This window comes from Pseudooceanicola pacificus, from assembly GCF_009789075.1.
Lineage (GTDB): Bacteria > Pseudomonadota > Alphaproteobacteria > Rhodobacterales > Rhodobacteraceae > Pseudooceanicola > Pseudooceanicola pacificus.
This window is the reverse complement of record NZ_WNXQ01000003.1, coordinates 447,585-502,750: the sequence shown is the minus strand read 5'-3', so window position 1 is coordinate 502,750 and position 55,166 is coordinate 447,585. Positions and strand designations below refer to the sequence as shown.

General features: G+C 64.1%; 55 protein-coding genes, 3 tRNA genes and 1 pseudogene (2 of these 59 cut by a window edge). 26 read left to right on the top strand and 33 right to left on the bottom strand.

What is annotated here, in order from left to right:
• Nucleotides 1-439, top strand: partial view of a glycosyltransferase family 2 protein gene (locus GLS40_RS08130; protein ID WP_160382234.1) — the 3' end only. Its footprint begins 464 nt before the window's first position; only the last 439 of its 903 coding nucleotides appear in the window; its start codon lies beyond the left edge, outside the window; its stop codon occupies nt 437-439.
• Here the strand turns inward: GLS40_RS08130 and GLS40_RS08125 are convergent.
• Nucleotides 396-1,538, bottom strand: a complete 1,143-nt coding sequence (locus GLS40_RS08125; protein ID WP_160382233.1) for a PA0069 family radical SAM protein — start codon at nt 1,536-1,538, stop codon at nt 396-398. The genes GLS40_RS08130 and GLS40_RS08125 overlap by 44 nt on opposite strands.
• A 210-nt stretch (nt 1,539-1,748) precedes the next feature.
• Here GLS40_RS08125 and GLS40_RS08120 point away from each other — a divergent pair, with 210 nt between their 5' ends.
• The 3 genes from GLS40_RS08120 (at nt 1,749) to GLS40_RS08110 (ending at nt 3,697) form a co-directional block, all read left to right on the top strand.
• Nucleotides 1,749-2,453 carry a corrinoid protein gene (locus GLS40_RS08120; RefSeq protein ID WP_160382232.1) on the top strand — a complete coding sequence of 235 codons (705 nt, stop codon included), beginning with the start codon at nt 1,749-1,751 and terminating at the stop codon, nt 2,451-2,453.
• Nucleotides 2,454-2,525: 72 nt separating this feature from the next.
• Nucleotides 2,526-3,185: a DUF1638 domain-containing protein gene (locus GLS40_RS08115; protein WP_160382231.1), complete on the top strand. Its 660-nt coding sequence runs from the start codon at nt 2,526-2,528 to the stop codon at nt 3,183-3,185.
• On the top strand, nt 3,182-3,697 hold the full coding sequence (locus GLS40_RS08110; protein ID WP_328598885.1) for a hypothetical protein: 516 nt from the start codon (nt 3,182-3,184) through the stop codon (nt 3,695-3,697). Before GLS40_RS08115 ends, GLS40_RS08110 begins: the two co-directional genes overlap by 4 nt.
• A gap of 162 nt (nt 3,698-3,859) precedes the next feature.
• Here the strand turns inward: GLS40_RS08110 and GLS40_RS08105 are convergent, their stop codons facing one another.
• Nucleotides 3,860-4,267, bottom strand: a complete 408-nt coding sequence (locus GLS40_RS08105) for a SufE family protein (protein WP_160382230.1) — start codon at nt 4,265-4,267, stop codon at nt 3,860-3,862.
• Between the two features lie 101 nt (nt 4,268-4,368).
• Between GLS40_RS08105 and GLS40_RS08100 the strand changes: the two genes are divergently transcribed.
• Nucleotides 4,369-4,902 carry a hypothetical protein gene (locus GLS40_RS08100; RefSeq protein ID WP_235905813.1) on the top strand — a complete coding sequence of 178 codons (534 nt, stop codon included), beginning with the start codon at nt 4,369-4,371 and terminating at the stop codon, nt 4,900-4,902.
• Nucleotides 4,903-5,034: 132 nt separating this feature from the next.
• Here GLS40_RS08100 and rnd read toward each other — a convergent pair whose 3' ends face one another.
• The 4 genes from rnd to GLS40_RS08080 all read right to left on the bottom strand — a co-directional run bounded on the left by rnd (nt 5,035) and on the right by GLS40_RS08080 (nt 8,863).
• Nucleotides 5,035-6,192, bottom strand: a complete 1,158-nt coding sequence (rnd, locus tag GLS40_RS08095) for a ribonuclease D (RefSeq protein WP_160382229.1) — start codon at nt 6,190-6,192, stop codon at nt 5,035-5,037.
• Between the two features lie 93 nt (nt 6,193-6,285).
• Entirely contained in the window at nt 6,286-6,879 is a 594-nt protein-coding gene (gene purN, locus GLS40_RS08090; protein WP_160382228.1) for a phosphoribosylglycinamide formyltransferase, read from the bottom strand.
• Nucleotides 6,876-7,934 (bottom strand): phosphoribosylformylglycinamidine cyclo-ligase, encoded by a 1,059-nt coding sequence (gene purM / locus GLS40_RS08085; protein WP_160382227.1) that lies wholly within the window; start codon nt 7,932-7,934, stop codon nt 6,876-6,878. Before purM ends, purN begins: the two co-directional genes overlap by 4 nt.
• A gap of 80 nt (nt 7,935-8,014) precedes the next feature.
• On the bottom strand, nt 8,015-8,863 hold the full coding sequence (locus GLS40_RS08080) for an MBL fold metallo-hydrolase (protein WP_160382226.1): 849 nt from the start codon (nt 8,861-8,863) through the stop codon (nt 8,015-8,017).
• Between the two features lie 132 nt (nt 8,864-8,995).
• Between GLS40_RS08080 and GLS40_RS08075 the strand changes: the two genes are divergently transcribed.
• Nucleotides 8,996-9,071 (top strand) — tRNA-Ile (locus tag GLS40_RS08075).
• A 70-nt stretch (nt 9,072-9,141) separates the two neighbouring features.
• On the opposite strand, the gene GLS40_RS08070 is transcribed toward GLS40_RS08075, so the two are convergent.
• Nucleotides 9,142-10,437: an ATP-binding protein gene (locus GLS40_RS08070; protein ID WP_160382225.1), complete on the bottom strand. Its 1,296-nt coding sequence runs from the start codon at nt 10,435-10,437 to the stop codon at nt 9,142-9,144.
• Between the two features lie 41 nt (nt 10,438-10,478).
• Between GLS40_RS08070 and GLS40_RS08065 the strand changes: the two genes are divergently transcribed.
• On the top strand, nt 10,479-11,393 hold the full coding sequence (locus GLS40_RS08065) for an MBL fold metallo-hydrolase (protein WP_160382224.1): 915 nt from the start codon (nt 10,479-10,481) through the stop codon (nt 11,391-11,393).
• A gap of 78 nt (nt 11,394-11,471) precedes the next feature.
• A tRNA-Asn gene (locus GLS40_RS08060) sits at nt 11,472-11,546 on the top strand.
• Between the two features lie 589 nt (nt 11,547-12,135).
• Here the strand turns inward: GLS40_RS08060 and GLS40_RS08055 are convergent.
• The 11 genes from GLS40_RS08055 to GLS40_RS08005 form a co-directional block, all read right to left on the bottom strand.
• The gene (locus GLS40_RS08055) at nt 12,136-13,641 is read right to left on the bottom strand and encodes an AlbA family DNA-binding domain-containing protein (protein ID WP_160382223.1); all 1,506 of its coding nucleotides are present in this window, start codon (nt 13,639-13,641) and stop codon (nt 12,136-12,138) included.
• Between the two features lie 22 nt (nt 13,642-13,663).
• Nucleotides 13,664-15,055, bottom strand: a complete 1,392-nt coding sequence (locus GLS40_RS08050) for a Shedu immune nuclease family protein (protein ID WP_160382222.1) — start codon at nt 15,053-15,055, stop codon at nt 13,664-13,666.
• A complete protein-coding gene (locus GLS40_RS08045; protein WP_160382221.1) occupies nt 15,052-16,506 on the bottom strand; it encodes a restriction endonuclease subunit S in 1,455 nt (484 codons plus the stop codon). The genes GLS40_RS08050 and GLS40_RS08045 overlap by 4 nt, the downstream gene beginning before the upstream one ends.
• A complete protein-coding gene (locus tag GLS40_RS08040) occupies nt 16,503-18,005 on the bottom strand; it encodes an HsdM family class I SAM-dependent methyltransferase (RefSeq protein ID WP_160382220.1) in 1,503 nt (500 codons plus the stop codon). Before GLS40_RS08040 ends, GLS40_RS08045 begins: the two co-directional genes overlap by 4 nt.
• Nucleotides 18,002-21,355, bottom strand: coding sequence for a type I restriction-modification system endonuclease (hsdR, locus tag GLS40_RS08035; RefSeq protein WP_160382219.1), 3,354 nt, complete (start codon nt 21,353-21,355; stop codon nt 18,002-18,004). The genes GLS40_RS08040 and hsdR overlap by 4 nt, the downstream gene beginning before the upstream one ends.
• Nucleotides 21,356-21,401: 46 nt before the next feature.
• Nucleotides 21,402-22,427 (bottom strand): site-specific integrase, encoded by a 1,026-nt coding sequence (locus tag GLS40_RS08030; protein WP_160382218.1) that lies wholly within the window; start codon nt 22,425-22,427, stop codon nt 21,402-21,404.
• Nucleotides 22,420-23,517: a hypothetical protein gene (locus GLS40_RS08025; protein ID WP_160382217.1), complete on the bottom strand. Its 1,098-nt coding sequence runs from the start codon at nt 23,515-23,517 to the stop codon at nt 22,420-22,422. Before GLS40_RS08025 ends, GLS40_RS08030 begins: the two co-directional genes overlap by 8 nt.
• Nucleotides 23,518-23,845: 328 nt before the next feature.
• A complete protein-coding gene (locus GLS40_RS08020) occupies nt 23,846-24,547 on the bottom strand; it encodes a hypothetical protein (protein WP_202075991.1) in 702 nt (233 codons plus the stop codon).
• A gap of 54 nt (nt 24,548-24,601) precedes the next feature.
• On the bottom strand, nt 24,602-25,498 hold the full coding sequence (locus GLS40_RS08015; protein ID WP_160382216.1) for a hypothetical protein: 897 nt from the start codon (nt 25,496-25,498) through the stop codon (nt 24,602-24,604).
• A 56-nt stretch (nt 25,499-25,554) separates the two neighbouring features.
• Nucleotides 25,555-25,782: a helix-turn-helix transcriptional regulator gene (locus tag GLS40_RS08010; RefSeq protein ID WP_160382215.1), complete on the bottom strand. Its 228-nt coding sequence runs from the start codon at nt 25,780-25,782 to the stop codon at nt 25,555-25,557.
• A 153-nt stretch (nt 25,783-25,935) separates the two neighbouring features.
• Nucleotides 25,936-27,132 carry a tyrosine-type recombinase/integrase gene (locus tag GLS40_RS08005; RefSeq protein WP_160382214.1) on the bottom strand — a complete coding sequence of 399 codons (1,197 nt, stop codon included), beginning with the start codon at nt 27,130-27,132 and terminating at the stop codon, nt 25,936-25,938.
• A 1,060-nt stretch (nt 27,133-28,192) separates the two neighbouring features.
• On the opposite strand from GLS40_RS08005, the gene sigJ reads away from it, so the two are divergent.
• The 3 genes from sigJ (at nt 28,193) to GLS40_RS07990 (ending at nt 31,124) form a co-directional block, all read left to right on the top strand.
• The gene (sigJ, locus tag GLS40_RS08000; RefSeq protein ID WP_160382213.1) at nt 28,193-29,080 is read left to right on the top strand and encodes an RNA polymerase sigma factor SigJ; all 888 of its coding nucleotides are present in this window, start codon (nt 28,193-28,195) and stop codon (nt 29,078-29,080) included.
• A gap of 67 nt (nt 29,081-29,147) precedes the next feature.
• A complete protein-coding gene (locus GLS40_RS07995) occupies nt 29,148-30,599 on the top strand; it encodes an MFS transporter (protein WP_202075990.1) in 1,452 nt (483 codons plus the stop codon).
• Between the two features lie 30 nt (nt 30,600-30,629).
• Nucleotides 30,630-31,124 carry a DUF2165 family protein gene (locus GLS40_RS07990; RefSeq protein WP_160382212.1) on the top strand — a complete coding sequence of 165 codons (495 nt, stop codon included), beginning with the start codon at nt 30,630-30,632 and terminating at the stop codon, nt 31,122-31,124.
• A 149-nt stretch (nt 31,125-31,273) separates the two neighbouring features.
• Here the strand turns inward: GLS40_RS07990 and GLS40_RS07985 are convergent, their stop codons facing one another.
• The 7 genes from GLS40_RS07985 to GLS40_RS07955 are packed head-to-tail and all read right to left on the bottom strand — an operon-like array spanning nt 31,274 to nt 39,263.
• Nucleotides 31,274-32,557: a TRAP transporter large permease gene (locus tag GLS40_RS07985; protein WP_160382211.1), complete on the bottom strand. Its 1,284-nt coding sequence runs from the start codon at nt 32,555-32,557 to the stop codon at nt 31,274-31,276.
• The gene (locus GLS40_RS07980) at nt 32,558-33,160 is read right to left on the bottom strand and encodes a TRAP transporter small permease (protein WP_160382210.1); all 603 of its coding nucleotides are present in this window, start codon (nt 33,158-33,160) and stop codon (nt 32,558-32,560) included.
• 54 nt (nt 33,161-33,214) lie between these two features.
• Complete coding sequence (locus GLS40_RS07975; RefSeq protein ID WP_160382209.1) at nt 33,215-34,258, bottom strand: TRAP transporter substrate-binding protein; 1,044 nt, start codon at nt 34,256-34,258, stop codon at nt 33,215-33,217.
• Between the two features lie 19 nt (nt 34,259-34,277).
• The gene (gene tcuA / locus GLS40_RS07970; protein ID WP_160382208.1) at nt 34,278-35,732 is read right to left on the bottom strand and encodes an FAD-dependent tricarballylate dehydrogenase TcuA; all 1,455 of its coding nucleotides are present in this window, start codon (nt 35,730-35,732) and stop codon (nt 34,278-34,280) included.
• Nucleotides 35,732-36,946, bottom strand: coding sequence for a CaiB/BaiF CoA transferase family protein (locus GLS40_RS07965; protein ID WP_160382207.1), 1,215 nt, complete (start codon nt 36,944-36,946; stop codon nt 35,732-35,734). Before GLS40_RS07965 ends, tcuA begins: the two co-directional genes overlap by 1 nt.
• Before the next feature lie 3 nt (nt 36,947-36,949).
• Nucleotides 36,950-38,428, bottom strand: a complete 1,479-nt coding sequence (locus tag GLS40_RS07960; protein WP_160382206.1) for an aldehyde dehydrogenase — start codon at nt 38,426-38,428, stop codon at nt 36,950-36,952.
• Between the two features lie 10 nt (nt 38,429-38,438).
• On the bottom strand, nt 38,439-39,263 hold the full coding sequence (locus GLS40_RS07955; protein WP_160382205.1) for a citryl-CoA lyase: 825 nt from the start codon (nt 39,261-39,263) through the stop codon (nt 38,439-38,441).
• A 156-nt stretch (nt 39,264-39,419) separates the two neighbouring features.
• Between GLS40_RS07955 and GLS40_RS18210 the strand changes: the two genes are divergently transcribed.
• Together GLS40_RS18210 and GLS40_RS07945 are read left to right on the top strand one after the other, a co-directional pair.
• Nucleotides 39,420-40,094, top strand: a complete 675-nt coding sequence (locus GLS40_RS18210; protein ID WP_160382204.1) for an IclR family transcriptional regulator — start codon at nt 39,420-39,422, stop codon at nt 40,092-40,094.
• 13 nt (nt 40,095-40,107) lie between these two features.
• Nucleotides 40,108-40,428 carry a YciI family protein gene (locus GLS40_RS07945; RefSeq protein ID WP_160382203.1) on the top strand — a complete coding sequence of 107 codons (321 nt, stop codon included), beginning with the start codon at nt 40,108-40,110 and terminating at the stop codon, nt 40,426-40,428.
• Nucleotides 40,429-40,484: 56 nt separating this feature from the next.
• Here GLS40_RS07945 and GLS40_RS07940 read toward each other — a convergent pair whose 3' ends face one another.
• The gene (locus GLS40_RS07940; protein ID WP_160382202.1) at nt 40,485-41,432 is read right to left on the bottom strand and encodes an AraC family transcriptional regulator; all 948 of its coding nucleotides are present in this window, start codon (nt 41,430-41,432) and stop codon (nt 40,485-40,487) included.
• Nucleotides 41,433-41,542: 110 nt separating this feature from the next.
• On the opposite strand from GLS40_RS07940, the gene GLS40_RS07935 reads away from it, so the two are divergent.
• From GLS40_RS07935 to GLS40_RS07925, 3 genes and pseudogenes are all read left to right on the top strand, one after another.
• Complete coding sequence (locus GLS40_RS07935) at nt 41,543-42,562, top strand: zinc-dependent alcohol dehydrogenase family protein (protein WP_160382201.1); 1,020 nt, start codon at nt 41,543-41,545, stop codon at nt 42,560-42,562.
• Nucleotides 42,563-43,225: 663 nt separating this feature from the next.
• Nucleotides 43,226-43,414, top strand: a complete 189-nt coding sequence (locus GLS40_RS07930) for a helix-turn-helix domain-containing protein (protein ID WP_160382200.1) — start codon at nt 43,226-43,228, stop codon at nt 43,412-43,414.
• A gap of 125 nt (nt 43,415-43,539) precedes the next feature.
• Nucleotides 43,540-43,662, top strand: a pseudogene (locus GLS40_RS07925) (type II toxin-antitoxin system HicB family antitoxin); the annotation flags it as partial.
• Nucleotides 43,663-43,705: 43 nt separating this feature from the next.
• Here GLS40_RS07925 and GLS40_RS07920 read toward each other — a convergent pair.
• Nucleotides 43,706-43,885 carry a hypothetical protein gene (locus GLS40_RS07920; RefSeq protein WP_160382198.1) on the bottom strand — a complete coding sequence of 60 codons (180 nt, stop codon included), beginning with the start codon at nt 43,883-43,885 and terminating at the stop codon, nt 43,706-43,708.
• A 19-nt stretch (nt 43,886-43,904) separates the two neighbouring features.
• On the opposite strand from GLS40_RS07920, the gene GLS40_RS07915 reads away from it, so the two are divergent.
• The 4 genes from GLS40_RS07915 (at nt 43,905) to GLS40_RS07900 (ending at nt 45,867) form a co-directional block, all read left to right on the top strand.
• Nucleotides 43,905-44,171, top strand: a complete 267-nt coding sequence (locus tag GLS40_RS07915; RefSeq protein ID WP_202075988.1) for a type II toxin-antitoxin system HicA family toxin — start codon at nt 43,905-43,907, stop codon at nt 44,169-44,171.
• 29 nt (nt 44,172-44,200) lie between these two features.
• Nucleotides 44,201-44,611, top strand: a complete 411-nt coding sequence (locus GLS40_RS07910) for a type II toxin-antitoxin system HicB family antitoxin (protein ID WP_160382196.1) — start codon at nt 44,201-44,203, stop codon at nt 44,609-44,611.
• A gap of 95 nt (nt 44,612-44,706) precedes the next feature.
• Nucleotides 44,707-45,456: a hypothetical protein gene (locus tag GLS40_RS07905; RefSeq protein WP_160382195.1), complete on the top strand. Its 750-nt coding sequence runs from the start codon at nt 44,707-44,709 to the stop codon at nt 45,454-45,456.
• 243 nt (nt 45,457-45,699) lie between these two features.
• Nucleotides 45,700-45,867 (top strand): hypothetical protein, encoded by a 168-nt coding sequence (locus tag GLS40_RS07900; protein ID WP_160382194.1) that lies wholly within the window; start codon nt 45,700-45,702, stop codon nt 45,865-45,867.
• Here GLS40_RS07900 and GLS40_RS07895 read toward each other — a convergent pair.
• The 3 genes from GLS40_RS07895 to GLS40_RS07885 all read right to left on the bottom strand — a co-directional run bounded on the left by GLS40_RS07895 (nt 45,854) and on the right by GLS40_RS07885 (nt 48,388).
• Nucleotides 45,854-46,300 carry a glycoside hydrolase family protein gene (locus tag GLS40_RS07895; protein WP_160382193.1) on the bottom strand — a complete coding sequence of 149 codons (447 nt, stop codon included), beginning with the start codon at nt 46,298-46,300 and terminating at the stop codon, nt 45,854-45,856. The two genes, GLS40_RS07900 and GLS40_RS07895, sit on opposite strands and share 14 nt — an antisense overlap.
• Before the next feature lie 305 nt (nt 46,301-46,605).
• Nucleotides 46,606-46,681: transfer RNA gene (locus GLS40_RS07890), tRNA-Thr, on the bottom strand.
• A gap of 45 nt (nt 46,682-46,726) precedes the next feature.
• The gene (locus GLS40_RS07885) at nt 46,727-48,388 is read right to left on the bottom strand and encodes an ABC transporter permease (protein ID WP_160382192.1); all 1,662 of its coding nucleotides are present in this window, start codon (nt 48,386-48,388) and stop codon (nt 46,727-46,729) included.
• Nucleotides 48,389-48,475: 87 nt separating this feature from the next.
• Between GLS40_RS07885 and GLS40_RS07880 the strand changes: the two genes are divergently transcribed.
• Nucleotides 48,476-49,351, top strand: a complete 876-nt coding sequence (locus GLS40_RS07880) for a hypothetical protein (protein ID WP_160382191.1) — start codon at nt 48,476-48,478, stop codon at nt 49,349-49,351.
• Nucleotides 49,352-49,689: 338 nt separating this feature from the next.
• Here GLS40_RS07880 and GLS40_RS07875 read toward each other — a convergent pair whose 3' ends face one another.
• The gene (locus GLS40_RS07875) at nt 49,690-49,962 is read right to left on the bottom strand and encodes a DUF2312 domain-containing protein (protein WP_160382190.1); all 273 of its coding nucleotides are present in this window, start codon (nt 49,960-49,962) and stop codon (nt 49,690-49,692) included.
• 142 nt (nt 49,963-50,104) lie between these two features.
• Between GLS40_RS07875 and GLS40_RS07870 the strand changes: the two genes are divergently transcribed.
• Nucleotides 50,105-50,320: a hypothetical protein gene (locus GLS40_RS07870; protein ID WP_160382189.1), complete on the top strand. Its 216-nt coding sequence runs from the start codon at nt 50,105-50,107 to the stop codon at nt 50,318-50,320.
• Nucleotides 50,321-50,365: 45 nt separating this feature from the next.
• On the opposite strand, the gene GLS40_RS07865 is transcribed toward GLS40_RS07870, so the two are convergent.
• Complete coding sequence (locus tag GLS40_RS07865; protein ID WP_160382188.1) at nt 50,366-52,390, bottom strand: enoyl-CoA hydratase-related protein; 2,025 nt, start codon at nt 52,388-52,390, stop codon at nt 50,366-50,368.
• 172 nt (nt 52,391-52,562) lie between these two features.
• Nucleotides 52,563-52,778 carry a hypothetical protein gene (locus tag GLS40_RS07860; RefSeq protein WP_160382187.1) on the bottom strand — a complete coding sequence of 72 codons (216 nt, stop codon included), beginning with the start codon at nt 52,776-52,778 and terminating at the stop codon, nt 52,563-52,565.
• 323 nt (nt 52,779-53,101) lie between these two features.
• Between GLS40_RS07860 and GLS40_RS07855 the strand changes: the two genes are divergently transcribed.
• The 4 genes in view from GLS40_RS07855 to GLS40_RS07840 are tightly spaced (at most 22 nt apart) and all read left to right on the top strand, a layout consistent with a single transcriptional unit that may run on beyond the window.
• A complete protein-coding gene (locus GLS40_RS07855; protein ID WP_160382186.1) occupies nt 53,102-53,965 on the top strand; it encodes an MBL fold metallo-hydrolase in 864 nt (287 codons plus the stop codon).
• Nucleotides 53,966-53,987: 22 nt separating this feature from the next.
• Nucleotides 53,988-54,413 (top strand): YeeE/YedE family protein, encoded by a 426-nt coding sequence (locus GLS40_RS07850; RefSeq protein ID WP_160382185.1) that lies wholly within the window; start codon nt 53,988-53,990, stop codon nt 54,411-54,413.
• Nucleotides 54,413-54,844: a DUF6691 family protein gene (locus tag GLS40_RS07845; protein ID WP_160382184.1), complete on the top strand. Its 432-nt coding sequence runs from the start codon at nt 54,413-54,415 to the stop codon at nt 54,842-54,844. Before GLS40_RS07850 ends, GLS40_RS07845 begins: the two co-directional genes overlap by 1 nt.
• Before the next feature lie 10 nt (nt 54,845-54,854).
• Nucleotides 54,855-55,166: the 5' portion of a TIGR01244 family sulfur transferase gene (locus tag GLS40_RS07840; RefSeq protein WP_160382183.1), read on the top strand. Its footprint extends 114 nt past the window's final position; the window shows 312 of its 426 coding nt (coding positions 1-312); the start codon lies at nt 54,855-54,857; its stop codon lies beyond the right edge, outside the window.

The window sequence follows — 55,166 nt, the reverse complement described above, 5'->3', positions numbered from 1 at the left end:
CTTTGGCAGCTCCGGCCTGAGGGGGCATCCAGACAGCATCCGCCGGTCGCTGACCCTGCGCCGGCCGGGTCTGGGCCCGCATGACAGCACCAAGTGGATCCTGCGCACCAGCAGCCTGCACCGCACCTCGCAGATCGGCATCCACAAGGTGCGCGGCATCAACTCGCGCCGCACGGTGTCGGACAACGAACGCCTGCGCATCAATCACTACATAATCCAGAGCGAGGACTACTTTCGCCGGGTCAAGATGACCCGGGGCAGCGCCGCCCTCGCCTCGCGCGATTCCCTGCGCGACATGGAATATTTCCGCGGCATCGACGTGCTGTGCACCGAGGAAGACCGCCTGCTGGCCGACATGCTGGCCCGGCAGGACCCGATCCGCCTGTCCGACAGGCTCAGAGATCGAGCGCCATCTGACCACCCGGTGCCGGCGGTCTGAACAGGTCGCAGCGCAGCTTCGGCTGCGGCCGGTCCAACCCCAGACGTTTCGCGGCGACTTCGAACCGGCGCCCGATGATGCGGGCATAGGGCCCTTCCCCCCGCATCCGGTGCCCCCAACGCGCATCGTACTCCTGCCCGCCATGCATCTCGCGGACCCGGGCCATGATCCGGGCGGCGCGGTCGGGCACGTGCTCTGCCAGCCAGTCGCGAAACAGGGGCGAGACCTCCAGCGGCAGGCGCAGCATGATCCAGCTCGCCGCCCCGGCCCCGGCCCCGGCCGCCGCCTCCAGCATCGCCTCCAGCTCATGATCCGTCAGCGCCGGGATCAGCGGAGACGTCATGACCCTGACCGGCACCCCCGCATCGGCCAGCGCCCGGATCACCTGCAGCCGTTTGGCCGGCGCGGGGGCGCGCGGCTCCATCTTGCGCGACAGGGCCGGGTCCAGCGTGGTCAGCGAGATGCCAACCCGCACCAGCCCCTGCGCCGCCATGTCCGACAGGATATCCAGGTCGCGCAGCACCAGCGTGCCCTTGGTCACGATGGCCACCGGGTGGCGCGCCTCGCGCAGCACCTCCAGGCAAGCCCGGGTCACGCCCCAGGTCTTTTCCACAGGCTGGTAGGGGTCGGTATTGGTGCCGATGGCGATCGGCGCCACGGTATAGGATTTCGCCCGCAGCTCGCGCCCCAGCACCTCGGGCGCCTCGGGACGGGCGACCAGCTTGGTTTCGAAATCCAGCCCGGCAGAGAGGCCCAGCCAGGCATGGGTTGGCCGGGCAAAGCAGTAGATGCAGCCGTGTTCGCAGCCGCGATAGGGGTTGATCGACCGGTCGAAGGGCAGATCGGGCGAGCGGTTGTAGGTGATGAACTTGCGCGGCACCTCGGCGCTGACCTCGGTGCGCAGCACGGGCAGGTCCTCCTCGATCTCCCAGCCGTCGGCTTCGCGCACCCGCTCGGTCCGCTCGAACCGGCCGGCGCGGTTGCTGGCGGCCGCGCGGCCCCGGCGCTGGTCGCGCGCGACCGCGAAATCCGACAGCCCGCCGGCCTCGCCGGGGGGCGGGGAAACTGGCGTGTCGAAAGGCGGAATCCGGTGCGGCATGGGCAAGATTTGGAACAAATAAAGAACAAATGCAATAAGCCTCACAATCTGCATGAGGATTTTGGGGCACCCTTCGCGCAAGAAACCGGCTATAGGTCGGAAGACACGCGCCCGATGTCGCAATTTGCCGAGTCCCGACTCGGCAAAAGCCTGAAGGGTGGAAGAAGATCGACCGGACACAACGCTCCGTCAGCCAAGGAAACGCGCCCCATGTCGGAAGAAGACGACGACATCATCCTCTCGGAACTCGATGACGACGAACTCGTCCAGCAGATGTTCGATGACCTTTACGACGGTCTCAAGGAAGAGATCGAAGAAGGCGTCAACATCCTGCTGGAACGCGGATGGTCGCCCTACGACATCCTGACCAAGGCGCTTGTCGGCGGCATGACCATCGTCGGCAACGACTTCCGCGACGGCATCCTCTTCGTCCCCGAGGTGCTGCTGGCCGCCAATGCGATGAAGGGCGGCATGGCCATCCTGAAACCGCTGCTGGTGGAAACCGGCGCCCCCCGCGTGGGCCGCATGGTGATCGGCACGGTCAAGGGCGACATCCACGACATCGGCAAGAACCTCGTCGCGATGATGATGGAAGGCGCCGGGTTCGAGGTCACCGACCTGGGCATCAACAACTCGGTCGAGAAATACGTCGAGGCGCTGAAAACCGAACAGCCCGACATCCTGGGCATGTCCGCCCTGCTGACCACCACCATGCCCTACATGAAGGTGGTGATCGACACGATGAAGGAAATGGGCATCCGCGACGATTACATCGTGCTGGTCGGCGGCGCCCCCCTGAACGAGGAATTCGGCAAGGCCATCGGCGCCGACGCCTATTGCCGCGACGCCGCCGTGGCGGTCGAGACGGCCAAGAAGTTCGTCGCGCGCAAGCACAACCAGGGCGTCACCGGCTGATGCCCCGGCACGGGCGGGCCATCGGTCCCGCCCGGCCTTGACCCGGCGCCCGCGCCTTGCCATCTGCCTGACATGACCGCGCCCGCACAGATCCCCGCCCTGCCCGACGACGGCACCCTGACAGAGGCCGGCCTGCCCGCCTCCGGCACCGGCCGGCTGCTGCTGCTGGCCTGCGGGGCGCTCGCGCGCGAGATCCTCGACCTGATCCGCCTGAACGGCTGGAGCCATGTCGACCTGCACTGCCTGCCCGCCAAGCTGCACAACCGCCCCGACCGTATCGCCGACGCGGTGGAACGCGCGGTGACCGAGCGGCGCGCCGGCTATGACGAGGTCTTCGTGGTCTATGCCGATTGCGGCACCGGCGGCATCCTGCAGGCCACCTGCGAACGGCTGGGCGTCGCCATGATGCAGGGCCCGCATTGCTACAGCTTCTTCGAGGGCAATGCCGTCTTCGCCGGGCGCGACGAGATCACCGCCTTCTACCTGACCGATTTCCTGACCCGCCAGTTCGATGCCTGCGTCTGGCGCCCGCTCGGCCTCGACCGGCACCCGGAACTGCGCGACATGTATTTCGGCCATTACGACCGGCTGGTCTACCAGGCCCAGACCGACGACCCGCTCCTGACTGCCCGCGCCGAGGAGGCCGCCGCCCGCCTCGGGCTCGCCTTCGAACGCCGGTTCACCGGCTATGGCGACCTTGCCCGCGAGCTGGAGGCGCGCGCCGCCCCGTGATCGAACCCGACCTGCAAGCCGACTGCGCCAGCTGCGCCGCCCTGTGCTGCGTGGCCTTCTACTTCGACAAGGGCGACGAGTTCGCCATCGACAAGCCCGCCGCCACGCCCTGCCCCAAGCTCGACCGTCACAGCTGCACGATCCATGACCGGCTGGAGGACGAGGGCTTTGCCGGCTGCCGCCGCTACGACTGCCACGGCGCGGGCCAGCGCGTGGTTCAGGATCTCTTCGGCGGCCGCAGCTGGCAGGACGACCCGAAGCTGATGCGCCCGATGATCGACGCCTTCGCCGCGATGCGCGCCCTGCACGACCGCCGCGTCCTGCTCGCCGCCGCCGCCCGCCTGCCGCTTTCCCCCGGGGACGAGGCGCAGCGCGCCCGCCTGGCTCACGACCTCTCCCCCCGGGGCTTCGACACCGAAGGCCTCGCCGCCTTCCCCGCATCGCCGCAGGCCGCCGCCATCGACGCCTTCATCGCCGGCCTGCGCCGCTACATCCCCGCCCCCGGTCACTGATCGCGCAGACCGCCACGGCCCGCACCGGGCGCGCCCCGCCTGCTTCCTCTGGCCGGAAATATCCTCGGGGGGTGAATTGCGCCGCAGGCGCAAGAGGGGGGCAGACAGCCCCCCTTCCCCGGCCGTGGCGCCCCGCGCCCGGCCAGCCCCGTCACAGGGCGATCACGCCGCCGCCGCCACGCCGCGCACCCGTTCGATCATCGCCCGCAGCCCGTTGGAGCGCTGCGCCGAAAGATGCTCCTGCAGCCCCAGCCGGGCCAGCTCTGCGCCCGCATCGACACGGGCGACCTCGCCCACCGGCAGGCCGTTGTAGAGCGCGCGCAGCACCGCGATCAGCCCGCGCACGATCATCGCATCGCTGTCCCCGTCGAAACGGAACCGTCCGCCCTCGATCACCGGATGCAGCCAGACCTGGCTGGCGCAGCCGTCGACCTTGGTCGCGGGCACCTTCAGCGCATCGTCCAGCGGGTCCATGCCCCTGCCCAGTTCGATCACGTGGCGATAGCGGTCTTCCCAGTCCTCCAGGAACTCGAAATCCGCCACGATGTCCTCGAATGCGTCCTGTGCCATGCCGGGCCCTCCTGTACCGGACTTCACCTAGGCAAGGCGGGGCCAAAGGTCCAGCCCCGCCCGCTTGCACCTTTTCAAGTCAGGGCCGATGCGATAACCGGATGGGACAACAGACCGAAGGCCAGACCATGCGCAAGACCCTCGCCCTGACGCTGATCGCGACCCTCGTGGTGGGGGGCTGCGGAACGCGGCTGAACCCGTTCAACTGGTTCGGCCGGGCGCAATCCGCGCCGGTGACCGCCAGCGGCGAAACCAACCCGCTGATCCCGGAACGGGCGGGCCAGTCGATGATGCGCCGCAACGCGCCCTATACCGGCCAGCCCGTCGACACGATCACCGGCCTGACGATCGAGCGGCTGCCCGGCGGCGCCATCATCCGGGTCGAGGGCGTCTCGGCCATTCAGGGCGCCTACAAGGTGCGCCTGATCCCCGATGTCGAGGCAAGCGGCAAGGATGTGGTCACCGATGGCGTGCTGTCCTACACGCTGATGGCCCAGCTGCCCGAACGCGCCGCGGTCGGCACCGAGGCCTCGCGCCGGATCACCGCCGCCCGGTTCGTGAACGATCAGACGCTGGCACAGGTCCGCACGGTCCGCGTCTCGGGCGCCCGCAACAGCATGACCACCCGGCGCTGAGCCGCACCTTGCCCGCCGGACTGCGCAGTCCGGTCTGAACCGGTCCGCAAAACGGTCCGGCTGCACTGGTCCGGCTGTACTGGCCCGACAGAACCGGCCCGGCTGAACCGGCCCGGCAGCGGGCCGCAGGTATCAGAGTTCGATGACCTCGACCTGGGCGCCCCTGGCGGCCAGGCCGATCTTGCCCTCGCAGAGCCTGAGCGCATCGCGCCCGAAGACGTCCAGCCGCCAGCCCGACAGGGCCGGCAGGTCGCGCATGCCCGCCGCGATCGCGTCGAGATCAGAGGTCGGGGCGATCAGGCGCGAGGCCACGCCCGCCGCCTCGCTCTTGGCCTTGAGCAGCACGCGCAGCAGATCGGCCAGGGCCGGGTTCACCTGCATCTTCTCGCGGCTGGTGTCGACCTTGGGCAGATCTTCGGTGGGGCACTCCACGCCGGTCTTCACCGCCGACAGGATCCCCTCGGCGATGTCGCCCTTGCGCGCCTCGCGCAGCAGCAGGCGCGAGCGGCCCAGATCGTTCATCGACTGCGGCTTGGTCGAGGCAAGCTCGACCAGCGCGTCGTCCTTGAACACCCGGCTGCGCGGCACGTTGCGCTCTTGCGCATAGGCCTCGCGGAACCGGGCCAGTTCGCGCAGCACCGCAAGGAAGCGGCCCGACGAGGTGCGCGTGCGCACCCGTTGCCAGGCATCCTCGGGGCGCACGATATAGGTTTCGGGATTGGTGAGGATGCGCATCTCCTCAGCCACCCATTTCTCGCGGTCCGCCTTCTTCAGCTCGCGCGAGAGATATTCGTAGATCACCCGCAGATGGGTCACATCGGCGATGGCATAGGTCTTTTGCGCATCGGTCAGCGGGCGGCGCGACCAGTCGGTGAAGCGCGAGGATTTGTCGAGCTGGTGGCGCGCGATCTTCTTGACCAGCGTCTCGTATCCCACCTGCTCGCCAAAGCCGCAGACCATCGCGGCAACCTGGGTGTCGAACAGCGGTTCGGGGATCAGCCCGGCATCGACCTGAAAGATTTCCAGATCCTGGCGCGCCGCGTGAAAGACCTTGACCACCGAGGTGTCGCGAAACAGCGTGTAGAGCGGTTCCAGCGATATGCCTTCGGCCAGCGGATCGACCAGCACGGCAGAGCTGTCGTCATCCCCCGGCATCGCCAGCTGCACAAGGCAGAGCTGCGAGTAATAGGTCCGTTCCCTCAGGAATTCGGTATCCACCGTGACATAATCGAATTCGGCGGCCTTGGAACAGAACTCGGCCAGGGCTTCGGTGGTGGTTATGGTCTGCATGCGCGCCGTTTTTCGGATCATTTATTGGGACACGGGGTGGACGGGGGTATAGTTCAATCCCCGCAGAATGCAAAGCTGCCCTAGGGGAAGTTTTTAGGGCAGATGCAGTGGCGCGCGATTTCCGCGCGCAAAACGCTCCAGCACCGCCGGATAAAGTTCGTGTTCGCGCGCCAGCACACGCGCGGCGAGCACGTCGGGCGTGTCGCCCGCCAGCACGGGCACGCGGGCCTGTCCCAGGATCGGGCCCTCGTCCAGCTCCGGGGTGACCTCGTGCACGGTGCAGCCTGCCTCGGTCTCGCCGGCTTCGATGGCGCGGGCATGGGTGTGCAGGCCGCGGTACTTGGGCAGCAGCGAGGGGTGGATGTTCAGCATGCGCCCCTGCCAGCGCGAGACGAAGCCCGCCGTCAGCACCCGCATGAACCCGGCCAGGCAGACGATGTCCGGCGCGGCCTCGGCCAGCGGCCCGTTCAGCGCCTCTTCGAAGGCCGGGCGGTCGCCGCGAAAGGGCTTGTGATCCACCGCCGCCACCGGCACGCCCAGGGCGCGGGCCCGGTCCAGCCCGCCCGCGGCGGGGTCGTTCGACATCACCAGCACCGGGCGGGCGGGATGATCGCCGGTCATGCTCTCGACCAGCTTGACCATGTTCGACCCGCCGCCGGACAGCAGGATCGCGACCCGCAGGCTCATGCCGGGGTGCCGGTGTAGCGCACGCCCGATCCGGCGGTCACATGGCCCAGGCGATAGACCGTCTCGCCCCCGGCCTGCAGCACCTCGGCCAGCGCATCGGCGCGGGCCGGGTCGACCACGGCGACCATGCCGATGCCGCAGTTGAAGGTCTTGAGGAAATCCGACAGGTCGGTTCCCCCGGTGCGCTGCATCCAGCGGAAGACCGGGGGCAGCGACCAGGCGCCCAGGTCGATCTCGGCGCCAAAGCCCTCGATCACGCGGGGCAGGTTCTCGGTCAGCCCGCCGCCGGTGATATGGGCCAGCGCATGCACGCCCCCCGCCCGCACCGCCGCCAGGGCCGAGGTGACGTAAAGCCGGGTGGGCGTCAGCAGCGCCTCGCCCAGCGTGCCCTCGCCCCAGGGGCAGGCCGCGTCCCAGCCCAGGCCCGAGACCTCGACCAGCCGGCGGACCAGCGAATAGCCGTTGGAATGCACCCCGTCGCTGGCCAGGCCCAGAAGCACGTCGCCCTCGGCCACACCGGCGGGCAATTCGCTGCCGCGCTCCATCGCGCCGACGGCAAAGCCCGCCAGGTCGAAATCGCCCGCCGGATACATGCCCGGCATCTCGGCCGTCTCGCCGCCGATCAGGGCGCAGCCGGACCGCGCGCAGCCCTCGGCGATGCCTTCGATCACCCGCGCCGCGCTGTCGACCGACAGCTTGCCGGTGGCGAAATAGTCGAGAAAGAACAGCGGCTCGGCCCCCTGGCACACCAGGTCGTTCACGCACATGGCGACAAGGTCGATGCCCACGCCGTCCACCAGCCCGGTGTCGATGGCGATGCGCAGCTTGGTGCCCACCCCATCGGTGGCCGCGACCAGCACCGGGTCGCTGTAGCCTGCCGCCTTCAGGTCGAAGAGCGCGCCAAACCCGCCCAGGCCCGACATGGTGCCGGGGCGCGCGGTGCGTTTCGCCGCCGGCTTGATCCGGTCGACAAGCGCATTGCCCGCGTCGATATCGACGCCCGCATCCGCATAGGTGATCCCGTTCTTGCCGCTGGTGCCGTCTGTCCCGCTCATCGCCCGCCTCCGGTGGTATCGCGCCTCCGATAGTGCAGGACGCGTCCGGAGTCCACGCCCTGCCCGGGCCCGCGCGCCGATCAGCCCTCGTGCACCAGCCTGTAGCCCCGGGTCATGCGCTCCACCCGGGCAAAACCCGGAAACCGGACATGAGGCCCGGTGATCATCAGCCGGTCGCTCGCGGCCCGGTCGAACAGCGCCTTGCGGGTCTCGCGCGCCTGGTCCTGGTCGATGTCGAACAGCACGCTCCAGTCCGGTTCGGCCAGCTGGAAGGTCTCGGAATGGATGATGTCACCCCAGATCAGCAGCTGCTCGCCTCCGTCCTCGATCAGGATGCCGCTGTGACCCGGCGTGTGGCCCGGCAGCGGGATCATGGTGACGCCCGGCGCCAGAGGCGTCTCGCCCTGCGCGTCGCGGCGGCGCTCTGCATAGGGCGCCAGAATCCGGCGCGAGACGTCGATGCTGCCGCGCGCGCGGGTGTTGGCGCGGGCATAGACCTCGTCGGAATGGAAATGCGCCCAGTCCCCGGCGCCCGAGACCAGTTCCGCATTGGGGAACCGCGCGGCCCCGTCCGGCCCCGTCAGCTGCCCGACATGGTCGATATGCAGATGGGTCATCGCCAGCGTGTCGACCTCAGCCGCCGCGATCCCTGCGCCCGCGAGGGCCTCGCCGAAATGGCCGGTGGACCCGGAATAGCCGTCCGGGGCACCGGCGTCGACCAGCAGCACCCGCCCGCCGGTGCGGATGGCAAAGGCATTGACCGGCACCGTGACCGAGGTTCCGTCATACTCGTCCCCCGCCTGTTTCGCGGCCGCCACGGCGCGGTCCATGTCATGCAGGGGAAAGAGCCCGTTTGGCGCCGTCATGGCCCCGTCCCGCAGGGCGATGACCTCGATCCCGCCGACCGAGCGTGTGCTGCTGTGTGTCATGACGTGTCCTCCGCTTGAGCGCCTGCGCGGGTGCGCCGTCGCCGTCTCGGCGGCCACAGAACCAGCCCGCGGCCCGGCTGGCAAGCCTCGCGACTTGACCGGCCCGCGGGGCTTGCCTAATCAGGACGCGGCGGGCCTGTAGCTCAACGGTTAGAGCAGAGCGCTCATAACGCTTTGGTTGCGGGTTCAAATCCTGCCGGGCCTACCACTCCCCTGCCCCGTCGGATCGCAGCACCCGTCGCCCAAAGACCGCAGATATGTGCCGTGGCGGCCCGGCCTCAGCTGCCGATCACCAGGTCGGCCTGCAAGCCGCCCAGGGCCTCGCTGCGGCCCAAGCGCAGCACGCCGCCATGCGCGCGGGCGATATCCGCCGCGATCGACAGGCCCAGCCCCACGCCGGTGCCACGGTTCTGGTTGCGCGCGGGTTCCAGCCGGGTAAAGGGGCGCAGAGCCTCGTCGATCCGGTCCTGGGGGATGCCGGGGCCGTCGTCCTCGACCCGGATGCGCAGGCTCTTGCCGGTCAGCAGCACCGACACCTCGGCCCGCGTCCCGTAGCGCCCCGCATTGGCGATCAGGTTGCCAAGCGCCCGCCGGATCGCCACCGGCCGCATCCTGACCTTGCCAGCGCCGAGCATCGGCCCCAGCGTGACATTGGTCCCGCCGCGCACGGCGTCTGCGACCACGGCGCGCACCAGTTCGATGACATTGACCGACTCGACCTCGTCTTCGGCCGCGCCACGGGCAAAGGCCAGGAACTCGTCCAGCATCCGCTGCATGTCGTCGACATCGTGCTCCATCGCGCGGGCCTCGTCATCGTCCAGCATCGACAGGCCCAGCTTCAGCCGGGTCAGCGGGGTGCGCAGGTCGTGACTGACACCCGAGAGCATTAGGGTCCGCTGCTCGATATGCCGTTCGATCCGGTTGCGCATGTCGACAAAGGCATGCCCCGCCGCGCGCACCTCGTTCGCGCCGCCCGGCCAGTAGGATTCGACCCTGCCCCGGCCAAAAGCCTCGGCCGCCGCCGCCAGCCGGGTGATCGGCCGCAGCTGGTTGCGCAGGTAGATATAGGCGATGGCGGTCATCAGGATGCCGAAGAAGACCATGTTCACCAGCAGCTGATGCGGGTTGGACGCCGAAACCCGCCGCCGGTCGAAGGTGATCCTGAGCGGCCCGATGGCGCTGTCCGAGAAAATCTGCACCACGCTGTCGTCCGGCAGCAGCACCGCCCGGGTCTCGGGCCTCAGCTGAAAGATCGTGCGGATCACCACAGCGCCCGACAGGTCGAACCAGCGGCGTTCGTTTTCCGCCGGCACCTCGGCCTCGGTCACCGACTCGACCGCGATGTTCAGCGGCATCGCCAGCGGGCCCAGGGGCGCGCGCCCCGCCGAATCCAGCAGCAGCGCGATCTCGCGGCTGACATTGCGGGTCATCTGCACTGTCACGCCCTCGAAATGGCGCTGGATGAAGACGATCGAGACCACCAGCTGCAGTGTCACCACCGGCAGCACGAGGATCAGCAGCGCCCGGCCATAGAGCGAGCGCGGAACATATCGTTTGAGCCATCCGAACGTCATGGGCTAAGCCTATGGCGCAGCACGGGAGGAAGGAAGACACGATGCAGGCGCCCGACGATTTCAATCCGCCCGTGGGCCGGGCCGAGCAGGTCGCCCCCGGTGTCCGCCGCATCCTCTGCGGCAATCCGTCCGCCTTCACCTACCGGGGCACGAACACCTATCTCGTCGGTTCGGGAGACCTGGCGGTGATCGACCCCGGCCCCGACGACGCCGCGCATCTCGCTGCCATCCTCTCGGCCCCCCGCGCCGGCGAACGCATCACCCAGATCCTCGTCACCCATGCGCATCGCGACCATTCCCCCCTTGCCCGGGCCCTGTCGCGTGAGACGGGCGCCCCGGTCCTGGCCTATGGCGGCGCGCTGGCCGGGCAGTCCGAGGTGATGCGGCGCCTGGCGCAATCGGGCGAGATCGGCGGCGGCGAAGGCGCGGATTCGGACTTCGTTCCCGATGTGAGCCTGCCCGACGGCGCGACCGTATCCGGCGAGGGCTGGCACATGACCGCGATCTGGACGCCGGGACATTTCGGCAACCACATGGTGTTCGACCTGCGCGGCACGGTGTTCTGCGGCGACCTGGTGATGGGCTGGGCGACCTCCATCGTCTCGCCGCCCGACGGAGACCTGACGGATTTCATGGCCTCCTGCGAGCGCCTGCGCGCCCGGGCGCCCCGCCGCCTGCTGCCCGGCCACGGCGCCCCGATCGAGCAGCCGGGCGAGCGCATCGACTGGCTGCTGGCCCATCGCCGCACCCGCGAGGCCGCCATCCTCGAGGCCCTCGCCGCCGGCCCCGCCGCTTCTGCCGACCTGGCCGCGCGCATCTACACCGACATCCCCGCCGCCATGCTGCCCGCCGCCACCCGCAACGTGTTGGCGCATCTGATTGATCTGATGGGGAAAAACCGCGTCGCCCCCGAAGGAGACCTGACCGCGGCAACGGTTTTCCGCAGGCTGTCCTGACACGAGCGGAAAATCACGAATTGATGTCGGTTTGGCCCTTGCCGGGGCAGAATCCTGTTGCTATACGGCCCCCGGTGTTCCGGCGTAGCTCAGCGGTAGAGCAGTTGACTGTTAATCAATTGGTCGTAGGTTCGATCCCTACCGCCGGAGCCAAAAATCCCTAAGATTAGCAATGCGTTGCTTGCCAAACCGCAAGGTTGGCTCTTGGGAGATTTTGGCACTAATAGGCAAATAGTAGGCAACACTCCCCTGTTCTCTGGAACCCACGCCTGTGCGGCAGTGCAGGCGATGGCTTGCGGGTCGGTCGGTTCACCCTGAAATCCCCGAGTTCTTCAACAGGTCCTCAAGGCGAAACGCCTCGGCAGTTCGCTGTCGCCTGTGAGGAGCATTTGAGATTGGGGCATCCAAGCCTTCAAGAGACGCATCAAGACGCCCAAGGAGAGGCTTGAGTAGTCCCTTTGGGGAGATAGGGCGCTGCATCAATGACCCAGCTTAGCGGCCCTTCCCGAGGGCCTACGATGCCGCTGCCACCCGCCGTCACCCGTACCACGCCGACAGCCATCCCGCGCCCCATGAAAACCGGCAAAAAACCCTACTAAATTTCGGCATGTAGGCACCTCCGTTGCCGGGCCGAAACAAGCCAATCCCAGAATTTATGGATTGTTCGGACAGAAGGTAGGCCTCCTTGACGGCACGAGCCGGTTTCAGGGCAGTCCCATGACGTCGTCGAAGATACTTTTCGTCAACCTGATTGCATCGCATGCTCAAGTTCATCAAGGCGAGCAGCAGCACTGAAGACGCCGCTGCGGACGTTGGCGTTCCCGTCTGCATCCCGATAGATGTCTCGCAATAGGTCGAAAAGCGGATCGGCAGGCTCAAACCCGTCAGGCAGGCCACGAATGCCGCGCACGATCTGCCAGTCGTTGAACCTCTGACGGAGTTCGCCGAACTGGCCAGCCTGCAAAGCTGCCACCACTTCAAGGATCGCTCCGCCGGGTCGTTCGAAGGCGGATCGCTGTCCCTTCAGTCGTTCAAGAGCGTTTTGCTTTGAGACGCGGTAGACCGCATTCGTTGCATCTAACGCCTCAATCGCAGCGTCGATGTCGCCGCCCGCAAGCCGAACAAAGTAGAAGACGGGGAGCCATTGCCTCTGCACCTTTGCGGACAAGCAGATGTATTCGACCGGTTCGCGAACAACTTCATGGCCGAGGTAAGCAAACAAAACGGCGTCGGCGTCGAGTGCTCGCCCTTCGATCCGTTCAACCACCTGTCCGTCTGGGTCTACTGCGTGAACATCGCCGACAAGCCGCAACGCAGGTGCCCCAGCGAGTTCTTCAAACTCCCCTTCGCGAATGAAATCGAGTTGATCGGCCAAGGTGCGGTCGATCACAATACGCTTTGACCCAGCGTCTAACTCGCCTTTTTGGGTATCCACAATCAACGCCCGGTCCGCGCCGATTTCACTTAGGCGGGTTGCACTTGCCAGCAGAGTTTGGGTCGCCGCCCGGTCGCGTTCACGCAGCATCGCGAGCAGATCGCCGAACTTGATCTTTCCGGACTGCCCAGGATACCGAAACAGGATAGACCCGTCTTCCAGCCCTTCTGCATCCTTGCAAACGATCACGGGCGGGGTCGCATACTTTTCGACATGAACAACGCCGACCGGTAGTCCCCCCAGGCTGATGACCTCCTTTGCGAACACCGGCGTCGGGGTCAGAAGGGTCTTCACCTTGTCAGTGATGCGAACAATGTCCGTATCTTGAAAGGACGTGTTCGGCATTCCAACTGCCCGACAGTCGGCATTTTGGACGCCAATGAAAACAAAACCGCCCCGGTTGTTGGCCAGAGCGGCAATCGCACGAACGATTGGCTCCATGCGGCGTGGGTTAAATTCGGCCTTACACTCCTGATCCGAGGTCTCCCCATTCGCGAGAAACCAGCCGCCTTCACGTTGAACGAAGCGGGCAACCGCCTTTTCAGCTAGCGTCGGTTCACGCGCTGCCCCGGCTTCGACAACGACACCCACCTCTGCGGGCGCGAAGCCAGCAAGGAAGACGTCCAAGGCAGCATCCGTCGCCTCTGCGACCTCTGGGCCATAGGTACCCGCATTTATCCCGGTAATCCGTCCAGAGTTCACCGGGCGGTCTTGGCGGTTGAAATAAAACTGGATGTCCCGGTTCCGCATTCCACGGCGCAGCATGGCCTTGATCAGGCCGATTTCTTCATCCGTGATGCTTCTTCGCGGCATAATTGCACATCCTCATAACACGTCATTCGCTGCCCGCTTTCAGATACCCAAGTATCTGCTCAAGCTGTCGAAAAACTTCATCAAAAGTGAAAATTCGAACCCCGTGGGAGTTCTTTCGAAATAGCTGAAATGAGCGTCGTTGGTCTTTGTTTTCGGGCATAGTTCCCGCGATCAGGACACAATCTACGTCGAAGTCTGCCAGAGCGTTCTCGCCCCACCATTCGTTGTCCTTCAAATGCTGAGCGAAGTTACCCACGAAGTGATAGCGCTGATCGAGAACCTGCGTGATCCCACCCGACAGCTCGTCATGCGGCGCAAATACGCGATCTCGATAGGGGCTTGGTTTCAGCAGCGGCGTTGCGGGCTTCTTGATTTCGATCAGCGCAGCATTGCTGCTGATACTGTTTTTGACCAGAAAATCGCTTATCTTCTCACCTTTGCCGTCGATCCTTCGCCCGCCCACATAGGTCTGCCCGTTCACAAAACTGATCGGATAGCCAAAGGCAAAGGACAGCATAAAGGGATCGGCTTCGAAAAACTTCTGCCACTCGGTCTCGCTCTGGTTCTGGCCAAGCCGATGGCGAAATTCATCAACAGCCACCTCCAAGCGCGAAAGCTGCAAATCCGAGACAAGCTTGTCGGTCGCCTCAGGCGCTTGCGTCGCGATGCTGCGCGCCGCCTTGCCAATCTCGGTGACAAGCACCTTCTGCGCCTTTGGGTCGCGATAGTCTGGATCGGCTGCGAAATCTTGAATGAGTTGGCGGATTTCGTTGCGCCCGAGACGGAAGGGCCGCGCATTCTTTCCGGCGCTTTCTGCCAGTGCGTTGAAAACAGTCGTGTCCTTGACCTCGTTCTCGGCTTTCTTGGCCCGGCTGTCGATCCGCTTCACCTCGGCGCAGATTTGGCTAAACCTCTGCCGATCCACCTTGAACTCGCCCCCGATTGCGTCCTTGTCACCGATGTAGATCACCTTTGCATCGGTCAGGTCTCGCAGCGCCCGAATGACGGCGCGAAAACCCTGCTTGATGCCTAGCCCATAATCGAGCGAGATGATGAACTCGCTAGGCTGGCCCTCAATCAGCTCATGGACGGAGTGCTCGTCGGGTGGCGTGGTCGGGTCTTCCCAATCGAAGCTGATGCCGGTCAGCCAGGAATACTTGTTCGTATAACTGCCATCTTGCTCCGGCGCGGTATAGAAGGGATGGATCATGAACCGCGCATTGCGGGCGTCCAGTGTCATGATTACGCAGGGGCTGGCATTGCTCTCATCCAAGGCGAACCCGCGCGATTTCAGCTGTTCATTCGACGGCAGCAGCCAGACGACCCAGACCTGATCGTCACCCGAAACCTGCTCGACCTTGAGCGAGTATTCTCCCCGTGGCCGGGTCAGCGGGTTGCCGAAATCGGGCGTCATGCCTTCGCCTTCCTCCCCCGCTTAGCTTTAGGCGCGGTGGCGCGGGCCTCAACGATGCGGGCTAAGAGGGTTTCGGCGGGCTCGTCATTGGGGTCTTGGGGGACCAGGTCGCCCGCGAAGGCTTTGGCCAGAATGCGTTGATCGAGGTGGCCCAGCAGTTTCAGGGCCTTTGTGGCCTCGGCGGCGAGGCGGTCGATTTTGGCGAAAGCTGCTTTGATCCTTCGGACGATTTCGTGCTGCTCTTCGATTGGCGCGAGCTTGATGTGAAACGCCCTGATCTCGGGGAAGTAGATAGTCGTGTGGGTCGAACCTTCCCCGAACTTCTTGATGTCCTCGCCTTCGGACAGCAGCGCATACATGAGGTATTCAGGCAAAAGCGCGTCGGTGCAGGTCCATGTCGCAAAGTCCTGACTGGTCGCCATGTCCTTGCCCAGGATACAGATGTAGCCAACCGAGGCGGTTCGAGACAGGACAACTGTTCCCGCCGGAAGAAGACGGGCAGACGAATTGGCCAAGCCTTCCTCGTTCGTCTTCTGGAGCGTGTCGTAGATGACCCGCCCGTGGTGTACGTTCGCGTCTGGAATGCTCATCCAGCACACGTCACCATCCCACCAATCCGGGCGCGAACGGCTCGGAGTATGGCCCGTCTCTTGCCGTGCAACGCGCAACAAAGGCACCCAATCCCAACCTTCGGGCAAATCAACGTCGGGCACGTTTACTGAAATGCCACCTCGCCCCGCGATTACTTCGGTAGTCGGTTGGCGCCCACCCCGGCCTTGCTGAAGCGGGGGGACCCGCTTCAACAGGGTTGATACCGCCTCAAGCGCTCTCTCAGCGCGGAACTTGGCGGTCAACTCTCCTGCGAAAGCTGATCTCAGCACGGCCAGCTTGTAGCGTGGGACCAACTTTTCTAGGGCGGTGAGTTGTGTGCGTGCTGTGGAGCTGCGGGCGCTGAGGGTGTCTAGCTTGCGCACAATCCGCCGCTGCTCGGGGAGTGGCGGAAGGGGGATTTCCAGTGCCCCTAGGATTGAAGCGTTTGCCCCCGGTTGTGCAGTTCCCTTTGAAACAGTCGTTATTTGCTCCCAATAGGCAGGCGACTGCATGAAACGGGAAAGAAAGGGCGGATCAATACAGACATTGGCGCGGACGCGAATGAGATAGGATGCGAATACTGTTCGTTCCGGCACTTGTGAAATGAGGTAGCTTTTCCCTGTAGTGGCACCTGTCCTCGCGATGACGATGTCACCCGAAGCGAGATTGAATTTCTCTGGTGGTTCGTCTTGGCAGTACGGGACACTGGCCCAATTGACTGAATAGTCTTGAACATCTGTAATTCGTAGGAACTTCGGACGCCCCTGCTGGGACGTTGCCGAAGTCGTGAAGCCATACGAGATGTCTTTCGAAGCTTCACTTAAGGTAGTTTGAGCCCAGCCTTGCGGCAGCCCCGTCATTCTGCGGCCTCCGCCATCGGCGCAGCGTCCAACTCCTCGGTCAGCCCTTCGATCTCTTCGAGTGCAGTGCGAAGGTGGCCAATGATCGCGGCCGCGATTTCGTCGGGTTCGGTCATCTCGTCTTCGGGGTCGCCGCTTTCATCACGGAGCCATTTCCAATCGAGGTTGTCACCCCGCATCGCGATTTGGCCGCGGGTCAGCTTCCGCCACCGGCTTTCCTCATCTCCCTCTTCGCGTTCCCATCCGCCCTTGGGGTCTGGGCCGAACAGCCGCTCGAAATCCGCAAAGTGCTCAGCGGTCAGCGCGTTGGTCTTGCCGAAAGACGGCATATTGGTGCGGAGGTCATAGAACCAGACGGCGTCGGTCGCCTGAACCTTGTGGTTCGCGGGATAGACCTTGTCGGTCACACGGGTGAAGAACAGCACGTTCGTTTTCACACCTTGGGCATAAAAGATGCCAGTGGGCAGGCGCAGAATGGTGTGCAGATTGCAGTTCACCATCAGGAAGCGGCGCAATTCTTCCGAAGTACCTTCGTGGTAAAGAATTCCGTCTGGGACAACGATTGCACAACGCCCACCCGGTTTCAGCATGCGAACGGCATGTTCGAGGAAGGGCATCGGTCCGACGCGTTCACCTGCCGTTAGGGTGAAGTCGGGTCTGTTGACAGTGCCAGGCATCTTGTTGAACGGCGGGTTTGTCAGGATCAGGTCTGCTTTACCCAGCGTTTCACCCTCTGGCGCGCAGCTGTCTTCACAGCCAACGAGGCTTTCGATGCCGTGGAGTAGCATGTTCATGACGCAAAGGCGGCGTGTGTCCTTTACGAACTCATGGCCCCGGAATGCCAAGCGTCGCTGAAAGTTGCCTTGCTCCTCCGGGCTGTGAAACCGGTCTTGGCCATCGATCAGTTTGAACAGGTCGTCGGTTGCGTCCTTGATGTAGCGGTCGGCTGCGATCAGGAAGCCGCCTGTGCCGGTTGCAGGGTCTTGGATCACCTCACCCGGTTGCGGCTTGATCAGGCGGATAATGCTGTCAATCAGGGCGCGTGGGGTGAAGTACTGACCCGCCTTGGACTTGGTGTCCGACATGACCTTTTGCATAAGGCCTTCGTACATGTCGCCCAAGCCGTCTTCCTTCGCGGTGAACCAGTCGATCTTGTCGATGTTCGTGGTCAGCCTCTTAAGATCAACCGGCTTGCTTATCGCGGTCTGTGCGTCGGTGAAGATGGCAAGGACCATTGGGTTCTGGACGATCTTCGGATCACCGAGGTCAAGCAGCAGCTTGCGATAGTAGCGCAGTTGGTCGCCCCCTTCGGCCTTGGACAGGTCGCTCCAGCTATAGGCGGGCGGTATCAGCGCAGTCTGGCCAGTTTCCTCCAGCATCTTGAGAAACAGCAGGTAGGTGAGTTCGTTGACATAGTGCAGGATCGAGACGCCGCCGCCTTGCAGCGTCTTGGCCTCTCGCCAGAGTTTGGCAACGATCTCAGCGGTATTCGGGTTCATGCGCTCACTTTCCAGAGTTCTTCGTTGAAGTCGTGCAGGATGGTCTCCAGCTGACCATTAAACACCTTGTTCAGCCGATTGAAGCCGCCATGGGCCGCGAAGTTGCCATGGTCGATGCTGTCACGGTCAAGCACGATCTCCTTGGTGATCTGTTCCGCGATCCGGCGCAGCCATTGCTTCTGTGGATCGGTCCATTTAGCCTTGGCGAGGATAGCTTTGGTGGCCTGCTGGACGCGGGTTTCAAAGGGGATCAACGGATCGCCAAGCGCCGCCTGACGGACAAAGCCGATGATGGAGGCGGCGATGTCCTCGTTCGAGGCGTCGTTCCACGCGCGGCGCAGGCTGGTTTCCGAAAAGCCCATCTTGTCGAGTTCGAGCCGCAAAGACCGCAGTTCGGCCCGCGTCAGATCGCGTGGGCGTTGCACGACGACTGTCAGCGCGGCGATCTGGTTTTGGTTGTTCTTTACGAAGGACCGGAAGGTGTCGAGGAAGTCTTCGGGCTTTTCATATTGGCCATAGCCCGTGGTGACGGCGTGCATGCTGTCTTCGTGGTGCGAGATCGGGATCAGGTTCGGCCCCGAGCCGTCCGGCTTCCAGTCGAGGATCTTGCCAAGGCCCGCGTATTTCTTTGCATGGGCGGCGGCGTCGCTCGGTGATCCTTGGCGCAGCCGGTCACGGAGTTGTTCGACCGTTTCGCCGGTCAGGTCTTCGACCATCTGGGCGACTTTGCTGGGCAGTTTGCGCAGCTTACGGTGCAGTTTGGCCAGAACCTGATCGCGGACGAGTTCGCGCTGGTCTTCCTCGGTCACGGTGGCCAGTTCATCGAAAAGCTGTTCGAAGGTCAGCTTCGGATTGCTGGCAACCGGCTTCATCTGGGTGAGGTCTTGAAGGGTGGCGTAGAGGTCCACCGCGTCGAAGATGCGGAAGACCTCCTTGCCGATGTCATCGCAGCGGCGGGTGGCCCGGCCCAGCATCTGTTCATAGAGAATGCGGCTATTCACGCGGCGGATGAATACGAGGTTGGTGATCTTCGGCACGTCGATGCCGGTGGTTAGCAGGTCCACCGTCACCGCGATCTGCGGAAAGGCATCATTACGGAAGGACCGGATCAGGGTGCCGACCTTGTCCACGCTGCCGGTGATCTTGCGGATGGCGGCATCTTCAATCGAGCCATATTGCGCGGCGAAAGCCTTTTTCAGTTCGTTCACGACGATGTCGGCATGCGCATCCGTCGCGGCAAAAACGAGGGTCTTCCCTTCAAGGCTGGGGTCGATGTGCTTGGCCAATTCCTCCGCGATGACCTGATTGAAGGGTTGGGTGATGACCTTGCGGTTGAAAGCTTCGACCCGAAAGCTCAGTTCATCTGGAGCCGTGGCGTTTTGCACCTCGCCCGTTTGGCTATCCAGAAGCTCAACGTCTTCACCCGCCTCAAATGAGATACCGGCCTTGGCAAGCGCAGTCTGGAAGCGGATCGGGGGTTCGTGGTCGATCAGCCAACCGTCAACCACAGCCTCGCGGTAGGTGTAGGTATAGATGGGGTCGCCGAAAATCTGGGCAGTGTGCAGTGCGGGTGTGGCTGTCAGCCCGATTTTCACCGCGTCGAAGTGCTCCAGAACACGGCGATATTTTGAGACGTAATCCTCCTGCCCCCGGAAGCTCAGCTCAGCGTCCGACATCTCGCGGTCCAGCAAATAGCCACGGTGACATTCGTCGATCACCATCAAGTCATACTGACCGATGGGCGGGACATCTGAAGGTTCAGCGTTGTAGAGCACCCGCTTCACAAGCCCTTGGATCGTGCAGATGTGAACGCGGGTCTCAGGGTCTGGCTTGATGTCCTCAAGCCCTTTAATGCCGAACAACTGGCCAAAGGTTTTTGGCCCTTCGATGGCTGTGCTCATGAATTCGTCGGTGGTTTGTGTCCCCAGGGCGGAACGGTCAACCACGAAGCAAATGCGCCGGAAACGCTTGGTGGCGAGTAGGCGATACAGCATCGCGATGGCCAGCTTGGTCTTGCCCGTTCCTGTGGCCATCGCCACAAGCATTTCGCGCTTTTCGGTGGCGAGTGTCTTCTCGACCTCACGGATCGCCGCTTCCTGATAGGGACGGAGGTCGAACCCGAAGTCAAAGGATCGGGCTTGCAATGCCGCTTGTGCCTTTTCCTTCTCCACTTCGAGCATGGAGATAAGTTCTTCGGGCCGGAACCACCCTGTCAGGGCGCGACGCAGATTATTGGGCAGCCGCACGTCTCGGAACCAGATGCCGCTCTCGGTCTCCACCTGTTTCAGATAAGGGCGTCCATTAGTGGCAAAGACAAAGGGAACAACAAAGCCGTCACCCCAAAGCTCTGAGTTAGCTGGCCACGAAAAACCCTTCGAATAGCGCTCAGCCTGATCGACTGCCGCAGACACGTTTTTCCGATACCGCTTGGCCTCAACCATGCCGACGCAAGTTTCTCCGACGAAGAGCGCGTAGTCAGCTGGGCCGGACTGTGTAGGCCATTCCGCAATCGCCATGTGGCGACCTTTTGTGGGCCTCGTACTTTTGCCATAGCGCAAATCAACACTGTGGGCTTCCCAGCCCCGATCTCGCAGTTGCTGGTCAATAAGGGCGCGGGTGGCCTGTTCGTCCAGGTCGATTACACCAGCCGCTTCGTTGGCGGCTGTCACGAAGGACATCTTGGCGGCAGGCGCTTGCCGTTGTGCTTGCTCCACGAATTCGCGCAGTTGACGATCCGCATCCTGCGCAAGGGCTTCCCAAGTTTTCCTCTCCTCTTGCTCCCTTAGATGCCGCGCTTCAGCGGTTTCCGCAGCCAAGCGTGCTTCCCGATGCGCTTCCTCTGCCTTTTGAGCTGCGCTCAATGCCTCGTTCCGCTCGACGCGAAGGCGCTCAAGTTCTTGTTGAAGTTCTACGTTCGGGTTTTGCGGCGACGAAGGCGGCAGGAACGGCCCTGCTGAAAAGTCTTTTTCAGCGGTACTTGTCCGGACATGCCAAACTCCAAGTTGGACAGCCATTTTCAGACAAGCCAGCGCTTCCCGGTGATTGCCCACGCCATCGTGGACTGCGGCATTACCCAACTTCCGAATGTGGTGCAAAACATCAAGAACCCGATCCGGCGCTGACCGTTCGTATTGCAGGCGGCGCAATACATCCGCTTGGGTTTCACCATCCTGCACATCACTTCCGACCAGAGCTGCATGTCGCCGGGTCAATCTCTCAGCGAATTGCCGCAACTTAATCAGGCTTGTGCTTGGATCGTCCTGAAAATAGCTTTCTGCGAGCCTGCCAAGGTTAGCAAGCTCACAGTCTAAACGATCAAGGAAGTCGAAGTTGCTATTGCGCTGATCCATCGGATCATTTCTGCGGGGAACGCGCTCAAAAAGCAACGTAGATCAACTACAACAGCGCTCCCGCCGCGTTGCCGTTGAACAGTTCACCCTCGCGGACGTAGCGGGCCAGCATGGCGTCGGAGGCGTGGCCAGTCTGGGCCCGGATTTTCAGGGTGGAGACCCCCGCCTGTGCTGCTGAAGTGGCAAAGCCCGCCCGCAGGCTGTGGCCAGAGTATCCCTCGGGGTCGATCCCCGCTGCTGCCAGCCGTTCCCGCAGCAGGACCGACACAGCGTCCCCGGTCAGGGAGTTCTCGGCCAGATGGCCGTGCCGGGTGATCGGGCAGAACAGCGGGCCGGTGTCGATTGCGGATGCTGACAGCCACGCCTCGACCGCAGCGACGGGGCAATGGCGGGTGCGACCGTGGGGGATGCCGATGCGGCGGCCTGCACCTTCCTGATCGGTCTTGGATCGGCGGATGGTCACGATCAGCCCTTGGCGCGCGACCTCGATGTCGGCCCTTTCCAGCGCCACCAGTTCGGAGCGGCGGAAGCCCCCGGCAAAGCCCAGCAGCAACAGCGCTCGGTCGCGGTGATCGCGCAGAGTTTCCCCCATCCGATCCAACACCAACAGCAGGTCATCCCGCATCAAGGGCTTGGCCTGTCGCTGGGCGGTGCCGTGCTTGCGGCGCAGGCCGCGCAGCGTCGCTTTGACGATTTCGGCGCGGCAGGGGTTCGGCAGACCCGCCACCTCATGCGCTTTGGAGATCGAGGCGAGACGCCGCTGGATAGTCGCCACAGCATGTTGCCCCGCGTGGTCTCCGATGTAGGCGCAGACCATGGCCGGGGGTGCGGGCAGTGACCCGCCCCAAGACTTGAAGTGAGCGAGATCACCCCGCAAGGCCCGCTCAGTCGCCGGAGACAGGCTGTGACGCAGAAGGTCGGCGGCCTCCTGTGTCAGCGCCTCGCGTTCGTCAATTGCAGTTGCATCACATTTGCAATTGATTGCAAATCGGCCCTCTTGCGTCCCTACCAAATCGCTTCGGTTGGTCCGTGATAATTGGGAATTATCCGAGATTAGAAACGGCTTACCCATGATTAGCCTCCTTCAGGACGGCGGCGCGGATACAGTTGAGAAGCGGCAAATCCTCCCGCATCAAGTCCAGCGCCTGCGCGGCGTGGCGGGGGTCAACGCCCAGCGTCTCGAAAGTCTGCTGCGCGTGCAGTCGGTCGGATAGGTCTCCGCCAACCCGGTTGGTGAGCAAGCTCCCCTCCACCCGGAACAGCAACCGTCCCAGTAAACGTACCCGCTCGGGCTTGGGAACCAGCGCGGCAGTCATCGCGGCAACCCCTGAGGTCGTGGCCGCCAACCGGGTCAATGCCGCCTTGCCTTCGCGCGTGAACTGATCGAGCGCCCAGCCGGGAAGATCACCAATCAGCACCTCGGGTGGCATCGGATCGTCGGTAGGGTCGGCCCGCAGGCCATTTTCCAGCGCCAGCAAGGCGACCAGCAGGGGCAACGCCTCGCCCGTTTTCTTTACGCACTCGCGGCAGATCGCCAACGTGGTCGGAGCCACCCCCAGCTCGTCCAGCAGATCGACCGCCAGCGCCGCTTCGCCCCTGTGAGCGGGCAGCGGATGACCTGGCCTGTCCGTGCCGAGAATATAGGTCAGGGCGAGCGCACGTTGATGCAGATCGGTGGTTGTCAGCGCGAGCAGGCGAAGGCAGGCATTGGTCATACATGCGAGGTCGCGGCGCTGCTCCGCGAGATGCGACAGGGTTTCGATCCCCATCAGCAATTCGTCGGCAGCGCGGCTCTTCCGGGCGGCGCAGAGTTCGGTGACAATGAGGGAGGCCACAGGCCAGTCGCCGCCAATCGCCAGACGGAAACGCTTACCCCGCAAGGCCGCGACCGTCAGGCCGAGCGTGGGCAGGCTCCCCAGCCCCACATCCTCGAAGGCGATCACCCCGAGCCGCCGCCACAGCCGATCCGGGGCATCCCGCAACAGGGTCGCCGCAGCACGGAGCGCAAGGTCGCTGCGACCCCGGCGAACTGCCTTTTGCAGCAATGACATCGCCAGCCAGGGCGAGAGTGTCATCGGCTGTCCCTCGGGGACATGATCGCGGGCCGCGAGGCGGCGGACAAGATCGGTGGAAAAACGGGCAAGTGGGTCTGGTTTGGTCATTCGGTCACTCCTTCATATTTGGAAGGGGGATCAATGACTTGGAACCCATGTAGTAGCTTATTGGATAGAGCACCTAGGGGAAGAAAATAGCGCCCTGAAAGCAAGAAAACCGGGTCTCAACCCCGGTCTGTGGAGGGGGTTTGACAGAGACACATGGAAATGTCCCTGTCGGAAATGTCCCCCTGCGTTTCCACGGCGAAGCCCAGCTAAAGCCCTTAGGATCAGGCGCTTACAACTAGTCGGCCAGTTCCGGGTTTTGTCCCGCGTCCGGCTTGGCCAGAGCCTGCTTGCGACCTAAACAGTACCGATGGCAGGGACGACAACAGCCTTAAGCGCAAGGGGTTTCGAGGACGCGCCGCTCCATCACGTCAAGGAACCTAGGGTCATAGGCTTCATCAACATGGTTGTTGTTCCATAGGCCAGAGCGGCGGACCTTGTCGCGTGTGCAGGCATGTCCCAACCAGTTGACCGAGGGCGGATCAATACCAGCCTGCCCCCACCCACTAAGCAACGCGATGGCCCCCCGTTCGATGACCCCACGCTCACTTTCGGCCCCCGGATCATCATCAACGGAAAGCCATAGGACAGGCATCGCCCCGATAGATCGGCTGACCAGACGCTCCATCTCGACCTCTGCCGCGCGGACAGGGCTTGGCGCGTTGCTGCGCTGGGTGTCCCAAGTCGGGCAGGAAAGCCCGTCACGGGCGATCAGAGCGCTTCCTACCAGCAACCGGAAGATTGACCCCCGATGATTGCCCCCGCCGCTCCTGAGCGCCCCACGGTGCTGAGACAGGCGGGTCCAGAGCTTGGTATTGGAGCCGGGTTTCAGCGCATGGGTTCCGACACGCACAACGCGGGCACCATCACCCGAACCGCTGCGCTGCTCTCCCGGCTCGAAGAAGAAATACACGCCGCGCTGCGGGCAGTCCCGACTGGCGCTTTTAGCAAGAGTTCGGGTAGCGCCCAGTCTGCCCTCCAGCATTTTCAGGATTTCATAAAAACGCCTGATGTCTTCTGCCCGAGAACTCATTTCTATCTTCCCCGTGAGATGTGCGCCACAAGCGCAGCGAGTGGAGCACAATCATCATGTCTCCTTCTTTGTGCCCACTGACTTAGATGATGATTGTATTCCAATACCTTTAAGTACTTTCAGTATGTGGGAACAAACATCCGGACACTTCGGCTCTGACGCCAGGTTTTGAACTCTGTCGTCATAGAAGTCTGACGCGACGTAGAGAAAGCGACGGATCACCTTGATTGACGGGAAGGCATAGTAGCGCGCATAGAACTTTTCCGGGTCAGGATCGAACTCGTCGCCGCCATCATGCATAGCGAGGTATTGCGCTACCTTTGCGCAGGCCATGAAGGGCGACCAGTTTCGCACAATCGTACGGAACACGTCGAAGCCTAGACCTGTAGGGCAATCCTTCGCTATTCCAACGAGACATCCGAATTCCTCTGGGGTTTCCTTGCGCCCCGTAGCACGGCGCCAAAACTTGACCATCATCCTCGCTTGGTCTTCGGGGGAAAGGTCAGCCGGATGGCCAATGCGGATCAGCGTTGTGTTCTTGCCGCCTATCCGTTTCACGACGTGACGAAATGGGTCGCCGCTGTAGAGCCTCTGCACTTGACGGACAGACCGCCCAAGCTCATCGGCCAAGTGACGGGCGGACAAGTTCGCCCACTGGCGACCTTCGGCATCAACGGGGTTCGCTGAAAGCTCCGCTGCAACGATGTCGTAGAGCGCTTGCCCTGATGGAGGCAAGTCGTTCCGTGCCTTAAGGGGTTGCTTTCGGGCTGATAGGTAGTCGGCGAAACCAGAGGTGAATACTTGGCCCGTCGGAGGGATCGGCAGCAGCCAGGGCTTCACGGCATTTGGCGGCGTGATCTCGCCTTCGACGATCATGTCGGCTCGTAGCACCGCTCGCGCCGCGTGTGTGCTACCAATCAGCCAATGGGAAGAAGGAAGTTGATGGCTCATGTCGGCCGCCATTGGCCAACGGAGGTGTGTTTCTCAATACCCATGTTGACGCCCCCTCAGCCGATGCGACGGGCATCGAGGAATGCCAGAACGTCCTCGCGGCGATAGCGGATGGTGCGGTGCCCAAGAGCGCTGTAGGGGACCGCCGGGGGCGTGCCGTTCAGGCGGGCGATGTGGCGGTCCTTATCAAGCCAACGGCGGGTCACGCCCAGCAGTTCGGCGGCCTGATCTGCCGTCAGCATTTCGGATACAGCACGGACGGGGGATTTCATCGGGATGTTCATGGCGTAACTCCAGAGACGAAGCTGCGTGCCACCCTTCTACGGCACGCCTGTTAGGTTCGCTTCGCGCTGCCCACCCCAATTTGGCCTTCGGGCCAGATCGAAATGGGCGCAAGCCTCCTTGCTCTACGCTGGCCAAAAGATACCGCTGCTGCGCTACGTTTTCAAGTCCGCTCGTTGCGCGTCGATATAGTCCGAAATCATCTGAACCGACTGCCGCAGCGTCTCGGGGTTCTTCGAAACCTGATAGCCCAGCGTGACATTCCCGGCGGTCGAGTGATTGAGAAGCCGCATAATCTTGGACTGCTGAACGTCCAGATCGGTGGCGATGGTGGCGAATGACCGGCGCAAATCATGGAACTGGACGGGCCAGCCCAAAACTTCGCGGAATGCGATCAGCGTCTTGCGCGGATCGCCGTAGGGTCTTGAGCCCCAGATGTAGAGCTGGCCCTCGGTACGTTCTTTCAGACCCTCGAACAGGGCGAAGGTCTGCGAAGACATCGGCAGCGTCAGGGCCTCACCGTTTTTGGCGCGCTCTGCGGGGATCGTGAAGGTCTTGGCATCCATGTCAACATCGGACCAGCGCAGATGCGCAGCCTCGGCAAGCCGCATTCCGGTTCGCGCCAGCAGTTCTGCGTAGGCCCGGAACATGTCGCCAGCATCGGGATGTCGGTTGGAGTGCGTTTCCACATGGTCGAGCGCCGCGAAAAACGCGGCCCAATCTGACACGAAGCTCTGCTTGCGTTTGGCCTTCGGCATCATCTTCTTGGCTTTGACGATATTCGCGGGGCACTCCGGCAGGACGGGCATACCATCGCGGTCGGTCACATCGGCCCGCGCCCAACTCCAGCAGGATTTGAACGTGCGCACCGCCAGCGCGGCCCCGGCAGGCGTGCGGCCAAGAATTTCGCTGAACCGGGCCTGAAAGACCTTCGGAGTGATCCGACGCAACTCCATATCGAACCAGTCGCCGAACTCGCGCTGCATGGTGGCGAGGTAGGTCGCTGCTGTGCTTGCGCGCAGAGGCCGTTCCGCAAGCCACCCCTGAACCGCCTGCGCGAGCGTCATCAGTTTCGCCCGTTGCAGCTTGAGTTCGGCGTTGCGGTCCTTGCCATCTGCCATTTCGGCAAGCGCCTTAATGGCCAGTTTCCGGGCTGCGTTCAGGGTGAGTGTATCCGCCCGCCCAAGGGTCACGCGCCGGGTTCGCCCCTTCACCCGACCCTCGGCGAAATAGGACTTGGATGTCGCCCCGACCCTGACGCCAAAGCCAGGAAGTGTGTCGTCGACCACCAACACCTGCCCCGCATCGGACAGCGGAAGGTCTCGAACATATTGGGCGGTCAGCTTCGGCATCGGTGCCCCGAGCTAGTAGGAAATTAATAGGCAAAACTGGGGATATTACCGACAAATATGGGGCAGAAGAAGCGCAAGGACAATAGACTATTTTCATTTATTAACAGCTACTTATGATGCTTTGTGCAACTATCGGAAGGTATCGGAAAGAAGTGTTTTCCCTAACTGTTAATCAATTGGTCGTAGGTTCGATCCCTACCGCCGGAGCCAAAATCCTCATCCAATCCCTTGATAATCAAGGCATGGGCTGAATTTGGCCAGTAGAGTGTCACACAGCACTGTGGCACGGATTCCTGAAATGCGGATCGCTCGTCTCCAGACCGGGAGGGCGCATTCTGGCGACCACCCCTTGCCTTCTGCAGAGCGGCTGCACCTGGAGCTGGCGTTGGCACGCGCCTGAGTCTTCCACCGAAACCCGCCATTGGCAGCTGTCCGGGAAGAGCAGTGCACAGTGCTGAACCAGACGCACGAGACCAACGCCGCAATGTCACGGCGCCTCGAGGAGGGCTCGGCGGAGGTTCACGCGATCCGGGCGGAGAACCGCGCGTTCGGCACCCGGTCGATGCAATCCGCGGCCTGATGTTCTGCCCGGACGACGGACATTCGGACAGCAGCTCAGGCCGAACCCTGCGCGCGGCCAGACCGTCAGCCGGGCGCCAGATGTCCGTCACCAGCGCCATGTACGCCCGGCTGTAATCCTCGGCCACCGCCAGAAGCCGGAAACGGCCGCCATCCGTCAGTATGCCGCTGCCGAAGGTCCGGCCCCGGCCCTGGTTGGGCACATCGGGCCTCTGGTCGGCTTCGGCCACAGTGTCGGCCGCTTGCCTTCCGCTGTCGGGTTCATGTTTGATCCATGTTCTCGGCGGACCTCGAAACGTCAGATGTCACACGAGCAGGCGCAGGATCGTCAGCAGTGTATAGGCCGACGTTTTACGAAGGGAGAGACGATGACCGATGCCAGAACCGACCGTCGCGCGCCGCGCGCCGCCTGTCTTGAGACCACCGGCGAAACGGCAGCCGCGAACGCTCCGGCGACTGTCCTGACGGTGAGGCCCTAGCCGTGCCCGATCGAGATTTCGTCAGCGTGTTCGAGGCGGCCCGCCCCAACCTCATGGGACTGGCCTATCGCATTCTTGGCTCGCGCGCCGATGCCGAGGATGCGGTGCAGGATGCCTTTCTGAAGTGGCAGCATGCCGATCGTGCCGCGATCGACAATCCCGGCGCATGGTTGACGACCGTCTGCACTAGGCGCTGTCTCGACCTGCTGCGGGCGGCACACCGCGCACGGGTCGACTATGTCGGTGCGTGGCTGCCTGAGCCGATCCATACACCGATCGAGGATGACACCGAGGACAAGCTGGACCTCGCCTCGTCGCTGACGACCGCCTTCCTCCTGATGCTCGAACGTCTGACGCCAAAGGCCCGCGCGGCCTATCTGCTGCACGATATCTTCGATGTGTCCTATCCCGATGTCGCCGCGACCCTCGACATCCGGCAAGACGCCTGTCGCAAGCTGGTTTCGCGCGCCAGGACCGACATCGAAAACGCCGCCGTCAGGCATGTGACGCCGCTCGCCCGCCAGGAGGAACTGCTGGCCGCGTTCCAGACGGCGATTACCAGCGGAACGCCGACCCGCCTGGTCCAACTGATGTCCGAAGATATCCGGCTCAGTGCGGACAGCGGCGGCAAGGTTCCGTCCGTCCTGGGCACCCTGACGGGGCGGACCGAGGTGCTTGCCTTCCTGACCGACAGGCTGCGCGAGTGGTGGGCCGACTACCAGTGGGAGCGCGCCGATATCAACGGCGCGCGGGGCTTTGTCCTGACACGCGATCAGACAACCGTGGGCATCGTCACGTTCGACTACGACGCGGCTGGCAGGGTGCGCGACGTCTTCATCATGCGCAATCCCGACAAGCTGACCGAGATCCGCAAGGGCGCCATCCACTAGCCTCAGCTCAGCGGCCGACCGGCCAGGGGCCACTGCCCGCGCAACCCAAAACTCACGAGGTTCAACAATGCCTGAGCAAGGTATTTCCACAGACATGCCCAAATCCGAAGCCGTGACCGCGCCCACATGGGCCGAGCTGTTTCGGGGCAGGAACGCGATATTTTCGCTGGCGCTTGGCGGCAGCGTGGCGCTGCATGCGCTCAACATCTACATCGCCATCACCATCATGCCCTCGGTTGTCGCCGATATCGGCGGGCTCGACTATTATGCCTGGAGCACGACGGTCTTCGTTGTGGCCTCGATCCTCGGCTCGGCGCTATCGGCACGATTGCTGCAGCGGGTCGGCGCGCGGGGGGCCTATGGAGTGGCGGCGCTTCTCTTCGGGACGGGCACCATCCTCTGCGCCCTTGCCCCCAACATGCCGGTTCTTCTTGCGGGTCGGTTCGTGCAGGGGTTCGGCGGCGGTTTCCTATATGCACTTGCCTATGGCGTGATCCGCCTCGTCTTTGCGGACCACCACTGGGCCCGGGCAATCGGCCTGATTTCGGCGATGTGGGGCATCGCCACGCTGACCGGGCCTGCAATTGGCGGCATCTTCGCCGAACTCGGTGCCTGGCGCGCGGCGTTCTGGTCGCTGATCCCTTTCATCCTGGTCTTCGCGATCCTGGCCCATGCGACCCTGCCCGGCAAAGCGGACAGCGACGAAAAGCCATCGCGGCTGCCGCTTGCCCAGCTCGTCCTTCTGACGGCGACGGTCATCGCGCTCTCTGCCGGCAGCCTGGGCGAGGCGCTGTACTGGAACCTCATCGGGATCGGCATGACGCTTGTGCTGGCAGGTCTGCTGATGGCGGTGGAAGCGCGATCCGGCACGCGCCTGTTGCCGCGCGGCGCGCTGAAGGTGACAGGGCCGCTTGGGGCGCTCTACGCCGTCATCGCGCTTCTGGTGATCGGCATGCAACCCGAGATTTATGTGCCCTACCTGCTTCAGGTTCTGCATGGGCAGTCGCCATTGATCGCCGGTTACCTGGCGGCCCTGATGGCCATCGGCTGGACGCTGGCATCGCTTTTCAGTGCGAACCTGAACAGCCGCAGCGCGCCAGGGGCGATCACCATCAGCCCGGTGCTTGGCCTGATCGGACTCACCGTGCTGGCCGTGTTCATGCCGGTCGTCGGCAGCGGCAGCTGGATCGGTCTCGCACCGGTCTGCGGGTCGCTTGGTCTGGTGGGCGCCAGCATCGGCCTGGCCTGGCCACATGTCGTGACGATGGTCTTTCAACGGGCGTCCCCGGACGAGCAGGCCATTGCCGCTGGGGCCATCACCACCGTGCAGCTCTTTGCAACGGCCCTTGGGGCGGCGACCGCGGGAATGGTGGCGAACCTTTCGGGCATCACGCAACCGGGCGGTGTCGCGGGGGCCTCGAACGCGGCTCTCTGGCTGTTCGGCCTGTTCGCGCTGGCACCGGCCCTCTGCATACCGGCCGCGCGCCGGGCTGCCCGGCCCGGGATGACACCGCGCTGACTGCAACCCCCTGGAATTGGAGCCTCAATCATGACCCCCCTCGCATCGCTGCTTCTTGTCAAACTCGTTTTCATCTGCGGACTGGCGCTGTGGCTTGCCGTGGTCTCGCTCAACAATATGACCGCATTCCGGGGCGGTGCGGCCTCGGTCGGCGCGTTGATGAGCATGCGGATGTTCGATCAGGACCCGGCCATCGACAGTCCGTTGCTGAAACGCCGCGTCCTGTCGCCCGGCTGGCACAGGCTTGTCTACAGCGCGGTCGTGGCCCTGGAACTGGCGGTCGCAATCCTGCTTGCCCGTGCGGCGTTCAGCTTCGCCCTGGCGATCCTGGGCGCGCTGGATGTCGCGCAGGCCATTTTGCGCGCCAATCTGGCGCTCAGCGGTGTCCTGGCGTTGGGGTTCGTGATGCTGCTCGGCGGTGCGTGGTTCGCCTATTACATCCGGCAGGAGGGCATGCAGATCACCCACCTCATGTTAATCGGTCTCGGGGCGGTGGGCGCGCTCTTGATCAACATTCCGGTATGACCGGCAGGGTGCGAGCCAGGGACCAGCCCCGTCGCTGATCCTCGGCTGCACGCCATGCAGGGTTGCAAACCGGCCATTTGGCCCCGATGGACCAACCGGAAAATTTCGCCGAACCTGTCACCACGGTCCGGCGCGAACACCCGGGACGCTCATCCGAGCGCCTTCGGCAGCCAGAGTGCGATGCCCGGAAAGGCGATCAGCAGGACAACCATCACCATCATGGCAGCCAGAAACGGCAGCGTTCCGATCACGACATCCGTCAGGGTGCCCTTGCGGCGCACGGACTGAACCACGTAGAGGTTGATCCCGATCGGTGGCGTCAGCAGCGCCATTTCCAGCAGCACCATCATCAGGACCCCGAACCAGACGGGGTCGAACCCAAGGCCGATGACAATGGGGGTGATGAGCGGTGCCGTCGTGATGAGCATCGAGAGGGTTTCCAGAAAACAGCCCAGGATCAGGTAAAAGACCACGATGGCGAACATCATGGCGGTCGGGCTCCACCCCAACTGCGCCACGAAACTCGCAAGCGCCTGGGTCAGCCCGATGACGCCTAGAACGAAGTTCAGGAACATGGCCGCCAGCACGATCAGCATGACCATGGCTGTGGTCCGCATTGTCGCCTCGGCGGCGGACAGGAGCATAGGCCAGGACAGGGCTTTGCGTGCGCCGGCCAGCACAAGCGCGCCGACGACGCCAAGCCCGGCAGCCTCGGTCGGGGTTGCCAGACCGCCGTAGATCGAACCGACGACCAGCAGGAAGATAAGGACTGGCGGGATCAATTCGGGAAGAGCACGCAAGCGTTCGGCCCAGGTGCAGGTGATGCGCGCGCCGCCCCAGCCGGGCCGCATCAGGCAGGCGACAAGCACTGTCATGGTAAAGATCGACGCCATCAAGAGCCCGGGCACCAGCCCAGCCATATAGAGATCGGGCACCGAGGTGTTGGTCAGAAGGCCGAAGATGATCAGGTTGATGGAGGGCGGAATAAGGATCCCCAAAGTGCCGCCCGACGTCAGCGATCCCAGAAACAGCCGTTCGTTGTAGCCGCGGCTTTCGGCCTCTGGCAGGGCGACCGTCCCGATGGTGGCCGCCGTTGCAACGCTGGAACCGGAGGTCGCCGCGAACAGCGCGCTCGCCCCCACGTTGGTGTGCATCAGCCCGCCCGGCAGCCAGGCCAGCCATTTGGTCAGCGCCTCGTACATGCGCGCGGCGATGCCTGATCTCAGCAGGACTTCGCCCATGAAGACGAACAACGGGATCGCCAGCAGAAGAAATTCGATCGCGTTCACCCAGACGATGTCTGCAAGGCCGCGATACAGCGGCATGGGGGAATAGATAGCGCCCAGGATCAGTCCCAGAAGGCCCAGAGAGGCCGCGACCGAGATGCTGAGAAGGACAAGTCCGAACAGCAGGAATAGGGATGTCGCGAGCATTCAGGCCTCCTTTGCCCCGGTGGTCAGAGCCTCGGTGATCGTGTGCTGTTGCGGGGCAAGCTCATCCAGTTCGCCGACAGGGGCGGCCAGCGTGGCCAAAGCCGCATCGTCCCCGCGCAGCAGGGCCCGGACGGACAGGCCGAACATGACGCATAGAATGGTGACAAAGACCCAAAGCGCGGCAAGCCAGACGGATTGCGGCCAGGCGACGGGCGTTGCCAGCGGCGTGATGGCGGTTGTGCCCTTTGCCCAGGATGCGCCGACCAGCAGCGTCGCGCGCCACGTCAGGAAGCCGGCAAAGGCGATCAGGGCGATCTGCGCCAGCAGATCCAGCGCCACCCGGGCGGGCCTGGGACACCAGGACCGCAGGACGTCAATTCGGATATTGGCGCGTGCCAGGGCGGCCACGCTGAAGGCCAGTGCGGTGAATATCGCAAACCCGTAAGAGGCCAGTTCGTCCATGCCGCCAAGCGTTTCGTTGAAAATCTTGCGCAACAGGATCTCGGCCGTGATCCCGATGGCAATCGCAAGGATCAGGCAGGCCCCGGTCACGGTCAGGGCTTTGTTCATCCGGCTGCTGAAGCGGTCCCAGGTGTTCATCATTTCCTCCTCCGTACGACCGCCGGACATGCCGACCGGCGGTCGTCACACGGTTGATCACTCGGCGATGGTCAGATGGACCGCCCTGCCGATGGTCTCGTTCCAGGTCGCGGAACACGCGGCCCCGCACCGCGCGCCGAAGGATTCGAGAACCGTCGCCTGCAACACGTCCGCCAGCTGCGCGCGGTCCGCGTCGGAGAGCGCGACATCGACAAGTCCGGCCGGGTCACCAACCTCGCAGGGGCCGTCGGTCAGGCAGGCGATGCCCATTTCGTCGTCTTTCTGCCCGATCTCCCACGCGCGGTCGATCATGGCGCCGGCGTTGGAGGCGATGATGTCCCGGGTCTCTTCGTCCATGCGGTCCCAGGACACCTTGCTGACGGCCGCAAAGCTGAAGGCGTATCCGGTGGAAAGCCGGACCAGATGGGTGGTCGCCTCGCCCCAGCCTGATGTGTAGGACGGCAATGTGCCGGATACGGCGCAGTCGACGGTGCCCAGTTGAAGGGCCGGCACGACCTCACCAAAGGCAATCGTGACCGGAGTTGCGCCGAGCCCCGTGAACAGATCGCTCATCGACTTGGAGTAAGAGCGGATCTTCTTGCCCTTCAGGTCCGCAAGGCCGGAAATCGGAGCATTGCAGTAAAGCAGCTGGCTCGGGAAAGGATAGACCCCCAGCAATTTGGCGTCGTAGGTCTTGTCGAAGCTTTCGGCCAGAACCGGTTCATACGCGGCGACGGCGGCCTTGGCCTCGTCCCATGTCTGGACCACACCCGCAAGATCCGCACCTTCGGCAACGGGATCATCCCCGAGATAGGAGATGATGCCGTGGGCTCCGTCAAAGACCCCCAGTTGCAGCATCCGCATCACCTCGAACCCCTTGAGGCCCACCTCGGTCATGGGCAGGGCCTCGACCGTGATCTTGCCGTTCGACGCGGCCTTGAGCTCTTCGGTCCAGAACGGTTTTTCGACCTGGTTCCACGTGTTGAGGTAGCCCCAGGTGCCGACCACCTTGAGGTTCACGGCCTCCTGCGCGGCAAGCGGTGCCGCGAACAGCGCAGAGGTCAGCACCGCGACCTGGCAAGTTTTCCCGATTGGCTTCATGTTCCCCTCCCTCAGGGTTTCACTTTTGTGAGTCAGTAGCGGTCATGCCTGCGATCCGGCCGAACACGGCCCCGCGCAGGACCGAGGTCGATCCGGTGTAGACCTGATGGTAAATTCCCATGGTTTCGCCGGCGGCGAGCAGCCCGGGTATGGTCCGGCCTTCCGTGTCGACAACTTCGGCGCGGTTGTTCACTTTCAGCCCGCCGAAGGTGAAGCAGACGCTGGAGATCAACGGGTAGGCACGGAACGGTGCCCTGGTCAGCGGTCTCGACCAGTTCGATTTCGGCGGCTCGATCCCCCGCGTCGCTGCATTGTCGATCTCGAACGGCGTGAAATCTGCGATCTCCGGGCAGGCGGCGTTGAAGTCATCCACCGTCGTCGTCAGGTTCTCGACCGGCAGGCCCAGTTTCTCGGCCAGTGCGGCAATCGTGGGCGCCTCGACCGGCGGAATGTCCGACCGGATCGAGCTCTGCCAGCGCGGGATATCATCGACCTGATCGTCAAAGATCACCCAGGCGATCCCGTCGGGCTGATGAGCGAAGCTGCGCGAAATGTTGTCATAATGGGCGTCGACGGTGCCGGGAGCTTCGTCAATGAAGCGCCGCCCGCGATTGTTCACCAGGATGCCGTACGGGTAGATGAATACCACCGCCTCGGCTTCCTGCGACCGCGGGTCGACCGGTTCGGCGTGGTAGGAACTGAACTCCCCGGCGGGGGCGGCGCCTGCCTCCAGCGCCATGCGGATGCCTTCGCCGCGGTTGTAATAGCCGCCGCGCGCGACGGGCCGCATGTAGGACGCGCGCGGGCCGATGTAGCGCGCCATCATCTCGGGATTGCCCTGGAACCCGCCCGAGGCCAGCACGGTCGACTTTGCCCTGATACGAAGCGCCGTGCCGTCCGCGGCCTTGCAAAGACCGCCGCACACGGTCCCGTCCTCGGACCGGATCAGGTCGTGCGCGGCGGTCTCGTAAAGGATCTCTCCGCCCAGCTTTTCGACTTCCGCATTCAGCCGCTCAATCAGGGCCAGCCCGCCACCCTGCGCGGCGATCCTGTGGGTGTTCTGCGTCAGCAGGTAGATCGGCTGCGGGCCGAATTTCAGCCCGAACTCCTTGAGCCACGAAATGGTCGAAGGAACCTGATCGGCGAAGGTGAAGATCACCTCGGGATCGGGCATGGGATGGGCGCGGACATAGGCGGGCCAGCTGGTGGACTCCCCGGTCACCGCGCGCTCGACATTCGGATCGAGGTTGGCACCGGGGTTCTGCATGAAATGCTCGGCGAAATCGTCCGCGATCTCGGCATCGTTCTTCATCCGCATGTAGGCTTCGGTCCAACGGGTGTTGCCGCCGAAGTCTTCTTTCGGCGCCCGTTCCAGCACGGTGACCCTGGCCCCTTGCTGCAGCGCAGTGACCGCCGCACAGAGCCCGGCAATGCCGCAGCCGACGACCAGGACATCTGTTGTTTCCTCTTCCATCACACCTCTCCCTTCGTGTTCGCTTCGGCCTGTATCGCGGCTTCGGCGATCGCCTTCTCAATCGTTGCTTCATTGACGCCCGCCTCCCGCAGCAGGGCGATAGTGTCGTGGCCCAGCTGTGGCGGGCTGGTGACCTCTGCGAGCGCGCTGTCGGACAGGCGGATCGGCAGGCGGGGCAACCGGGTCACCGTGCCGTCGGGCAACTCGGTGGCGATCAACCCGCCGGTCGCGCCCAGATGCGGGTCGTCGAAAAGATCTTCCGGCCGGCGAACGGGGGCGAAAGGCACTTTGGCCCGTTCCAGAAGGGCCAGAACCTCGACCTGCGGCATGCCCGCAAAAAGGGCCGTGATCCGGTCGGCAATCCGGCCGTTGGCGGCAACGCGCAGGTTGTTGGTGGACAGATCGGGGTCATCCAAGAAGTCCTGCCATCCCAGGATTGCGCAGAAGCGCTGCCAGTGGTTGTCCGTGGTCAGCCCCAGGAAGACGGGCTTGTGATCGGCGGTCTGGAATATCTGGTAGATCGCCCAGGCCGAAACACGTTCAGGCATCGGCGGGATCGGCGTTTCGGACCGCTCGGCGTAACACAGGTGCTGGCCCATCAGGTAGACGAGGGATTCGTAGAGGGCCGTTTCGACCTTCTGCCCCTGCCCCGTAACATCGCGGTCGCGCAGGGCGGCCATGATGCCGATCACCGCGAACATGCCGCCGGCGATATCGACGACAGAGGTCCCGGCGCGCAGCGGGCGCCCCGAGGGCCCGGTCATGAAAGCCAGCCCGCCCATCATCTGGACAACCTCGTCCAGCGCCAGACGGTCTTCGTAAGGCCCGGGCATGAAGCCCTTGAGGCTGGCAAAGATGAGCCGGGGGTTTTCGGCGTGCAAGGTTTCGTAGTCGAGGCCAAGCCGCTCCATCGTGCCCGGCGCGAAGTTCTCGACCAGCACATCGGCCCCGGCGATCAGCCGTTTGGCCAGGTCCCTGCCCGTCCGGGTCTTCAGGTCGATCGCGACGCTTTTCTTGTTCCGCGCAAAGAACCCGAAATAGCCGCTTCCGAACCCGCCCAGATGGCGGGTCGGATCACCCTGCCCCACGGGTTCGATCTTGATCACGTCGGCCCCCATATCGGCGAGGATCGCGCCGCAGCAGGGGCCCATGACGGTGTGACCGAAATCCAGGACGCGCATGCCGGACAGGGGCGGAGGAGTGTTGCGGCTCATGTGTCAACCCAGCACGAAAGGGTTGGCGCGATTGGGGCTGCCGGTGATCCAGACGCTCTTGTCCTGCTGGAATTCCCGCATGGCATCCGGTCCGCCTTCGCGACCCAGGCCGCTGTCCTTGTAGCCGCCGAACGTCGTGGTGAAGCTGGTCGAGCGGTAGTTGTTCACCCAGACCGTTCCAGCCTGAAGCCGGTCCACGAAGTGCATCGCGCGCTCCAGACTTCGGGTCCAGACCGCCGCCGCCAGCCCGAAACGGGTGTCGTTGGCGATCCGCAGCGCCTCTTCGTCGTCAGAGAAGCGGATGACCGACAGGACGGGACCAAAGACCTCCTCCTGCGCGATCCGCATGTCATTGGACACGCCGGTGAAGATGGCCGGGACGACGAACTGCCCGCAGCCGTATTGGGGCCCTTCCGGCGCGTATCCGCCATATTCCAGCACGGCCCCTTCGGCCTTGGCGATCTCGACATAGCCGAGGATCTTTTCCCACTGGGGGCGCGTCGCGATCGGGCCGATCTGCGTCTCAAAGTCCGACGGGTCGCCGATCCTTGCGGACTTCAGCACCTCGACCAGGCCAGCGACAACGGCGTCATGGCAGCTGTCATGCACCAGAAGACGGGACCCGGCCATGCAGGTCTGCCCCGAAGCCCCGAATATGCCCGAGACCGCGCCCTTGATGGCCTGATCCAGATCCGCATCGGCGAGGATGATGTTCGGGGACTTCCCGCCCAGCTCCAGCGTCACCGATTTGAACCCTTCGGCCGCCGCGATGTTCACCGCCCTGCCCCCGGCCTCGCCGCCGGTGAAGGCGACCTTGCGGGTCAGCGGATGGCGCACCAGCGCATCGCCGATTTCCGCCCCGAACCCGGTCACGACGTTCAGGACCCCTGCGGGCAACCCTGCCTCGGTCCCCAGACGCGCCAGTTCGATCAGCGAGGCCGAGGTGAATTCCGACGGTTTGACGACCACTGTATTGCCCGCAGCCAGCGCCGGGGCCAGCTTCCACGCGGTCAGCGCCAGCGGCGAGTTCCACGGCGTGATCGCGACGACAACGCCAAGCGGTTCGTGCCGGATGTAGTTGAAGACCCCGGGTTTGTTGATCGGGATGACCCGTCCGCCGTCCTTGTCGGCAAGGCCCGCGTAATAATGGAACCATTCCGCCACGCCGCGCACCTGACCGCTGACCTCTGCGATCAGCTTGCCGTTGTCGCGCTGTTCGATCTGCCCCAGCCTGTCCGCATGCGCCACGATAAGATCCGCGAACCTGCGCAGGATCGCCCCGCGACGGGTGGCCGTGATATCGCGCCAGTCCTTGTGTTCAAAGGCGGCATGGGCCGCGCGCACGGCCGTGTCGGCATCCTGGGCCGTGCCCCGGGCAATCCGCGCCCATGCATTGCCGGAAAAGGGTTCGACCGTGTCGAAATACTGTCCGCTGCCCGGCGGCACATCGCGCCCGCCGATATAAAGATCGTAAGTGGTCATCATCTGTCCGTCAGTTGTCGATTGCGATCCGGCGCGGCGCCGCGCCGTCGTAGAGCCAGCGATAGGCTGGCGGTGTCGGCCCCTTGTTCCGACCGCCCTGCTGCATCTGTTCCCAGGCGTGGGCGAGGATGCCGACCGATCGCGACAGGCAGAACAGACCGCGCGCCAGGGGTCCGGCGAAGCCGAGCTCCGCGAAGATCACGGCGGTCGCGCCATCTATGTTGATCGGGATCCTGCGCCCCTTGCGGTGCGACAGGACCGCTTCGACCGCGCGGGCCGCCAGGGCGAAATCGCCCGAGACCACGCCCGCGTCACGGGCCGCGTCAACGGCGGCAAGAAGCGCGGGCGACCGCGGGTCGCCGTCCTTGTGGAACCGGTGCCCAAGGCCGGGGACAATAGGGCCATGCGCGGCGGTCCAGCCGTCCAGCGCCCGGTTCGCCGCCTCTTCCGGCGACGCGAAGTCGCGGATCAGGTCGACCACCCTGGTCAGAAGCTCGACAGCCTGTTCGCCGGCACCGCCATGCACATCATCCAGAAGATTGACCGCCGAGGCGATGGCCCCGTTCAGTCCGACCCCGCAGGTCACGGCCATCCGCGCCACCGCGATCGAGGGGGCCTGGGGCCCGTGGTCCACCGAGGCGACAAGCGCCCGCTCCAGCAGCCGTGCCTGTTCGGGGCTGGGCAGGTCACCGCGGGTCATGAGCCAGATCATCTGAACGAACCCGGCATGGTCGATGACATCGGCGATGTCGTAGCCGCGGAGGCCGATCCGGCCCGGCTCCATGTCGATGATGGAAGTTCTCCACCACGACGCGACATCGTTCGACTGATCCATTGTCCGACCCTCCCTTGTCGTCTTGGGGGCGACGTTATGCCGTGCCGGACAGGTCGATCAATAAAATAGAAACTCACTTCTGCCAGACAGAAATTCCTTTGCCAGTTCCCGAAAGCCGGATTATCTTGGTGCCCGAAACCAGCCGGAGGACGCTTCGTGAAAGAGCAACGGGTTGAAGCCGTGGAGCGAGCCCTATCCATCATCGAGTGCTTCTCGGCGGCGGACCGGGAACTGACGCTGACGGAAATCAGTGAGCTGACAGGACTTTACATGAGCACGATCCTGCGGCTCTGCGGGTCACTGGAACGCTATGGCTACATCGTCAGGCGACCGACCGGTGAGTTCCGGGTCGGGCCCAGTCTCTGGCGGCTGGGATCGCTCTACAGCAAGGGATTCGAGCAGGCCGAAGTCATCCGGCCCGTGTTGCGCGAGATTGTCGAGAAGACCAAGGAAACGGCGACATTCTATGTCCGGGAGGGGGACGACCGGGTCTGCTTGTTCCGCGAAACCTCTCCGCATTCATTGCGATTCGACCTCGACGAAGGCGCCCGGCTGACCATGGACCGCGGAGCCGGCGCGCATGTCCTGCGCGCTTTCTCCGACGACGCAAGGCCAGAGGACGACGCGATCCGCACCGCGGGCTTCGCCATCTCCGAAGGCGAGCGCACCCCCAATGTGACCGCTTTGGCCGTTCCGGTGCTCGACCCGACCGGGGGCATTCGCGGCGCCCTTGGTGTGTCCGGCCCGACATTCCGCCTGGACCAGGATGCACGGAACGCAGCCCTCGCGGTGTTGCAAGCCGCGTCACACCGGCTGAACTCTCAACAGTGAAAGGATATCCGAAATGAACGGTACTGAAACGAAACTGTTCATACTCGACTTGACCTATGATCGACCGCTCTCAGAGATCGACAAGGCGATACCTGCCCATCTCGACTACCTGAATCGAGGGTATGCCGACGGTGCATTTCTGGCCTCCGGTCGCAAGAACCCGCGAACCGGCGGCGTGATCCTGGCCTCGGGCGACTCGATCGAGGCCGTCAGGGAACGGGCCATGTCTGACCCGTTTGTCACGCTCGGCCTCGCGACCGTTTCGATCACCGAGTTTCACCCCAGTCTTGGTGCGCCCGGTATCCTGACCGCCTTGGCCGGTCCGACATCGTGATCTTCTGCGAAGCCTGTCCGTAGATCGCGCCAAGGCGAGGCCGCGCAAATCTTACGTCAATGTGTTTGATCCCACGGTCTGGCGGTGCCATCCAGAACAGTCTGGCGATAGGCACCGGGCGACAGGCCGATCACCCGCTTGAAGGCACGACCGAAGGCGCTGTCGGCCTCGTATCCGACTGACCGGGCAACCTGCGAGAGGGGCATATTGGCGTCTTGGAGCTTTAGGGTGGCCAGTCTCATGCGCCATGACAGGACATAATCCATCGCCGGCTGTCCTGCCGTGCTGCGGAACCGGGCCGCGAAGGCCGAGCGCGACATCCCGGCCAGCTTTGCCATCTCGCCCAGGGTCCAGGGGTGACTTGCGTCGCCGTGGATCGCGTGCAGCGTGCGCGCCAGTCTGGGATCGGCAAGCAGGGCCAGCAAGCCCGGCCGATGCGACCCGGCGGCTGCGAGATTGGCGCGAATGGCTTCGACCAAAAGAATATCGCCCAGGCGGCCCACGATCAGATCTGCCCCGGGTGCGGTGCTGGTTGCCTCTAGCTCGAGGAGCTCAAGCGCCGCCTCGGTCGTGCGAAAGCGGGACTGGGACAAGCTGAAGCAGGTCACGGGCGGCAAGAGCGACGCGAGAATATCCAGGCTGCCGCGCTCGAATGTGAACCAGCCCAGCAGAAGCTGCGCGCTTTCTTCGCCGTGACCGATTTCTGCCAGTCTCCTTGTCGTGAACTGATCAAGGATCTCGGCGCAGGGTCGCGTCGGGGAGTGCGGCTGATCGCGCAGCGAAAAGGGATCGGGGCCGACCAGCAGAAAACAATCGCCACGTCGCAGCCGGGTTGCCTCGGCCGAGGTGTCCGCAACTAGGCTGCAGGCCCCGTCCGTCACCAGCGCAAAGCGCAGTCTCGTGGACGCGGCGAAGTCGATCCCCCATCGTCCCCGCGCCACCAACCGCGCCTGTATCGCGCCGCGCAGCCGGATTGTCCTAAGGATGTCCGTCAAGGTGTCCATGTCCAAGCCCTCAGAGGATCTGGACGATCAGTATATAGAATTGGCATTCTAGCGATAGATATGATCGTCTCCGTCGATATCTTTTCAGTCCAACTGAAAGGAGATTTCCGATGCGCAGCTACCATATCGACAGGTCAGTCTCGCCGATCCCGCTTGTCCTCAAGGATCACGACGCTCCGACCCCGGGCGACCGGGATGTGCTCATCCGCGTCAGGGCAAGCTCTCTCAACTATCGCGATCTGCTGATCCTCAAAGGGACATATGGCCGAAACGGTCCCGGCGCCGGGCGTGTGCCCGTCTCCGATGGCGCGGGCGAGGTGATTGCTGTCGGGCCCAGGGTGACGCGGTTCAAGATCGGCGACCGCGTCGCGGGCACGTTCATGCCCAAATGGATCGCGGGTCCGATTTCGGCCGAGGCGGTCAGCGTTCAGCCCAACCTCACGGAAGACGGCTGGCTGACCGAGCTTCGCCTGGCTGACGAAAGTGCCTGCGTGCGCATTCCCGATCAGCTGTCGTTTGAAGAGGCGGCGACCTTGCCCTGCGCGGCCGTGACGGCCTGGTCGGCGCTGACGGCCTTCCGCCCGGTCCTGCCGGGGGAGACGGTGCTGACGCAAGGCTCCGGCGGGGTTTCGATCTTTGCGCTGCAGTTCGCCAAGACCATGGGCGCGCGCGTGATCGCCACGACATCAAGCGCTGAGAAGGCCGCCCGGCTTTCTGCTATGGGTGCCGATGTCACGGTCAACTACCGCGAAGACCCCGATTGGCATCTTGCCGTTCGCGCGGCCACGCACGGGCATGGCGTGGACCACATAATCGAGGTCGGCGGTGTCGGCACGCTGGAACGGTCGATCAAATCCGCCGCCTTGGGGGCGCAGATCAATCTGATCGGCGTGTTGTCAGAGGCCGAAGGCTTTGATCCCGGTGTCATCAGCAGCGCCATCGTCACGATCAACCGGGCGACGGTTGGCAGTCGCCAGCAGTTCGAGGCGATGAACCGGGCAATTGCGGCGCAGGACCTGCACCCGGTGATCGACAGGGTTTTCGACTTTGCACAGGCCCCTGAGGCTTTCAGCTATTTCGAAGGGCGCGGACATTTCGGAAAGGTGGTGATCCGCCATCCCGCGGCTTGACCACCGGGGTCAGGACCGATGTTCACCTCTACTCCAGGCGGGTTGCCGGCCGCGCCGCGAGCGATCGCGTGCTCGACATGCTTCGTCGTCGGCGCAACGACCGACGCTTATGGCTACGAGGTCGCCAAGACGGTCCTCTGGCACGCCGTGGGCGGCACTGTAGGGCGCAGCTCCGCCCGCTCCGATCTGCTCGACCGCAGGAGACCGGTGATGGAGGCCTGGGCGAGGTTTGTCACCGGGGCGCAGGCCGCGGACGTGGTCCCGATCAGGTCGCCCCGGTGTGAGGACACACCCGGGCATCGGCCTCAGTCGGGCACGGGCTTGCTGACTCTGTGTCCGCAGTAGATGCAAGTTTGCATTATGGATACGTATCGCTCCACGCTCGTACCAAAATGCGTACGAATTTCCTTGCGTGGCATAGCCAAACGCCCCATATTGGGTACACAGAAGGCAATGATGCCGACCAGCCCACCCGGTCAGGGCAAGGTGATCGGACCCCGGCGGCCAAGAAGATGGATTCCATCGGACTGGCCCTTCAAGTCCTCCAACTGGTGGTTAGCGTAGCAATGCTTATCATCGCCAGCCGGAGGAAGTGAAGGCACGGAGGTCGGGCGAAAGCCCGGCCTCCACCGGTAACTATAGCGGAAGCCCGGAGCGTTTTCAATGACCGCAGAAGACTTCAACGCATGGCTTGCCAAGGAAGGCATTTCCGGCCGAGAGGCCGCGAGACGGCTGGATGTATCGAAGAACACCGTTGTTCGCTATCGGCAGACCGGTGCCCCTGGATACATCGCGCTCGCCTGCGCTGCGCTCAGCTACGGGCTTCCGCCCTGGAGGAAGATTGATGATTGAGGCAATCCAGATTGCGCTCGGAGTTGCGAACCTGGTGGTTCTGCTGCTTGTCTGGCGCAAGATGAACTGAAGACTGGCCCCCGGTTCGCTGGGGGCCAGGCTGCTTATCCACCGACGCGGCCACGGAGCGCGTGAATGTGTCGATCGAGCGCGGGTTGCTCCGGTCCATCGACCAGTTTGCGAAGAGCCGCGGGATGACGCGGTCGTCGTTCCTGGCGTCGGCCGCGCGGCGGGAGCTGGTGGGGTAGCGAAACGTTCTTGAGGCAGTTGGCGCAGGTGACGTTCAGCGCATCAGCCTCTGACAGACACTGCGGCCACCATCATGAGACCCTCCGCAGTGAGCATCCACAGGCCGACCGTGAGGCCGAGCCATACCCAGAAACTCGACACATAAAACTGCATCACCTCAAGCATCGCCCGCTCCTGTTCGGTCTGGTGCCCACATTGGCTGTGGATCCAGTCGAACTGCATGCCCGGGCAGATATCGCGCTTGCCAGGCTATGCAATCCCGGTCGCAGCACTCCACATTTCCGTTGATTTACACACTAGTGTGGAGCTCTTTGTCTTCACCAAAAACGCAGAACTCAAAAGGCTCCTCAAGCGTCACGGATGCACCTTCGAAACGCACAAGGGCGGCAGCGGGCACATCACGGTTCGTTTGGGGGACAAGACCAGCCAGTTGCCTGTTCACGGGGGACGGAAGGAACCCGAAACCGGGCTGGTGAACAAGATCAGGAAAGACCTCGGCCTCAAGTGAGGCCGGGGTCACCCACAAAGGAGAGAACCATGTTGATGTACCGCGTAGAGCTGACGCCTGACGACAACGATACCTACCTTGTTACCTGCCCCGAACTGCCCGAGGTTACGTCGTTTGGTGAGAGTGTCGAGGACGCCGTGGCAAACGGCAGCGGCGCGATCGAGGAGGCCCTGGCCGCCCGTCTGACCGCGTTCGGCGAGATTCCACATCCCGTCGAAGGCCAGCATATGGCGGCCGTGTCCTCGCTCCTCGGGATCAAACTGCAGTTGTTGTGGGCGATGCGGGAGAAGGGATGGAGCCGCGCCGACCTGATGCGCGCCCTCGGATGGCCCCGCAACCAGGTCGACCGACTGTTCAAGGCGGACCATGCAACGCGGCTGGATCAGTTCGACGCGGCGTTCGGTGCCCTGGCACGGCGGTTGAAGACGATGGTGGCGTGAGGGATTATCACCTGCAGGAAATAGAAGCCCATAACCACACCTGGATAGGTTTGTCTGGAAACTAACGAATTGGATTGAATCGAGGACATCGGAAATTGGACGACAAGCAATTCAACGGCACACGAAACCTGATATTTATCTGGGCTTTTGTTTCTCTGTTCGTAACATTTAGTGCCGGCAACCAAACAACGATCAAGCCTCTGATCATTGACAACGCGCTGACTGTCCCGAAGGTTGTCGCGGCAATTCTCCTGCTAATCATAACTCTTTACCTTTGCTTTCGCGCAAAATGGCAACATAGCGCAAGAGTAGCGGAGGTCGAGAAATGGCAAGAAATTGGAAAGAAGATAGCACCAATCCTTGACGACTGGAATGAAAACTTCAAGACCTTGCTCAAGGAACTGTGGCGCGCCAAGAATGGCAAAGATCAAGTCTCGCAAAGAATGGCCGAACTTCATGCCGCTCTGAAAGAAGTAGCCTATATTCATGACCATTACGAAAAGTGGGCGAACGAGCCACTTTCAGAAAGGAGAATGCAGGCGCTCGACGGAGGCGTCGCCCTTGTCAACGACCAAATTGATCGGGTAGCAGACGCCCTATCGCAGATTAACATGGATGACGCCACCCTTATTATAGAACACGCTGAGCAGGTCAAAAAGAAGTTGGTCAAGCTCCGCGACGGCATTGACACTGGGCCGAAGAGTGTTCGTCGCGATTTCTTTCTTGAGACATCATCAACAGTTATTGTAGGATCGACTGCAATCCTGGCCAATTTAGGCACACTTGTAGTGCACCATAAAGATGTCGAGCAAATGTTAAGCGACTTACTAAGACAATTCGGATGATAAAAGATTTCCGGCACCACCTACTTTTTTAGACATGCCTAGATCGAGGCTTCATGGGTATGGACGGTCGGCCGGTGACACAACCAGCGCCACGACCACCAGACCGGCCATGAGCGCCAGCCAGAGGCCCCAGCGGATCATGTCAGAGCCCGGGCCGCCATCTCCTGCACCTTGGCCTCTGCGAGGCGTCGGAGCGCCCTGTCGCTGGCGCCGATCTTGCGCAGGGCGTCAGGGATCGATTCCTTGGCACAGACCACGGCATCGCTGGTCGGATCGGAGCTGCCGGCAGCGCGCGGCATTGCCGACGATGCCGACGACGGCAACGAGGACGGCGACCAGATGGTCAGTGATCAGCGGCTCGGCCGCAGCGAGAATATCGGACATGGGGCTTCTCCGATCATGCCGGATTGAAACGGAGGCAATTCGCAAGCGCCGCGAAAAATGCCGCCAGCCCACCGGGACGGTCCGTGGCAACCTTCCGCCTGCTTCCGGCGTGGGCCATCAGTGCGCGCAACTTCCGGCCGGTGATCGTGCGCTCGATCCCGCGCAGGCGGCCGTTTTCGTCGACCCGCCAGATTGCGATCTTGTCGCCGTTGGCGTCGTAGTTCCCGGTCCGGAACAGCGCCTGTTCGTCCTCCCGCCGATCGATGATCGACTTGGGTTCAAGCCAACCCCTGACCCCGTCGCCGGAGAGGTCGCCCGAGTTGATGGCCTTGGTCAGCAGCGCGCGGAATATGCCCCCGGCGTTAAGGTCGAACGAAACCAGCGCATCGAACCGGTGCGGCCTGAGCGGCACCTTGATCGCCCCGTTCACCTTGCGGCCCTGCGAGGCGAAAGTGATCATCGGCGTAAGACGCGCGACCCTCCATCGCTGGGCCGAAGCGGGCCATATCCAGCTCTACCGACGCCGAACAATGAGCTTCGCGAAGGCGCAGGAAGTGCTCGACTACATCGTCAGCCTGGGGACCACCTGGGGGCGGAGATAATCCCGCCTCGGTTTTTCCTTGTTTTTCCGATGCTTCGCATGGAAAATGGTGCCCCAGTCAGGAGAAATCTCGACCGCCGGACGTTCTCGCGGACCCTCAGGGTCCTCTGCCGCGTCATCCCATAACTTGAAGGAATGCCACTTTCCGCCGAACGGAAAGTGCCTGGTGCCCCCAGAGAGACTCGAACTCCCGACCCACTGATTACAAATCAGTTGCTCTACCAGCTGAGCTATAGGGGCTTCGGCGGTCCGTTTACGCGGATGGCGCCCTGCGATCAAGTGGGTTCATCGGTTCGCCCGGGCCAGCAGCGCCACGGCGGCAAGGCCCACCAGGATGACCAGGATCGCCGCCGGGGCCGCATTGCCAAGGTTCTCGAGGCTGGCCTGTTCGTGCACGCGGGTGGCCAGGGTGTCGTAGTTGAACGGGCGCAGCAGCAGGGTCGCCGGCAGCTCCTTCACGCAGTCGACAAAGACCAGCAGCAGGGCCGAGGCCAGCGTGCCCCGGATCAGCGGGAAATGCACCGCGCGCAGCACCTGCGCCCGGGTCCGCCCCAGCGAGCGGGCCGCCAGCGGCAGCGAGGGTGAGATGCGCCCCATTGCGGCATCCGTCGCCCCCTGGGCGATGGCAAAGAACCGCACGCAATAGGCCAGGATCAGCGCAAAGGAGGACCCGGTGAGGATCAGCCCGATGTCGTGGCCGGTCAGGACAAACACCGAATCCGCCAGGCCGTTGTCGAGCCGGGCCAGGGGAATCAGGATGCCCACACCCAGCACCGCCCCGGGGGCGGCATAGCCGATGGTGGTGGCCGGCATCAGCATGCGCGGCAGGGCGCGGCCCGAAAGCCTGACGCCATAGACCAGGAACACCGCCGCCGCCACGGTTGCCAGCGCCGCGATGCCGCCGACGGTCAGCGTGTGGCCCAGGGCGCGCAGCAGGGCCGGGTCGCTCCAGGCGCCTGCATGGTCCAGCGCATGGCCCAGGATCACCCCGGCGGGCAGGACGAAGCCGAAGGCGATCGGCACCACGCAGAGCAGGCAGGCGGCCCAGCCCGCAACGCCGCGCAGCGCGACGCGGGTGACCGGGCGATGCCCCCGCGCGGTGTTGTAGAACCGCGAGCGGCGGCGCGAGACCTTTTCGACCAGCACCAGCGCCACGACCAGCGTCAGGATCACGCAGGCGATCTGTGCCGCCCCGCCGGCATTGTTGCTTTCCAGCCAGGTCGAGAAGATACCCGCCGTCAGGGTCTGCACGGCGAAATAGTCGACCGTGCCGAAATCGTTCACCGTCTCCATCATCACCACGGCCACACCGGCCGCGATGGCGGGCCGTGCCAGCGGCAGGCCGACCCGGCGAAACCGTCCGAAGGGGCCGGCGCCGAGGGAGCGGGCGACCTCTTCGCCCCCGCCGGCCTGTTCGCGAAAGGCGGCGCGGGTCAGCAGGTAGACGTAAGGATAGAGCGCGGCGGCCAGGACCAGCACCGCCGCCCCGCGCGAGCGGATCTCGGGGAACCAGTAGTCGCGCGCGCTCTGCCAGCCCATGACCTCGCGCAGCAGGCTCTGCACCGGGCCGGCATATTCCAGGAAATCGACCAGCGCATAGGCCCCGACATAGGCCGGGATCGCCAGCGGCAGCAGCAGCAGCCATTCCAGCAAGCCCGACAGCGGAAACCGGTAGCGCGTGATCAGCCAGCCCGCCCCGGTGCCGACCGCCCCGGCCAGGGCGCCGACTCCGATCATCAGCACCAGGGTGTTGCGCAGGTAGCGTGGCAGCGTGGTCGAAATCAGGTGCGGCCAGATGTTTTCGCCTCCCGTGATCAGCGGCAGAAAGGCGATCCAGACCACCGCCGCAATGGGCGCGACGACGATCAGCGCGATGGCGGCGGCGCCCAGCGACCAGCCCGAGGGGCCGCGGGTGTCACGCAGCGGGTGTGACGCAGTTTCAACCATGCCACGCCCATGCCCCAAACCGCTTTTACTGTCCAGCCACGGCGCGCTATAGACGATCACAACGAGCGGAAGGGGAACGGCCCAGCCATGGAAATCGTACTGCACGCAGGCGTTCATTGCACCGATGACGACAGGCTGGTGAAATGCCTGTTGCGCAACAAGGACCGCTTCATCCAGCAGGGTGTCGCGGTGCCCGGGCCCTCCCGCTACCGCCGCCTGCTGCGCGACTCGATGCAGGCCCTCGCCCGCGGCCCGATGGCCGGGGACGGGCGCGAGGTGCTGCTGGACAGCATCCTGGAACAGGACGGGGCCGAACGGGTCCTGCTGTCCAACGACAACTTCTTCTGCGTGCCCCGGCTGGCCGTGGGTCACGGCGTGCTCTACCCCCGGGCCGAACAGCGGCTGGACGAGTTCCGGACCCTCTTCGAGGAGGACGAGGTGACGCTCTGCCTGGGGATCCGCAACCCGGCGACCTTCCTGCCCGCGATCTTTGCCCAGGTCGAGGATCAGGATTTCCTGTCCTTCATGGGCGGGGTCGATCCGCAGACGGTGCGCTGGTCGGAGCTGATCCACCGCATCCGCGACGCCCATCCGGATATCGAGATCCTGGTCTGGTGCAACGAGGACACGCCGCTGATCTGGTCGCAGATCGTGCGCGAACTGGCCGGGCTGAACCCCACGGCGCGGATCTCGGGCGGGTTCGACCTGCTGACCGAAATCATGAACCGCGAGGGCATGCACCGGTTCCGCTCCTACCTGCATTCGCATCCGGTGATGACCGAACGGCAGAAGCGCCGGGTCATCGCCGCCTTCCTCGACAAGTTCGCGGTGGAAGAGGCGATCGAGGAAGAGCTGGACCTGCCCGGCTGGGACGAGGACTATGTCGACGCGCTGACCGCGACCTACGAGGAAGACCTCGTCGTGATCGAGCGTATCCCGGGCGTACAGGTCATCGTGCCCTGACGGGCGCAGGCGCCTGACGGAAGTGTGCGGCCGGGGACGTTACGGGGACCCCGCCCCCTGAACCGGCAGCATCGTTCCTGTGGTGCCCTGTCAGGCAAGCCTGCCTGCCGGAACGTCCCGCTGGAGGTACGACGGGCGAAGGCCCCCGCGCCCTGACCCGGCAGCGTCGATCACACAGCAATCGTCGGACAATCTGTCGGGCCGTCCGGCCCCGGCACGGCCCACGGCCCTTCGCCAGGGCGGCAGCGCCCGACTGGATTGGCGCGGTCCGGGCAATAAATGCCCTGCCCCACCGCATCGCGCATGGCGCGGCGCCCTGACCGGGCGCCGCCGGGCGCTCAGCTCATGCCGAGCGCTTCCTTGTACATCTCCAGCACCGCCTCTTCCTCGGCGATGTCGTCCTTGTCGCGTTTGCGCAGGGCGATGACCTTGCGCATCACCTTGGTGTCGTAGCCGCGCCCCTTGGCCTCGGCCATGACTTCCTTGACCTGCTCGCCGATGTCCTTCTTCTCGGCCTCCAGACGCTCCACCCGCTCGATGAACTGGCGCAGTTCGTTGGCCGTCACGCGGTAATTGGCATCGGCTCCGCTGTCGATGACGTCGTCGTTCATGGGTCTCTGTCTCCGGCTGGACTGTCGTGCGAACCCTTCCCCTACCGCCCCGCCGGGTGCGCCGCAAGAGGCGGGCTTGCATCGTGGGGGCGATTGGCGTACCCGCGCACGGATTGCGCGGAAACCAACGGGGAGCGGCGGCATGGAACTTCTGGTCTGGGGTGGCGCCGCGGTGTCGCTGATCGGCCTGGTCGGGCTGGTCTGGTCCATCGTCCGGGTGAACCGGGCCCGCAAGGCCGGGCTGGACGACGAGGCGCTGCGCGCGGCGGTGCAGAAGGTCCTGCCCCTGAACCTGGGCGCGCTTTTCCTGTCGGTGATCGGGCTGATGCTGGTGATCCTGGGGATCTTCCTGGGCTGACCGCCTTGCCCCTGGGCCTGCCCCCTGCCCCGTCCGCAACCCTGTTCAGCGGTTGAGCGCGGCAAAGGTCCGGCTGTTGCGCTGCATGTCGACCAGCAATGGATGCGGATCCCAGATCCGGGGGCCGAAGGGCGCGCAGGCCCGCATGATGCGGATCAGCCGGAAAAGCCCGATGGTATCGGCGGCATGCATCGGCCCGCCCAACCGCCGGGGAAACCCGTAGCCCTGCACCATCACCATGTCCAACAGCATGGGCTTGTGCGCGACCCGCTGATCCAGCAGGCGGGCGCCTTCGTTGACCATCGCGCCCAGCAGGGCGAACCACTGCCCCTGCCCGCCCAGCCCCAGGGGTTCGGGCGCCTCGCCGCGCCGCGCCTCGCTCACCAGACTGTCGAGCGCGGCACGTTCGGACTCCGGGTCGCTGCCCGTGTTCAGCCGCAGCCCGGCCTGCGCCATCAGCACGGATAGGCCCCGGGTCAGCCCGCGCCGCTCCTGCCGGGCAAGGTAGGCGTCCATGTCGATGTCGCTGAGCATGCCATAGGGCCCCCGGGCAAAGCCCAGGGCCCGCATCTCGTGGTCCATCTCCATCGGGTCCTCGCCGTGGCGCACAAGGCAGTCGGCGGCATCCAGCAGGGCCCCCATCATCGCTCCGCCGGCCAGCCCGTCTGCGGGGCGGACCCGGGCGGGCAGCCGCCCGACCTGATGCATCAGACGCCCGGCCCGCGCCACCGTGGCCCGCGCCGCGCTGTCGCCGATCACCAGCTCGGCCAGCCGGGCCGGATAGGGCCGCTGCGGCAGATGCAGGCCGACAACGCGGGGGCGGATCGCCTGCGGGGCCAGCGCGGCGAGGTCCAGATGGCGCGTCGTGCTCAGCACCACCGCATCGGGCCCGGCCACCGCGGCGATGTCCTGCAGGGCCGCGGATTTGGCCGCCTTCGTATCGGGGGCGGAGTCGATCACCACCTCGACCTGGCCCAGATGCGCCGGATTGGCCGTCGTCTTGACGGATTCGACCGCCCGCCGGACCGCCGGGGCCTTCATCGCACCGCGTTTCAGGCGGGCCTCCAGATTGGCGGCCACGGCGTTGCGAAAGCTGTGGCGTTCGGCCTTGTCCTCATGCGCCATCACGATGCCGACACCCTGCGCGGCCAGATCGGCGGCCAGACGCACCGCGCCCGCCCCGCTGCGCAGCATGCCCACCAGCGCAACCGGCTGGCCCGGGGGCAGGTTCGCCACCCGGATCCGCGACTCCATCGCGTGCCGCAGCCCGCGCGACTCCTCGGACACCAGCAGTTCCTCGAACAGCGCGCGTTCCAGGACCAGGGCGGTGTCCACGGGCAGAAGCAGCGCCGCCTCGACCATCTCGACAATCGCATCCTCGGCGGCGCGTCCGGCACGCTGCACCGCCAGCCTGCGGCGGTTGATCTCTTCCTGATAGGCCGCCGGGTCCAGCAGCCCGTCGGCCCTGTCGAGGCTGCGCATCCAGCTGCCCGTCTCGGCGGCGGCCAGGGCCAGGGCCTGTGCCGTATCCGCCAGTTCGGGCAGCGGCACGACCTTGTCGATCGCGCCGGAAAACAGGTCGGCCGTGGCCGGATAGGCCCGCCCGCTCAGCAACAGGGCCAGGGCCTGCCGCGCGCCGGTGATCCGGGGCAGCCGCTGCGAGGCACCGGCCATCGGCGGCAGGCCGAGGGCGACATTGGGAAAGCCCATCTTGACGTTCAGCGCGGCCACCCGGACATGCGCGGCCAGGGCCAGCTCGGCCCAGGCGCCCTGCACCTGCCCCTGCAGCCTGGCCACGACGGGCACGGGCATCGACTCGATCCGCCCGGCCAGGTCCATCGGTGTGGGATCGGCCAGACCGGTGTCGAATTCGCCAAAGGGCACCTGATGCGGAAACCGCGCGCGTTCCGCGCCGAGCACGACGGCGCGGATGGCCCCGTCTTCGGCGGCCGCATCCAATGCCTGCATCAGCTGGAGCCGGATGTCGGCCGTCAGCTCGTTGCTGTTCGGGTTCGCCACCGTCAGCCAGAGCACCGCTCCCCGCTGACGGACATGCACCTTGCCAGACACCTCGGCCCCTCTTCCGGACCCGTCCATGCGACCGGACCCGCTTGTTCCCATTGGAAAAAAGTTTACCCCGGCACTGCCTGTGCACAAGTCCCGCGACACCCGGGAAGGTGCAAAAGCCTCAATGTGTCATCGGATTGTCGCGGTGGCGCGATCGGCGCCGGGCCGCGCGGGGTCAGATCGGCAGATTGTCGAACCGGGCCTCTATCGCCTCGTTCGTCAGCTCTTCCTGCAACTGGCGCAGGCGGGCGGGGATTCCGTTGCCGGTCAGGGCATATTCGCTGACCAGACCGTGCAGGGCGTCCAGATGCAGATGCCGCACGCCCGGCTTGGCGGAAGAAATGGCACCTGTGACCTCGGCAGTTCTGGCTTCGAGTTCCGTCAGGGACATGGCATCTCCTCCCGGGCCGGCGGCCCGCTCCTGAAAAGGCGGGCAAGAGCCCGCGGCTGACTTGTGATATGGCGGCGTCAGGTGGTGTGACGCTGCCGGTTCTCCTCCGTGGCGCGAGCGCCACCGCAAAGATAGAACGCGAGTTGCCCGCGGGCAATGCTTCTTTGTTCCGCACTGCGGATTTTCAGACGATTATGCTTAAAATTGCCGACATTGCTTTCGCAAGACAGCTTGCAGCGCACCAGAGTGCAAGGAAAGACGGCACGGCCCTTGCATCACATTCAAAAATTGATATATGAAGCTCTCAAAGAAGGAGTCGCATCATGCAACCTGACATCACGGCATTCTTCGACGAAGCCACCAACACCATTTCCTATGTCCTGCGCGATCCGGCGGGGAGCGCCTGTGCCGTTGTCGATTCCGTTCTGGATTTCGACTATGCCTCGGGCCGCACCGACACCCGGTCCGCCGATGCAATCATCGCCTTTGTCCGTGACAAGGGGTGGGAGGTCCAGTGGCTGCTGGAAACCCATGTCCACGCCGACCACCTGTCCGCCGCGCCCTATATCCAGCAGGAGCTGGGCGGCAAGATCGGCATCGGCGACAATATCCGCGTGGTGCAGGACACCTTTGGCAAGGTGTTCAACGAAGGGACCGAGTTCCAGCGCGACGGCTCGCAGTTCGACAGGCTCTTTGTCGAGGGCGACAGCTTTCACATCGGCCAGCTGCGCGGCGACGTGCTGCACACGCCGGGCCACACGCCGGCCTGCCTGACCTATGTGGTGGGCGATGCGGCCTTTGTCGGCGACACGCTGTTCATGCCCGATTTCGGCACCGCGCGCTGCGACTTCCCCGGCGGGTCCTCGGAGACGCTGTACAATTCGATCCAGAAAATCCTGGCCCTGCCGGAGGAGACCCGGATCTTCGTCGGCCACGACTACAAGGCCCCGGGCCGCGAGGACTATGCCTGGGAAACCACCGTCGGCGAACAGAAGGCGCTCAACGTGCATATCGGCGCCGGCAAGTCGGCCGAGGAATTCATCGCCATGCGCGATGCGCGCGATGCGACCCTCGCCATGCCCAAGCTGATCATCCCCTCGCTGCAGGTGAACATGCGCGCGGGCCGGATGCCGCCGGCGGATGAACAGGGCAACGTCTATCTCAAGGTTCCGGTCAACAAGCTCTGACCGCGTCGCAAGGACTGAACACATGCAACACGACTGGATCATGGGCCTGATCGGGGGCCTGATGATCGGCCTTGCGGGGGCCGTCTTCCTGCTGGCCAATGGCCGGATCATGGGCGCCAGCGGGCTGATCGGCGGGCTGATCGACGGCTCGGGGCGCGACAACCGGGGCGAGCGCCTCGCCTTCCTCGCCGGGCTGTTCCTGGTGCCCGCGGTCATCGCGCTGGCGGTCGGCGCGCCCGACACCCATGCCACGGGCAATGTCGCCGTGCTGATCGCCGCCGGCCTTCTGGTGGGCATCGGCACCCGGATCGCCAATGGCTGCACCTCGGGGCACGGGGTCTGCGGCATCTCGCGGCTGTCGCTGCGCGGCATCGTGGCCACCGTCTTTTACATCCTTGCCGGGGGCCTGACGATCGCCGCCTTCCGCCACGTTCTGGGGGTGATCTGATGCGCCTGCTCTTTGCATTGCTCGCCGGTGGCCTGTTCGGCGCCGGGCTGCAGATCTCGGGCATGACCGACACCGTCAAGGTGCAGGGCTGGCTCGACGTCTTTGGCGCCTGGGATCCGACGCTGGCCTTTGTCATGGGCGGCGCGATCATTCCGATGGCCGTGGCCTGGCGGCTGACACGGGTGACCCGCCCGCTGGTCGGCGGCAGCTTTCCGCCCCCGCCCCGCCCCGAGATCGACCGCAAGCTGGTGATCGGCTCGGTGCTGTTCGGCATGGGCTGGGGGCTGGTCGGGCTCTGCCCCGGTCCCGCCGTCGCCTCGCTGGGATATGGCGGTTTTTCGGGCGTTGTTTTCCTGCTGGCCATGCTGGGCGGCATGCTGCTGGCGCCGGGCATAAGGGCACGGCTGGACAGCGCGGTTCCGGCGGAATAAGGATCCGGGCATGGATATTCGCCAGATTACCCCCCGCTATTCCGTCACGCCGCAGATCACGCCCGAGGATGTCGCGGCGATCAAGGCGGCGGGTTTCGTCCGCGTCATCTGCAATCGTCCGGACGAGGAGAACCCCGCCGAACTGCAGGCCGGGGCGATCCGCGAAGTGGTCGAGGCCGCCGGGCTGGACTTCGTCGTCCTGCCGCTGACGCACCAGACCATGACGCCCGAAAACATCGCGCTGCAGAAATCCGCGGCCGGGGATGCCGATGGGCCGGTTCTGGCCTATTGCGCCTCGGGCACCCGCTGTTCGGTGATCTGG

Bases quoted from the DNA above. Each gene is read 5' to 3' on its own strand.
- GLS40_RS08125 (WP_160382233.1), bottom strand. From the start codon at position 1,538: ATGCCGCACCGGATTCCGCCTTTCGACACGCCAGTTTCCCCGCCCCCC.
- GLS40_RS08120 (WP_160382232.1), top strand. From the start codon at position 1,749: ATGTCGGAAGAAGACGACGACATCATCCTCTCGGAACTCGATGACGAC.
- GLS40_RS08115 (WP_160382231.1), top strand. From the start codon at position 2,526: ATGACCGCGCCCGCACAGATCCCCGCCCTGCCCGACGACGGCACCCTG.
- GLS40_RS08105 (WP_160382230.1), bottom strand. From the start codon at position 4,267: ATGGCACAGGACGCATTCGAGGACATCGTGGCGGATTTCGAGTTCCTG.
- GLS40_RS08100 (WP_235905813.1), top strand. From the start codon at position 4,369: ATGGGACAACAGACCGAAGGCCAGACCATGCGCAAGACCCTCGCCCTG.
- rnd (WP_160382229.1), bottom strand. From the start codon at position 6,192: ATGCAGACCATAACCACCACCGAAGCCCTGGCCGAGTTCTGTTCCAAG.
- purN (WP_160382228.1), bottom strand. From the start codon at position 6,879: ATGAGCCTGCGGGTCGCGATCCTGCTGTCCGGCGGCGGGTCGAACATG.
- purM (WP_160382227.1), bottom strand. From the start codon at position 7,934: ATGAGCGGGACAGACGGCACCAGCGGCAAGAACGGGATCACCTATGCG.
- GLS40_RS08080 (WP_160382226.1), bottom strand. From the start codon at position 8,863: ATGACACACAGCAGCACACGCTCGGTCGGCGGGATCGAGGTCATCGCC.
- GLS40_RS08070 (WP_160382225.1), bottom strand. From the start codon at position 10,437: ATGACGTTCGGATGGCTCAAACGATATGTTCCGCGCTCGCTCTATGGC.
- GLS40_RS08065 (WP_160382224.1), top strand. From the start codon at position 10,479: ATGCAGGCGCCCGACGATTTCAATCCGCCCGTGGGCCGGGCCGAGCAG.
- GLS40_RS08055 (WP_160382223.1), bottom strand. From the start codon at position 13,641: ATGCCGCGAAGAAGCATCACGGATGAAGAAATCGGCCTGATCAAGGCC.
- GLS40_RS08050 (WP_160382222.1), bottom strand. From the start codon at position 15,055: ATGACGCCCGATTTCGGCAACCCGCTGACCCGGCCACGGGGAGAATAC.
- GLS40_RS08045 (WP_160382221.1), bottom strand. From the start codon at position 16,506: ATGACGGGGCTGCCGCAAGGCTGGGCTCAAACTACCTTAAGTGAAGCT.
- GLS40_RS08040 (WP_160382220.1), bottom strand. From the start codon at position 18,005: ATGAACCCGAATACCGCTGAGATCGTTGCCAAACTCTGGCGAGAGGCC.
- hsdR (WP_160382219.1), bottom strand. From the start codon at position 21,355: ATGGATCAGCGCAATAGCAACTTCGACTTCCTTGATCGTTTAGACTGT.
- GLS40_RS08030 (WP_160382218.1), bottom strand. From the start codon at position 22,427: ATGGGTAAGCCGTTTCTAATCTCGGATAATTCCCAATTATCACGGACC.
- GLS40_RS08025 (WP_160382217.1), bottom strand. From the start codon at position 23,517: ATGACCAAACCAGACCCACTTGCCCGTTTTTCCACCGATCTTGTCCGC.
- GLS40_RS08020 (WP_202075991.1), bottom strand. From the start codon at position 24,547: ATGAGTTCTCGGGCAGAAGACATCAGGCGTTTTTATGAAATCCTGAAA.
- GLS40_RS08015 (WP_160382216.1), bottom strand. From the start codon at position 25,498: ATGAGCCATCAACTTCCTTCTTCCCATTGGCTGATTGGTAGCACACAC.
- GLS40_RS08010 (WP_160382215.1), bottom strand. From the start codon at position 25,782: ATGAACATCCCGATGAAATCCCCCGTCCGTGCTGTATCCGAAATGCTG.
- GLS40_RS08005 (WP_160382214.1), bottom strand. From the start codon at position 27,132: ATGCCGAAGCTGACCGCCCAATATGTTCGAGACCTTCCGCTGTCCGAT.
- GLS40_RS07995 (WP_202075990.1), top strand. From the start codon at position 29,148: ATGCCTGAGCAAGGTATTTCCACAGACATGCCCAAATCCGAAGCCGTG.
- GLS40_RS07990 (WP_160382212.1), top strand. From the start codon at position 30,630: ATGACCCCCCTCGCATCGCTGCTTCTTGTCAAACTCGTTTTCATCTGC.
- GLS40_RS07985 (WP_160382211.1), bottom strand. From the start codon at position 32,557: ATGCTCGCGACATCCCTATTCCTGCTGTTCGGACTTGTCCTTCTCAGC.
- GLS40_RS07980 (WP_160382210.1), bottom strand. From the start codon at position 33,160: ATGATGAACACCTGGGACCGCTTCAGCAGCCGGATGAACAAAGCCCTG.
- GLS40_RS07975 (WP_160382209.1), bottom strand. From the start codon at position 34,258: ATGAAGCCAATCGGGAAAACTTGCCAGGTCGCGGTGCTGACCTCTGCG.
- tcuA (WP_160382208.1), bottom strand. From the start codon at position 35,732: ATGGAAGAGGAAACAACAGATGTCCTGGTCGTCGGCTGCGGCATTGCC.
- GLS40_RS07965 (WP_160382207.1), bottom strand. From the start codon at position 36,946: ATGAGCCGCAACACTCCTCCGCCCCTGTCCGGCATGCGCGTCCTGGAT.
- GLS40_RS07960 (WP_160382206.1), bottom strand. From the start codon at position 38,428: ATGACCACTTACGATCTTTATATCGGCGGGCGCGATGTGCCGCCGGGC.
- GLS40_RS07955 (WP_160382205.1), bottom strand. From the start codon at position 39,263: ATGGATCAGTCGAACGATGTCGCGTCGTGGTGGAGAACTTCCATCATC.
- GLS40_RS07945 (WP_160382203.1), top strand. From the start codon at position 40,108: ATGAACGGTACTGAAACGAAACTGTTCATACTCGACTTGACCTATGAT.
- GLS40_RS07940 (WP_160382202.1), bottom strand. From the start codon at position 41,432: ATGGACACCTTGACGGACATCCTTAGGACAATCCGGCTGCGCGGCGCG.
- GLS40_RS07935 (WP_160382201.1), top strand. From the start codon at position 41,543: ATGCGCAGCTACCATATCGACAGGTCAGTCTCGCCGATCCCGCTTGTC.
- GLS40_RS07930 (WP_160382200.1), top strand. From the start codon at position 43,226: ATGACCGCAGAAGACTTCAACGCATGGCTTGCCAAGGAAGGCATTTCC.
- GLS40_RS07920 (WP_160382198.1), bottom strand. From the start codon at position 43,885: ATGCAGTTCGACTGGATCCACAGCCAATGTGGGCACCAGACCGAACAG.
- GLS40_RS07910 (WP_160382196.1), top strand. From the start codon at position 44,201: ATGTTGATGTACCGCGTAGAGCTGACGCCTGACGACAACGATACCTAC.
- GLS40_RS07895 (WP_160382193.1), bottom strand. From the start codon at position 46,300: ATGATCACTTTCGCCTCGCAGGGCCGCAAGGTGAACGGGGCGATCAAG.
- GLS40_RS07885 (WP_160382192.1), bottom strand. From the start codon at position 48,388: ATGGTTGAAACTGCGTCACACCCGCTGCGTGACACCCGCGGCCCCTCG.
- GLS40_RS07880 (WP_160382191.1), top strand. From the start codon at position 48,476: ATGGAAATCGTACTGCACGCAGGCGTTCATTGCACCGATGACGACAGG.
- GLS40_RS07875 (WP_160382190.1), bottom strand. From the start codon at position 49,962: ATGAACGACGACGTCATCGACAGCGGAGCCGATGCCAATTACCGCGTG.
- GLS40_RS07870 (WP_160382189.1), top strand. From the start codon at position 50,105: ATGGAACTTCTGGTCTGGGGTGGCGCCGCGGTGTCGCTGATCGGCCTG.
- GLS40_RS07860 (WP_160382187.1), bottom strand. From the start codon at position 52,778: ATGTCCCTGACGGAACTCGAAGCCAGAACTGCCGAGGTCACAGGTGCC.
- GLS40_RS07855 (WP_160382186.1), top strand. From the start codon at position 53,102: ATGCAACCTGACATCACGGCATTCTTCGACGAAGCCACCAACACCATT.
- GLS40_RS07850 (WP_160382185.1), top strand. From the start codon at position 53,988: ATGCAACACGACTGGATCATGGGCCTGATCGGGGGCCTGATGATCGGC.
- GLS40_RS07845 (WP_160382184.1), top strand. From the start codon at position 54,413: ATGCGCCTGCTCTTTGCATTGCTCGCCGGTGGCCTGTTCGGCGCCGGG.